The sequence below is a fragment of the Flavobacterium sp. GNP002 genome (assembly GCF_054343795.1).
Genome location: NZ_JBTGUW010000001.1, coordinates 2,710,558 through 2,768,228 on the forward strand (window position 1 = coordinate 2,710,558; position 57,671 = coordinate 2,768,228).

At 32.3% G+C, this 57,671-nt stretch carries 45 protein-coding genes and 3 tRNA genes (2 of these 48 only partly in view); 34 read left to right on the plus strand and 14 right to left on the minus strand.

Annotation, left to right across the window (positions count from 1 at the left end; translation table 11 throughout):
* Together ACXX80_RS11865 and ACXX80_RS11870 are read right to left on the minus strand one after the other, a co-directional pair.
* A protein-coding gene (locus ACXX80_RS11865; protein ID WP_458553382.1) for a C40 family peptidase crosses the window boundary here: on the minus strand, positions 1–751 show its 5' portion. Its footprint begins 11 nt before the window's first position; 751 of the gene's 762 nt are visible here — the first part of the coding sequence; the start codon lies at positions 749–751; its stop codon lies off the left edge, out of view.
* A gap of 70 nt (positions 752–821) precedes the next feature.
* The gene (locus ACXX80_RS11870; RefSeq protein WP_458553383.1) at positions 822–2,000 is read right to left on the minus strand and encodes an acetyl-CoA C-acyltransferase; all 1,179 of its coding nucleotides are present in this window, start codon (positions 1,998–2,000) and stop codon (positions 822–824) included.
* Positions 2,001–2,231: 231 nt separating this feature from the next.
* Here ACXX80_RS11870 and ACXX80_RS11875 point away from each other — a divergent pair.
* The 18 genes from ACXX80_RS11875 to ACXX80_RS11960 all read left to right on the plus strand — a co-directional run bounded on the left by ACXX80_RS11875 (position 2,232) and on the right by ACXX80_RS11960 (position 21,860).
* Positions 2,232–2,315: transfer RNA gene (locus tag ACXX80_RS11875), tRNA-Ser, on the plus strand.
* Between the two features lie 17 nt (positions 2,316–2,332).
* Positions 2,333–2,407 (plus strand) — tRNA-Pro (locus ACXX80_RS11880).
* Between the two features lie 22 nt (positions 2,408–2,429).
* Positions 2,430–2,503 (plus strand) — tRNA-Arg (locus tag ACXX80_RS11885).
* A gap of 138 nt (positions 2,504–2,641) precedes the next feature.
* Positions 2,642–3,388, plus strand: coding sequence for a hypothetical protein (locus ACXX80_RS11890; protein ID WP_458553384.1), 747 nt, complete (start codon positions 2,642–2,644; stop codon positions 3,386–3,388).
* 107 nt (positions 3,389–3,495) lie between these two features.
* Positions 3,496–3,780 carry a helix-turn-helix domain-containing protein gene (locus tag ACXX80_RS11895; RefSeq protein ID WP_458553385.1) on the plus strand — a complete coding sequence of 95 codons (285 nt, stop codon included), beginning with the start codon at positions 3,496–3,498 and terminating at the stop codon, positions 3,778–3,780.
* A 97-nt stretch (positions 3,781–3,877) separates the two neighbouring features.
* A complete protein-coding gene (locus ACXX80_RS11900) occupies positions 3,878–5,758 on the plus strand; it encodes a hypothetical protein (protein WP_458553386.1) in 1,881 nt (626 codons plus the stop codon).
* A gap of 598 nt (positions 5,759–6,356) precedes the next feature.
* Positions 6,357–6,689, plus strand: a complete 333-nt coding sequence (locus ACXX80_RS11905; RefSeq protein ID WP_458553387.1) for a hypothetical protein — start codon at positions 6,357–6,359, stop codon at positions 6,687–6,689.
* 11 nt (positions 6,690–6,700) lie between these two features.
* A complete protein-coding gene (locus tag ACXX80_RS11910) occupies positions 6,701–7,972 on the plus strand; it encodes a relaxase/mobilization nuclease domain-containing protein (RefSeq protein ID WP_458553388.1) in 1,272 nt (423 codons plus the stop codon).
* 722 nt (positions 7,973–8,694) lie between these two features.
* Positions 8,695–10,257 (plus strand): type I restriction-modification system subunit M, encoded by a 1,563-nt coding sequence (locus tag ACXX80_RS11915; RefSeq protein ID WP_458553389.1) that lies wholly within the window; start codon positions 8,695–8,697, stop codon positions 10,255–10,257.
* Positions 10,257–11,477: a restriction endonuclease subunit S gene (locus tag ACXX80_RS11920; RefSeq protein WP_458553390.1), complete on the plus strand. Its 1,221-nt coding sequence runs from the start codon at positions 10,257–10,259 to the stop codon at positions 11,475–11,477. Before ACXX80_RS11915 ends, ACXX80_RS11920 begins: the two co-directional genes overlap by 1 nt.
* Positions 11,478–11,486: 9 nt before the next feature.
* Positions 11,487–12,236 carry a DUF3800 domain-containing protein gene (locus tag ACXX80_RS11925; protein WP_458553391.1) on the plus strand — a complete coding sequence of 250 codons (750 nt, stop codon included), beginning with the start codon at positions 11,487–11,489 and terminating at the stop codon, positions 12,234–12,236.
* Positions 12,237–12,424: 188 nt separating this feature from the next.
* The gene (locus tag ACXX80_RS11930) at positions 12,425–15,304 is read left to right on the plus strand and encodes a type I restriction endonuclease subunit R (protein WP_458553392.1); all 2,880 of its coding nucleotides are present in this window, start codon (positions 12,425–12,427) and stop codon (positions 15,302–15,304) included.
* A 176-nt stretch (positions 15,305–15,480) separates the two neighbouring features.
* A complete protein-coding gene (locus tag ACXX80_RS11935) occupies positions 15,481–16,407 on the plus strand; it encodes a nucleotidyl cyclase domain-containing protein (RefSeq protein WP_458553393.1) in 927 nt (308 codons plus the stop codon).
* Between the two features lie 166 nt (positions 16,408–16,573).
* The gene (locus tag ACXX80_RS11940) at positions 16,574–17,329 is read left to right on the plus strand and encodes an SMODS domain-containing nucleotidyltransferase (RefSeq protein WP_458553394.1); all 756 of its coding nucleotides are present in this window, start codon (positions 16,574–16,576) and stop codon (positions 17,327–17,329) included.
* 47 nt (positions 17,330–17,376) lie between these two features.
* Complete coding sequence (locus tag ACXX80_RS11945; RefSeq protein WP_458553395.1) at positions 17,377–18,066, plus strand: DUF6602 domain-containing protein; 690 nt, start codon at positions 17,377–17,379, stop codon at positions 18,064–18,066.
* A 208-nt stretch (positions 18,067–18,274) separates the two neighbouring features.
* Entirely contained in the window at positions 18,275–18,526 is a 252-nt protein-coding gene (locus ACXX80_RS11950) for a hypothetical protein (RefSeq protein WP_458553396.1), read from the plus strand.
* Between the two features lie 16 nt (positions 18,527–18,542).
* A complete protein-coding gene (locus ACXX80_RS11955; protein WP_458553397.1) occupies positions 18,543–20,513 on the plus strand; it encodes a hypothetical protein in 1,971 nt (656 codons plus the stop codon).
* A gap of 255 nt (positions 20,514–20,768) precedes the next feature.
* On the plus strand, positions 20,769–21,860 hold the full coding sequence (locus ACXX80_RS11960; RefSeq protein ID WP_458553398.1) for a Fic family protein: 1,092 nt from the start codon (positions 20,769–20,771) through the stop codon (positions 21,858–21,860).
* Between the two features lie 147 nt (positions 21,861–22,007).
* Here ACXX80_RS11960 and ACXX80_RS11965 read toward each other — a convergent pair whose 3' ends face one another.
* Positions 22,008–23,252 carry a site-specific integrase gene (locus ACXX80_RS11965; RefSeq protein WP_458553399.1) on the minus strand — a complete coding sequence of 415 codons (1,245 nt, stop codon included), beginning with the start codon at positions 23,250–23,252 and terminating at the stop codon, positions 22,008–22,010.
* 292 nt (positions 23,253–23,544) lie between these two features.
* On the opposite strand from ACXX80_RS11965, the gene ACXX80_RS11970 reads away from it, so the two are divergent.
* Positions 23,545–24,204 (plus strand): M15 family metallopeptidase, encoded by a 660-nt coding sequence (locus ACXX80_RS11970; RefSeq protein WP_458553400.1) that lies wholly within the window; start codon positions 23,545–23,547, stop codon positions 24,202–24,204.
* A 3-nt stretch (positions 24,205–24,207) separates the two neighbouring features.
* Here ACXX80_RS11970 and ACXX80_RS11975 read toward each other — a convergent pair whose 3' ends face one another.
* The 8 genes from ACXX80_RS11975 to tsaD form a co-directional block, all read right to left on the minus strand.
* A complete protein-coding gene (locus ACXX80_RS11975) occupies positions 24,208–24,774 on the minus strand; it encodes a hypothetical protein (RefSeq protein WP_417952135.1) in 567 nt (188 codons plus the stop codon).
* Between the two features lie 2 nt (positions 24,775–24,776).
* On the minus strand, positions 24,777–25,958 hold the full coding sequence (locus tag ACXX80_RS11980) for a THUMP-like domain-containing protein (protein WP_458553401.1): 1,182 nt from the start codon (positions 25,956–25,958) through the stop codon (positions 24,777–24,779).
* A gap of 2 nt (positions 25,959–25,960) precedes the next feature.
* On the minus strand, positions 25,961–27,052 hold the full coding sequence (locus ACXX80_RS11985; protein ID WP_458553402.1) for an AI-2E family transporter: 1,092 nt from the start codon (positions 27,050–27,052) through the stop codon (positions 25,961–25,963).
* 76 nt (positions 27,053–27,128) lie between these two features.
* Entirely contained in the window at positions 27,129–28,076 is a 948-nt protein-coding gene (locus tag ACXX80_RS11990) for a zinc metalloprotease (RefSeq protein ID WP_458553403.1), read from the minus strand.
* Between the two features lie 243 nt (positions 28,077–28,319).
* Positions 28,320–29,267: a zinc metalloprotease gene (locus ACXX80_RS11995; protein WP_417991098.1), complete on the minus strand. Its 948-nt coding sequence runs from the start codon at positions 29,265–29,267 to the stop codon at positions 28,320–28,322.
* A 446-nt stretch (positions 29,268–29,713) separates the two neighbouring features.
* On the minus strand, positions 29,714–30,352 hold the full coding sequence (locus tag ACXX80_RS12000; protein ID WP_458553404.1) for a DUF4159 domain-containing protein: 639 nt from the start codon (positions 30,350–30,352) through the stop codon (positions 29,714–29,716).
* 18 nt (positions 30,353–30,370) lie between these two features.
* Positions 30,371–31,081, minus strand: a complete 711-nt coding sequence (locus tag ACXX80_RS12005) for a 16S rRNA (uracil(1498)-N(3))-methyltransferase (RefSeq protein WP_315208173.1) — start codon at positions 31,079–31,081, stop codon at positions 30,371–30,373.
* 3 nt (positions 31,082–31,084) lie between these two features.
* Positions 31,085–32,107, minus strand: a complete 1,023-nt coding sequence (tsaD, locus tag ACXX80_RS12010; protein WP_417991100.1) for a tRNA (adenosine(37)-N6)-threonylcarbamoyltransferase complex transferase subunit TsaD — start codon at positions 32,105–32,107, stop codon at positions 31,085–31,087.
* Between the two features lie 225 nt (positions 32,108–32,332).
* Here tsaD and ACXX80_RS12015 point away from each other — a divergent pair, with 225 nt between their 5' ends.
* From ACXX80_RS12015 to ACXX80_RS12030, 4 genes are all read left to right on the plus strand, one after another.
* Positions 32,333–36,739, plus strand: coding sequence for a translocation/assembly module TamB domain-containing protein (locus ACXX80_RS12015; protein WP_458554100.1), 4,407 nt, complete (start codon positions 32,333–32,335; stop codon positions 36,737–36,739).
* Between the two features lie 386 nt (positions 36,740–37,125).
* A complete protein-coding gene (pfkA, locus tag ACXX80_RS12020; protein ID WP_417952126.1) occupies positions 37,126–38,112 on the plus strand; it encodes a 6-phosphofructokinase in 987 nt (328 codons plus the stop codon).
* A gap of 74 nt (positions 38,113–38,186) precedes the next feature.
* Positions 38,187–39,191 (plus strand): type I glyceraldehyde-3-phosphate dehydrogenase, encoded by a 1,005-nt coding sequence (gene gap / locus ACXX80_RS12025; protein ID WP_417952125.1) that lies wholly within the window; start codon positions 38,187–38,189, stop codon positions 39,189–39,191.
* A 140-nt stretch (positions 39,192–39,331) separates the two neighbouring features.
* Complete coding sequence (locus tag ACXX80_RS12030) at positions 39,332–40,183, plus strand: N-acetylglucosamine kinase (RefSeq protein ID WP_282716405.1); 852 nt, start codon at positions 39,332–39,334, stop codon at positions 40,181–40,183.
* Positions 40,184–40,208: 25 nt separating this feature from the next.
* Here ACXX80_RS12030 and ACXX80_RS12035 read toward each other — a convergent pair whose 3' ends face one another.
* Together ACXX80_RS12035 and ACXX80_RS12040 are read right to left on the minus strand one after the other, a co-directional pair.
* Positions 40,209–40,589, minus strand: coding sequence for a RidA family protein (locus tag ACXX80_RS12035; RefSeq protein ID WP_458553405.1), 381 nt, complete (start codon positions 40,587–40,589; stop codon positions 40,209–40,211).
* 39 nt (positions 40,590–40,628) lie between these two features.
* Positions 40,629–43,379, minus strand: a complete 2,751-nt coding sequence (locus tag ACXX80_RS12040; RefSeq protein ID WP_458553406.1) for a putative LPS assembly protein LptD — start codon at positions 43,377–43,379, stop codon at positions 40,629–40,631.
* Between the two features lie 83 nt (positions 43,380–43,462).
* Between ACXX80_RS12040 and ACXX80_RS12045 the strand changes: the two genes are divergently transcribed.
* From ACXX80_RS12045 to ACXX80_RS12095, 11 genes are all read left to right on the plus strand, one after another.
* A complete protein-coding gene (locus tag ACXX80_RS12045) occupies positions 43,463–44,632 on the plus strand; it encodes an N-acetylmuramoyl-L-alanine amidase family protein (RefSeq protein ID WP_458553407.1) in 1,170 nt (389 codons plus the stop codon).
* Positions 44,633–44,680: 48 nt separating this feature from the next.
* Positions 44,681–45,850 carry an N-acetylmuramoyl-L-alanine amidase family protein gene (locus tag ACXX80_RS12050; RefSeq protein WP_458553408.1) on the plus strand — a complete coding sequence of 390 codons (1,170 nt, stop codon included), beginning with the start codon at positions 44,681–44,683 and terminating at the stop codon, positions 45,848–45,850.
* A 50-nt stretch (positions 45,851–45,900) separates the two neighbouring features.
* A complete protein-coding gene (locus tag ACXX80_RS12055; RefSeq protein ID WP_458553409.1) occupies positions 45,901–46,866 on the plus strand; it encodes an MlaD family protein in 966 nt (321 codons plus the stop codon).
* A 5-nt stretch (positions 46,867–46,871) separates the two neighbouring features.
* On the plus strand, positions 46,872–48,203 hold the full coding sequence (locus ACXX80_RS12060) for a 4Fe-4S dicluster domain-containing protein (RefSeq protein ID WP_458553410.1): 1,332 nt from the start codon (positions 46,872–46,874) through the stop codon (positions 48,201–48,203).
* Positions 48,204–48,306: 103 nt separating this feature from the next.
* The gene (locus tag ACXX80_RS12065; RefSeq protein WP_315208152.1) at positions 48,307–49,098 is read left to right on the plus strand and encodes a (Fe-S)-binding protein; all 792 of its coding nucleotides are present in this window, start codon (positions 48,307–48,309) and stop codon (positions 49,096–49,098) included.
* Between the two features lie 65 nt (positions 49,099–49,163).
* Positions 49,164–49,646, plus strand: a complete 483-nt coding sequence (locus ACXX80_RS12070) for an ABC transporter ATPase (protein ID WP_131915911.1) — start codon at positions 49,164–49,166, stop codon at positions 49,644–49,646.
* A gap of 13 nt (positions 49,647–49,659) precedes the next feature.
* Positions 49,660–52,656 carry a serine hydrolase domain-containing protein gene (locus ACXX80_RS12075; RefSeq protein WP_458553411.1) on the plus strand — a complete coding sequence of 999 codons (2,997 nt, stop codon included), beginning with the start codon at positions 49,660–49,662 and terminating at the stop codon, positions 52,654–52,656.
* Positions 52,657–52,810: 154 nt separating this feature from the next.
* Entirely contained in the window at positions 52,811–53,431 is a 621-nt protein-coding gene (locus ACXX80_RS12080) for a phosphatase PAP2 family protein (protein WP_458553412.1), read from the plus strand.
* A gap of 208 nt (positions 53,432–53,639) precedes the next feature.
* Positions 53,640–55,652: a heavy metal translocating P-type ATPase gene (locus ACXX80_RS12085; RefSeq protein WP_458553413.1), complete on the plus strand. Its 2,013-nt coding sequence runs from the start codon at positions 53,640–53,642 to the stop codon at positions 55,650–55,652.
* A gap of 76 nt (positions 55,653–55,728) precedes the next feature.
* Complete coding sequence (bshA, locus tag ACXX80_RS12090) at positions 55,729–56,862, plus strand: N-acetyl-alpha-D-glucosaminyl L-malate synthase BshA (protein ID WP_458553414.1); 1,134 nt, start codon at positions 55,729–55,731, stop codon at positions 56,860–56,862.
* A gap of 71 nt (positions 56,863–56,933) precedes the next feature.
* Positions 56,934–57,362: a protease complex subunit PrcB family protein gene (locus tag ACXX80_RS12095; RefSeq protein ID WP_458553415.1), complete on the plus strand. Its 429-nt coding sequence runs from the start codon at positions 56,934–56,936 to the stop codon at positions 57,360–57,362.
* A gap of 48 nt (positions 57,363–57,410) precedes the next feature.
* Here the strand turns inward: ACXX80_RS12095 and ACXX80_RS12100 are convergent, their stop codons facing one another.
* Positions 57,411–57,671, minus strand: partial view of a hypothetical protein gene (locus tag ACXX80_RS12100; RefSeq protein WP_458553416.1) — the 3' portion only. 246 nt of this gene lie beyond the right edge of the window; only the last 261 of its 507 coding nucleotides appear in the window; the start codon falls outside the window, past its right edge; the stop codon is at positions 57,411–57,413.

Here is a 57,671-nt window from a genome sequence, read left to right on the forward strand (position 1 = left end):
TTTTGATGACTCTTAATTTGTGAGTATGCTTGTTTGTCTCAGCATTAAATATTCCTAAATGATCAATGCGGTCAATTCGTACTTTTCCACTGGCGTGAATGATGTAATTATCGGCCATTATAATTCCTACGTGAATAATGTTGCCTTCGTCATTGTCAAAAAATGCTAAGTCTCCAGGTTCGCTTTCTTCAATAAAACTTAAAGCATCTCCTTGTGTTGATTGTTGGGAGGCATCTCGTAATAATTTGTAGCCATTGAGTTTGTATACCATTTGGGTAAAACCGGAACAATCAATTCCAAAAGGAGTTTTTCCTCCCCAAAGATAAGGGCTGTTTAAATACATAAATGCAGTATTTATTAAGCTTTCTTTGCTTTTCTCTCCACTGGTTTTTGTTCCTTCAAAATCAAAATTCGAAATATTTATATCATTATGATGTATAAAAGATACCGAAGAACCAAGTGGGATTGGTATTAATACATTATTTGGCGCAGTAATATATTCTATTAAGTCAGCATTTAGAATGATGGCTTCGGTAGATAATTGATTAAAATTGGCTTCGGAAATCAATTGTAACTGTTTAGAATCGATCCAGCCTTCGTAATCATCATATTGCATTCTGATTCTGGACCATTGTCTCAATTGTTCTAAAATTTCAAAATGTTCACCAAATAAAACTTGAGAAACGATTTCGCTTCTATCACTGGGTTCAAAGCGAAGTGGGATTATGGCTAGATTACAAATTCCGAACATTTAGGTTCTTTTATGAGTTAAGAATTAAGAGTTATAGGTTTTAAAGCCATAACTCTTAACAGATAATTATTTAAGCTCTTTCAATTACAATTGCTGAAGCACCGCCACCGCCATTACAAATTGCAGCAGCACCAATTTTAGCATTGTTTTGTTCTAAAACATTTAATAATGTAACAATGATTCTAACCCCTGAACAACCAAGAGGATGTCCTAAAGATACAGCACCACCATTTACATTTACTTTGTTGTCTTCTAATCCAAGAATTTTTGAGTTAGCCAAACCGACAACAGCAAATGCTTCATTGAATTCAAAATAATCTACATCATTGATTGTTATTCCAGCTTTTTCTAATGCTTTAGGAATCGCTTTAGCAGGACTTGTAGTAAACCATTTAGGCTCTTGAGCTGCATCAGCATACCCTTTGATATACGCCAAAGGTTTTAATCCTAAAGCGATTGCTTTTTCCTCACTCATTAATATTACTGCTGCTGCTCCATCGTTGATAGTTGATGCATTAGCTGCAGTTACGGTTCCGTCTTTTGTGAAAACGGCATTTAATGATGGTATTTTATCTAATTTTACATTAGTGAATTCTTCATCTTTGGAAACAATAATAGGATCTCCTTTTCTTTGTGGAACAGGAACAGGAACAACTTCATTATCAAATTTTCCTGAATCCCATGCTTTTGCACTACGCTCATACGATTGAATTGCGAAGTTATCTTGATCTTCACGAGTAAAGTTGTATTCTGTTGCGCATAAGTCAGCACACACTCCCATAGCGCTGTTATCGTAAGCATCAGTAAGTCCATCTTTCTGCATTCCGTCAACCATGGTTGCAGGGCCAAATTTAGTTCCATTTCTTAAATTCATGTAGTGTGGAATCAAACTCATGTTTTCCATTCCACCGGCAACTACAATTTCGGCATCACCGCATTGAATAGCTTGCGCGCCTAACATAACTGCTTTCATTCCTGAAGCGCATACTTTATTTATTGTGGTACAGGCAACTGAATTTGGTAAGCCGGCAAAAAGTGCAGCTTGTCTTGCAGGAGCTTGTCCTACACCGGCTTGAACTACATTGCCCATGAATACTTCATCAATTAAATTTGGATCTAACTTTATTTTATCTAAAGCACCTTTAATAGCGATTGCTCCTAATTTTGGAGCAGTAACTGTAGATAATCCCCCCATAAAACTTCCGATAGGTGTCCTAACGGCAGAAACGATAACAACTCTTTTGTTCATGACTTTTTTATAATGTTGGTTTATGTAGCAAATTTAATCTTTTTTAAACAATTTCAAATTTTGATTTTGCCATTATCTTTTTTTAAATTTATTTTCATTCTATATATTTGATTGTTAAGTGTTTTTGTAAAAATGATAAAAAATATTAAAAAAAAGGTTCTAAATAGTTGTGAGAAACGTAAAGATGTCTTAAATTTGCAACCGCAAAACAGAACACGTTTTCTTGAGCTTGGAGGGGTGCCAGAGTGGTAATGGAGCAGTTTGCTAAACTGTCATCGAGTAATCGGTGCCAGGGTTCGAGTCCCTGTCCCTCCGCTTTATAATTTGCTTTTCGGGGTGTAGCGTAGCTCGGTTATCGCGCCTGCTTTGGGAGCAGGAGGCCGCAGGTTCGAATCCTGCCACCCCGACTAATTTTTTTACATGAGCAATGGAGGCATAGCTCAGCTGGATAGAGCACCTGCCTTCTAAGCAGGCGGTCGAAGGTTCGAATCCTTCTGCCTTCACGTTGAAAATCAAGCCCTTACAAATTTGTAAGGGCTTTTTTTATGCCTTGTAACGAACATTTGACGAACATAATAGTCAATTAAAGTAATTCATTCTATGCTTATTTTTTCTTATGTTTGAGTTTTAAAATCTCAATTATGGCTGATAGAAGATATGTTTATGAAATTGTATTGACCTTATTCTTTCTATACGGAACTCTAAAGTATTTAAAAACCTCGAAAGTAATATCTATTCTTATTGATAAATCTTTTGGAGATATAACAGAGTTAACTTCAAAATCTAATTGCAGAAAAGCTGTAATGAAAACATGGTTTTTTGCACTTTTTGGTATTTCATACTGGGCGACCGTTTATACTTTTAGATCATATAATAGAGAAGATTATTCATATTTAAGTGAGGGGACTATTAATGGAATTATCTACATTATAGGTGTACTTTTTATGCTTTCGTTTTATTTTTACCCGTTAAAGCTCGCTAAAAGTGAGTACTATAAATTTCAAAGAAGCAAATCACCAGAAGATGTTATCTTACTTAAACTTCAACCGAGTTTTATGGTTGAAGAGAATGAGATTTTAAAAGAGTTTAAATTAGCCAGTGACTTGAACTATTTTATTTGTGAAATATCACGATTCAAAGATTTATTACAATTGAATGAACCCATCGAAAAAATTGTTTGGAAACCAATTATGCACACAAAACTTAAAGACAGACAATTGCTTTTAACTTTTTTAAATAAAATATTTCAAAATCAAATGGTTACAATTCCAAGAAAAGAAGTTTGTCAATTTGTAAATAAATATTTTGAATTCAATGAAATTAGTCACTTAAAAGAAGAAAATCCTTTAAAACCTGATAATATTGCTACTTGGATGAAAAAAAACTAAAGACGTTTTAAAGACGTAAGTCTTTAAGTCTTATTACATCCCATATTTCTTATGCTTTCCTTTGCATTGCATTCCTAACTAAAGGAATACATAAAAAGCAATGTATTATGAGCAATCTACAAATTGAAGAAAAATTATTCAGTATTGAATCTAGTATCCAAAAATTAAGCCTAGCAGTAAAGACCATTTTATCTGTTGAAGAAGCAGCTGTATTTTTAAATATGAAGCCGTCGTTTCTATATAAAATGACAAGTGCAAAAAGGATTAAATTCTTTAAACCAAACGGAAAGTTAATTTATTTCCAAAAGTCTGATTTAGAGGAATTTTTACTTCGTAATGAAAGTCCTGCTATCTACGAGCAACAATCAAATGAAAACCATTGGAAAAAATAAACACAATCATTCTAGCTTCCGACTATAATGATTGTGCTCTAATTTATTTGTAATCCATTTGTATCCTGCAAAGATACAATTTATCCTTTGTTGTATTATGAAAAACGTATCAGATAATGAACAGCTAAACGAAAATTTGGCTGTTTTTGAACCTCCAAAAAAAAATCAAAAAAAATCAAAATCAAATCCGACTATTGATTTTCCAGATGATTTAAATGTATCTTTTAAGGATGTGGAAGATGACATCAATAGATATAAAATATTTATGTCAAATAACAAAATCTATGTCCGGAGGAAAAAAGAGAAAGAGGATGATATATCTTATTACTTTCAAGACATTTCGAATTTTGAAATTAAAATTTTGCAGCATATTCAAGATGAAAGATTTCCCATCAAGCTATTGAAGATCAAAAATGTTTTCAATTTAGAGAAGATTTTTGATATACCTTCTGATCTCTTCAATACTTTGGGCAGTTTTGAGAACTGTATTGCTCGACATGGAAACTACCTTTATAGTGGTAGTGTCCTTGATTTCAAACTTCTCAAGGCCTATCTATTTGATAAAATGGGTAATGGTCATAAGATTGACAGTTTAGGATATCAAGCTGGTTTTAACTTTTGGCTATGGAATAACAAAGTTAATTTGCTAAACGGAAAATGTTTAGAAATTGATGAAAATGGGCTTTTTACGCACAATGACAAGTCATTCTACGTTGCTTCTGCTAATAAAATTTATTTAAATAATTTGTCAGCTTATTTGCCTCAAAAAAGAATGATTGCAATCGAATCTGAGGTAACTGTGCATGTTTATTTAGCAAAGATGATGGAAGTACATAAAGACTATTCCATTACCGCAATTTTGTTTACCATTAGTAGCATATTTCAGGACATTATCGTCAATGAGATTGGTAATTTTCCAATCCTTTTTCTATATGGCCCTGGATCAAGTGGGAAGGATCAGTTGGCAGACTGTTGCCAAAGCTTTTTCGGTATACCTCAATCGGCTATAAATTTAGAAGGAGGAGCTTCTACGTTGAAAGGACAAATTAGGAAGTTTGCTCAATTTACAAACATTATTTGCCACCTTTCAGAGTACAAACGCGGTGATATGAAGCTAGATGGCACAATTAAAGGGTTTTGGGATCGAAGAGGGTATGAGTTTGGAACCATTGATAGCAAAGTAAGTACCGACACTGTTCCGATATTATCATCGACTTTGCTCACGGGAAATGATTACCCTGAGTCTGAAGCTTTGATTTCAAGGCTACTATGGCTGGAGTTTCAATCTAAAACATTTACCCTTGAAGAGACTAAAAACTATGATATTTTAAAAGATTACACAAAGAAAGGTATATCTCATTTTACAGACCAACTGTTAGTTCATCGATCGTTAGTTGAAAGGACTTTTCAAGCTAAATTCAGGCAGTGTAAAGAAAACTTTATCCCTATGTTCGAGGTTAAGCATACTCGTGTTATCAGTAATTTGGCTGTTCTCGGGTCGATATATGAGATTTTCAAAGACATTATTTCTTTTCCCTTTAACTATAGCCAAATGATTAGTCATTTTGAAAAATGTACTGATAACCAAAATAGAAAATTGAACTCTTCAAGTATTGGGACTAAGTTTTGGGATTGTTTTTTAGCATCTATGCGTGGTAATAAGGATGATCGAATTGTAGTATTTAGAGACCTTCGTTTGGACGGAAATAAACTCTCATTTCAGTTTACCTCTTGCTACAATAAAATACAAAGGCAGTGGATGCAGCAATATAGGGAAACAGCTCCCAATAAAGCTGCTATACAAGACTTTATCAAAAAAGATTCTTGTTTTCTTACAGAAGTGAAGAGTATTAAGTATGCCAAAGGTAAAGATGCAAGGAATACATCAGGTTATCAAATAGATGTTTCAAAACTGCAGATCCAAGATGAAATCATAAATGCCATTGAGTGGCAAATTTGCGAGCAATATCCTCTTTAATGCTTTTTTGGTTTCCTACACTACCTACTATTTGTTAAGTTCTTTATTTTTAGCTGTTTAAGATTTAAAAGTAGTAGGAAGTATAGTAGGAAGTAGTAGGAAATAGTAGGAAGTTTAATTTAGGTTTCCGACTACTTCCTACTCAAACCTACATTTTTATTGCTTTTTTTAAAATTAACTAATTATAAATCAGTGTGGTAGGATGTGTAGGTAGAGTAGGAAGTGATATTGCTTTAAATACAAACTTCTTTCACTAAATGATTTTGTCCAAGTTAAAGGGAAAGAAAAGTTTATGTGGCCAATAACCAAATGTAAATCCCAAGGGTAAGCTCAATTTTTATTTTTTGAACTATAGCTTTTAAAGAGCTGAATATTTAAAAAGCTTACCATAATTACCTAGAAAATCTTTCTCTTATTCACTGAATAAAAAATGGTTTTAAAAGAGACAAATTTTACAGTTTACAAATAGCAAGGTGGGGAATCCGATGTACAATTTCGCACGCTCAATCGTAAATCGGTTCCCATTCTTGCCCTTTGGGAAGTCTTTGACGACTCTACGAGGTAGTATAATTTTAATTAATTTTTAAAAGATATTGACATGAATAAATCCGAATATATCAGAGAGAAACTAAAAGTTAGATTTTTAATCAGAATGACTGAAACTGAAAAAAAAGAGTTAGAAATAAAATCTGAAAAATTAAATATTTCACAAGCAGAATGTCTTCGTAAGTCTATTCGAGAAATTCCAATTGCTGATAAGAAAGAAAGTGATTTTAAAGGCGTGCTATCAAAAGATGAGTATTTTTTGCTTTTGAACATCGCTAATAATCTAAACCAGAATACAAAATTCGCGAATGTACATAAAATGATTTCTGATAAATTAGTCGAAACCATAGATCGAGTAATGCAGTTTGTTGAATTAAAATCTTAAAGGGAAAAAAGATGATTGGAAATATTACCATGGGAAATTATTTTCGAGGCGCGTTAAACTATATTTATAAAATTGAAGTCGATTTACCAGAGGATAAAAAACCGGTACAGATTGAAACAAATAATGTAGTGGGAAATATCAAGCAGATGGCTTGGCAGATGGCAGAACACGCCCAAAACTCCAGACGTTTACAACAACCTGTATTGCATATTTCGGTTTCTTTTGATCCTCAAGATAATTTAACCCAAGAAAAGGAAGTCGAGGCTGTAAAAGCATTTATTAAATATTTTGGTATTACAGACACTAAACACCAATGGGTGATGGTAAAACATTTCGATAGCGCTATGAGCCATTATCATGTCATAGCAAATAAACTTAATCTAGACAATAAAAGTCTAAATGTAGATTGGTATAAGAACGATGCCGTAGGTATAGCAGATCGGGTGGAGCAAGAGCTTAATTTGTTTCGTGTGCAAGGTAGGGGCAGAATTTTTGATAGTTTGAAAGGCGTGTATAGAAATGTACCTAAAGCTAAACTAGAGAAAATCATAGAGAGTCGTCAGACAAAGGAGTTTATAGATAAATCTTTTAAATTGAGCGAATACAAAACGACTGTTAGAAATACAGTCAATAGAATGACTAACTATGCAACCAGTCTTGATGACCTTAAAAAAGAATTGGCTGAAGTTAATATTCAAGCTACATTTAGGTTTGATCCTGTAGATGGAAGTTTGATTGGAACTGCTTTTCGCTTTGCTGATAAAATTAGATTTAAAGGCTCCGAGATTGGTTTTAGTGCCAAATGTATTAGTCAACGGCTGGCCGAGAACAAAAAAAATGCAGAAAGTAATACCCTTTCACCGGTTTTTAATTCTTTGAACAGAAGCGAACCAATAGAGCTGAGAAACGCAAAAGAGTATTATCTGGAATATATCAATTTAGGAAATGGTAAAGTGGAACTAACTAAACAATACTATTTTGAACCAGATCCAGAAAATGAGCGATTGGCAAAATATTATGCAGACGAAGTCGATGATAAGACTACCATTCAAAAAAATAAACCAAAAGTTAATACTAGAACTACGCAGTCCAAAAATAGGTTTGATTTTATTAGAATGACCATAGAGGCAGCGCAGCCTCAACCGACACAAAGTACTAATGATACAGAGGAATTTAAAGATATTTTCATTACTCAAGAAGAAACTCCAGATTTTGATAATTATTCAATTGCGGATGCCGATAAGAAGAAAAAGCCAATTATAAAAAGAAAAATGAGACGGTAGAACTGTGAAAAATCATTAAAATTAAAATAAATTATTGTAGTCTATTGCTTGTTAAATGTAAAAACTGTAGATTTGTACCATAGATGAAGCTTAAAGAACTTTGCAGAAAAACGGGTATTCGTTTTTTTCCCTTTAAGAAATAGTAATCAATCATCCTCTCGCCTACTAAGAGAAATAGATAGATACGACTTGAACACTGTGCTAATGGTAAAATCCTATCAAGTGATTCAAGCGGATTAAAAGCTATCGGCGACGATTCTGAAAAGAACAATGTAAAAAAGCACTAAAAAACGCATCGTTTTTTTAGTGCTTTTTGGGTTTTATAGACCTTGCGTGACACGCTAATTGCCTGAAACAGTAAACGGAGACAATGATTTAAAAATAATTAGTTATCTAAAGTTATGATTCAATAGCCAACTATGTCCATCAACATCAATTATAAGAAAACAAAATATACATAAACGCAAATATCTTTGTTGGTTCTTGCACTGCTTAAAATTATTTTTTTAATATCTTAGCAAAGTGAATTTCTTACATAATTAAATTTCCAAAAACACTTTTGGTTGTAGTAACACAATACCACAAATTGCAATCAAAAAAATACCACACACCAAAAGCTTAAAGCAAAGAAATTAATTAACTAATTAATTATAAAACTAATTAACTAATTAATTAATAAGAAATATTTACGTCAACATAAACAATACGATTATATATCATTAATGGCAGCAGAACAAAAACAAAAATTAGAACAACAACTTTGGAACATCGCAAATACCCTACGTGGGAAAATGGATGCTGATGATTTTAGAGATTACATATTGGGTTTCATTTTCTACAAGTACCTGAGTACTAAAATGGATTTGTATGCCAACACCATCCTACAACCCGACGGTTTGACTTTTCAAGAAGTAGTAGGACATCCTGATGAAGCACTCTTGATGCAAGAAATAAAACAATTGGCCATTGACAAATTAGGCTTTTTCTTAGAGCCTGCCGATTTATTCTCAGAACTAGCACGCAGAGGCAACGCAGGCGGAAAAAACAATTTCATCCTGGGCGATCTAGCCAAAGTACTCACACACATTGAGCAAAGTACCATGGGATCTGAAAGTGAAGAAGATTTTGGAAACTTATTTTCGGATTTGGATTTAACTTCTCACAAACTTGGTAAATCAGAAGCAGACAAAAACGAATTGATCGTAAAAGTTTTGATTCATTTAGACGAAATTGACTTTGATTTAGAAAATACAGATAGCGATGTACTGGGCGATGCTTACGAATATTTAATAGGACAGTTTGCCAGTGGCGCTGGCAAAAAAGCAGGTGAATTTTACACGCCGCAACAAGTCAGTAGCATTTTGGCGCAACTAGTAACCGTGGGCAAAGACAAACTAAAAAGTGTGTACGACCCAACGTGTGGATCGGGTTCCTTGCTGTTGCGTGTAGCCAAAGAAGTAAAAGATGTAAGTGCTTTTTACGGTCAGGAAATGAATCCTACCACCTACAACTTGTGCCGCATGAACATGATCATGCACGATGTACACTACAAGCGTTTTGATATTAAAAACGAAGATACCCTAGAACGTCCACAACATTACGATTTGCGTTTTGAAGCCATTGTGGCCAATCCGCCATTCTCGGCCAACTGGTCTGCGAGCCCACTGCACATGACCGACGATCGTTTCTCGGCCTACGGCAAACTCGCACCAAGCTCAAAAGCTGATTTTGCTTTTGTACAACACATGGTGCACCAGCTTGACGATAACGGAACCATGGCCATTGTTTTGCCACACGGCGTTTTGTTTCGTGGTGGTGCCGAAGGACACATTCGCCAATATTTGATCCAAGAGAAAAACTACCTCGATGCCGTAATAGGTTTACCCGCCAATATTTTTTACGGAACCAGCATCCCAACCTGTATTTTGGTCTTAAAGAAAAAACGCGACAATCCAGATACCATTTTGTTTACAGATGCCAGCCAACATTTTGAAAAAGTAAAAACCCAAAACGTATTGCGTACCGAGGATATTGATAAAATCATTAGTACCTACGAAAACCGTTTAGAAGAACACAAATACAGCCATTTGGCGAAGCTAAGCGAAGTTGAAACCAACGATTACAACCTAAACATTCCCCGTTATGTAGATACGTTTGAAGAGGAAGATACCATAGATTTAACAGCAATAACGACCGAATTACGGGAATTAGCTTCGCAATCTAAAACGACCGATGCTATTATTGCCGATTTTTGTACGGAATTAGGAATAGAAACTCCATTTTAATGAGTACAATAACTTTACATATTGAAAGGAAAATAACCTCTGTCCCTAAATTGCGATTTCCTGAGTTTGATGAGGAGTGGGAGAATTCTGTATTAAATAAATTTGCATCATTGAATCCTAAAAATTCATCACTACCAGAATCATTTGTATATATTGATTTGGAAAGTGTTACCGATGGACATTTAGTTAAAGAAAATATCATTTCAAAAAATGAAGCTCCTAGCAGAGCTCAGAGAGTCTTGAAAGAAATGGACATCCTTTATCAAACTGTACGTCCATATCAAAAAAACAATTTATATTTTAATAAAGTTGGACACTATGTAGCTTCAACTGGATATGCACAAATTAGAACAAAAAATGATTCGCAATTTTTATTTCAATTTTTGCATACAGAAAAATTCGTTGCCAATGTTATGTTGAGATGCACAGGAACAAGTTATCCTGCAATTAATTCAACGGACTTGTCAAGTATTGAAATATTTTTTCCCACACTCCCAGAGCAACAAAAAATAGCTTCTTTTTTAAATGCAGTCGATGAAAAAATACAGCAATTATCCCGCAAAAAGGAATTATTAGAACAATACAAAAAAGGGGTCATGCAACAATTATTCTCAGGCAAATTGCGCTTCAAAGATGAGAATGGAAAGGATTATCCGGATTGGGAGGAGAAAAAATTGGGGGATGTTTGTGATGTCAGAGATGGAACTCACGACTCTCCCAAATATGTAGATAAAGGATTTCCATTTATTACTTCAAAAAATTTAATGAAAAACGGAAGTATTGATTTTGAAAATGTTTCATTTATAAATGAACTTGATTACAATAAAGTCAATCAAAGGTCAAAAGTCAATATTAATGATATTCTATTTGGAATGATAGGAACCATCGGAAATCCAGTGTTAGTAAAATCTGAAGGATTTGCAATTAAAAATGTTGCATTAATCAAAGAAAAGAAGGATTTGCTGAATCTGTTTTTAATTCATTTTTTAAAAGGAGATTCAATAAATCAGCAGTTTTTCGAACAAAATACAGGAGGAACACAAAAATTTTTGTCATTAAGTGTGATTAGAAATTTAATAGCTATCGTTCCATCCTTACCCGAACAACAAAAAATCGCCAATTTTTTATCGGGCATCGATAGTAAAATAGAACAGGTGAATGGGGAATTGGTAAAAACGCAAGAATTTAAAAAAGGATTGTTGCAGCAAATGTTTTTGTAAACAAAAAATATGAGTGATTTAATAAAAAAATACTTCCTGTTTATTGATGAAAGCGGAGACCACGGTTTAGCAAGCTTGGATGCTTCTTTTCCTGTTTTTTTATTATGTGGTTTAATCACCAGCGAAGAAAACTATATTCAAACAAAGGATACAATTAATGCGATCAAAAAAGAATTTTTGCAAAATAAAGAAGTCATTCTGCACTCTAGAGACATTAGAAAATGTGAAAAAGAATTTCAAATTTTATTCGATTTAGAGGTTAAGGGTAATTTTTATCTAAGAATTAATGACGTAATTGAAAATTCAAAATATAGAATCTTAGCTTCTGCTATCAATAAGGAAAAATATATTAAAACGTATGGCAAATTATCTAATGATGTGTATGAGTTAGCCTTATCCTTTATTATCGAAAGAGCTATCTTTAGTCTGGATGAAATAAAAGATGTTAGAAAGCAATTAGAAATAATTATTGAAAAAAGAGGTAAAAAAGAGGACAAAAAATTAGGTGAACATTTTCAACGATTGGTTTCAAGGGGAACCACTTATGTAACTTCAGAACGCTTACAAGAAGTAGGCATAAAGATTACATTTAGAGATAAAAAAGAAAACATAAATGGATTGCAATTAGCTGATTTAATAGCGTATCCAATAGCGCGCTATGTTATTGAGCCTAAAAGAGCCAATCCAGCATTCGAAGTTTTAGAGAACAAAATATATAATAAAAACGGCAAAAGATATGGGCTTAAGATATTTCCATAAAAAACAAAAGCCAAACAAATTGTTTGGCTTCTGCTCGACCGGGGACACCCCAATCCTTTTATTTTTGAATCGTTTGTATTGTATTTATGTTGCAAATGTATTACTTTTTTAAATAAATGCAATAGCAATAAACATATTATTAACTATTTGAGGATAGTAAGACAAAAAATATAACACCTTTTAAGTAGATGAGCCACCAATCCGAAGCCACATTAGAAAACAACTTAATCAAGCAATTGATTGGTTTGAATTATACGTCTGTCAAAATTCAGGATGGAGACGCTTTAGTTTCCAACCTCAAATGCCAGTTGGAAGTTTTTAATGAAACCACTTTTACTCCTAAAGAGTTTGATGCTGTTTTGAATCATTTGGCCAAAGGCAATGTTTTTGAAAAAGCCAAAACACTTCGGGATCGCTTTCAATTAACAAAGGAAGACGGCACTTCGCTTTATGTTCGGTTTTTTAATGCAGAGGATAATAGCAAAAATTTATATCAAGTTACCAATCAAATAGCATTAGAAGGAAGCTATAAAAATCGTTTTGATGTCACACTTTTGGTCAACGGTTTGCCATTGGTACAAATAGAATTGAAACGTTCCGGCATTGAAATCAAAGAAGCCTTCAACCAAATCAATCGTTACCAAATGCACTCGTTTTGGAGCAACCACGGTTTGTTTCAATACGTGCAATTGTTTGTTATAAGCAATGGCGTTAACACCAAATATTTGGCCAACAATAAATTGCAATCCGTCAAACAAACCTTCTTTTGGGCTGATGCCAATAATAAAAACATCACTGAGTTACCCGAGTTTGCAGCTGCATTCCTTAACCCAAATCAATTGGGTAAAATGATAGCACATTACATCGTGATCAATGAAACTCATAAGGTAATGATGGTCTTGCGTCCGTATCAATTTTTTGCTACCGAAGCCATTATACACCAAGTCAAAAACTCGAATGACAACGCTTACATTTGGCACACCACAGGATCGGGTAAAACCTTAACTTCCTTTAAGGCTAGCCAAATTTTGATGGAATTGCCCGAAGTCTATAAAGTCGTTTTTGTTGTAGACAGGAAAGATTTGGATTACCAAACCATGAATGAGTTCAACGCGTTCAAAAAAGACAGCGTTGATGTTACCAATAATACCCAATCGTTAGTACGACAATTGACTGACAATACCAAGCTGGTCTTAACTACAATTCAAAAATTAAACAATGCCATTTCGGAACGGTTCTCGGGCAAAATAGAAGCTTTAAGACACAAGAAAATCGTTTTTTTATTTGATGAGTGTCACCGTTCGCAATTTGGTGAAACACACGATCGTATTACCAAATTCTTTGAGAAAAGCCAGTTAATCGGTTTTACAGGAACACCCATTTTTGCCGAAAACGCTTCTAAGAATGATTTAGGAAAGCGCACCACAAAAGATTTGTTTGGCAACTGTTTGCATAAATACGTCATAACCGATGCGATTCGGGATCAAAATGTTTTGCGTTTTGGGATTGAATATGTAGGGAAATACAAGAACAAGAGCAATGCTTTTATTGACATAGAAGTAGAGGACATTGACAAGCAAGAAGTTCTAGATTCCGAAAAGAGAATCAACAAAATTGTAGATTACATCATTGCGTATCACGATCAAAAAACGTTCAACAAAGATTACTCAGCACTTTTAGCAGTCAGTAGTATTGATAATGTGATTCAGTATTACGACCTTTTTCAACAAAAGAAAGAAGCTGGAGCACACGATTTGCGCATTGCTACTATTTTTACCTACGGTACCAATGAAGATTCAGAAGAAGCGCAAGATTATTTACCAAGTGATGAGGTTGACTTTGATGTTTTAGCGGAAAAGCCAACGACCTATCAATCCAAACACACCCGAGACAAGCTAGAAAAATACATTGGTGATTACAACAAAATGTACAATACCAGTTTTTCGACTAAGGACAGTCAACAGTTTGAGAATTACTTTAAAAACATTAGCCAACGACTAAAAGACCGAGAAAAAGAAAATTTCAATCACGAGAAAGACCGATTGGATATTGTGATTGTAGTCAACATGATGCTAACCGGTTTTGATGCTAAAAAAGTAAATACACTTTATGTAGATAAAAACTTGAAGCAACACGGCTTGATTCAAGCGTATTCCAGAACCAACAGGATATTAGGCGAACAGAAGTCACAAGGAAACATTTTATCCTTTAGAAATCTTAAAAAAGCTACTGATGATGCTATTACTTTGTTTTCGAACAAAGAGGCCATTGAAGTAGTGACCATGCCCGATTACGAGGCCATTGCGGAAAAGTTTGACGAAGCCTTGAAACTTTTAAGGGAAATTACACCCACGTATCAAAGTGTAAATGATTTAAAAAGCGAAGAAGAAGATGCACAATTTGTGCAAGCGTTCAGAAAGTTGATGCGAGCCATGAATGTACTGCAATCCTACACTGATTTTGATTGGGAGGATTTAGGAATTGATGAGCAAGAATACGAAGACTATAAAGCCAAGTATTTGGACATCTACCAAAAGGTGAAACAGGATAATGAAAAGAAAAAGACATCGATTCTTGATGACATTGATTTTGAATTAGAATTAATCCATACCGACCAAATCAACGTGGCGTACATCCTGAAATTGTTAACGCAACTAAAAGGGGAGAAAACACCAACCGCTGCTGCAGCCCAAAAGAAAGCCATTATTGATTTGCTGGGAGGAGACATTCTGTTGCGAAGCAAAAGAGAATTGATTCAAAAATTCATTGATGAGAACATGCCCAACATCAAAGATGGTGATTCTATTCAAGATGAATTTGAAAAATACTGGCAAGATCAAAAAGTCTTGGCATTAGGCAAACTCTGCGAGGAAGAACACTTGGACAAAGCACAATTCAAATCCTTAATCGATGCTTACATCTACAGTGGTCGAGAACCCATAAAGGATGAAGTCTTTCAATGCCTAGACAACAGACCCAGCATCTTGCAAGCTAGAACCATCGGTGACCGAATCATTGCTAAAATGAAGGAGTTTGTGGAGGTTTTTGTGAAGGGGATGATGGCTTAGTAAACGTAAGATTATTTATATAAAAATATTTTTATTTGTAATATTTTAATTATAGATTAGCAAAAGTGAAAGAATGACTTATATAAGACAAAGACGTCGAGTTTAAATAGCTTAGTCCTATATTGTCAGAGCAATCGGTAAGTTAGCTGCTATGGCACCGCAAAACACAACTAAAAATGGAATCAATAGAAAATTATAAAGGAGCAGTCTTCTTTGTCGACATTTTAGGAATATCGGCATTGACAAACGGCGTAGTCAAACTGGAAAAAGAGGATTTTGAACCTTGGTTAAGTGGAAATAAAAAACAGTACAAAAATCAATTTCTCGGGGCTTCTATTCTTGCTGAATTTCGAAAAATTTTGATGGAGCTCGATTTAGAAAATGAAAACATAACTATTACGCAATTGTCTGATTGTGCGTTTATTTGGTCCAGGAATATCACGGATATATTAATCGCTGCATCAAACTTTATGCACAGATCTATTCATAGAGGAATATTATGTCGTGGAGGAATATCTTACGGAGAAATAATAGAAACTGCACAAAGCCACAAATTAGGACGTTTTATTTTAGGGGATGCTGTGACTAATGCAGCGAAATTGGAATCTCGCTCAAAAGGATGCCGGGTTTTAATAAATCAAAATGTGCCCTCTCAACTGTGGACTGAAAACGAGAATCTTTCAAATAGTATTTCTGAAATGTTCCAGCCATTCACTAATCCCGTAGACTATTCTATTTTTGATGAATTTAAATGGTATTTAACGCCTGAGTTAGACCACAAAAATGAGATAAATGTAAATTTCGCATCTTTTGAACAGCGTATTGAGTTTACAAAGCAAAGACTTGTTTTAGGAAATATTGTTAGAGCATCACCCAAATTTCGATGGAATTCAAAAAACTCCGAAGGTTTGCAACAATTACGAGCTAGCATAAACTTTTTGACTGAAAACAAATTACTAGATGTGCTTCACAATTTCGACTCGAGTGATGTATTAGCAAAACGAGACGAAGGATTTGTAAAACGACAAAACAATAGAATAAATGATTACAAAGATTATCGCAAAATAAAACCTGAAATATTTCCAGACGATTGGGATGAATAAGCTACAGCAGCTAACCGCCGTTTGGCAATATAGCGGGATTAGGCTTAATTAAAAGATGGTTTTGTGTTTGGAAAATTAGTCATTGACCGAAAGTTTACCTTTCTTAATCCGCCACATCGCCAAACGGCCAAAAGTTACCGCCAATGCTAAAAACAACAACAAATATATGACAGCAGACGAATATTTAAAAAACATTATCGCTAACAAAAAGGCTAACAATATCACTATTGATGACTGGAGGTTATCTTCTGTTAAAACAACATTGACAACTTGGGCGGGTCTTCAATTATCGTCTATTAAACAATCCGGTTCAATTGCTAAAGGAACAGCATTAAAAGGCATTGCTGATTTTGATATTTTCATTTCATTAAAAGCCGATACAACAAATTCACTAAAGGACATTTATGATAAATTAGACACAACGATAAAAAGTGCTGGTTGGGTGACAAGACGACAAAATGTTTCAATTGGTATTACGCATAATAATTTAAAAATCGACTTAGTTCCTGGTAAAATACAATCAGGCTACCAAAATTATCATAGTATTTACAGTAGTAAAAAAGACACTTGGATGCAAACAAATGTTGATTTACATATTACAAAAGTGAAAAACTCAAATAGAGTAAATGAAATCATACTAACAAAAATTTGGAAACATATTCATGGCTTAGATTTTCCTTCTATTTATCTTGAATTGACTGTATTAAATGCTCTAAACAATAAACCGACAAATAACCTTGCTAGCAATTTTTTGACAATTCTTACTTATCTAAAAGATAAGCTTGTTGATAGCTCGGTAACTGACCCTTCAAACACTAACAATAAAATATCTGATATGCTTTACAAATATGAAAAAGAAACAATTGCATTAAAAGCAAAAACTTCATTAGAGAATAAAACTTGGGGGGAAATAATTTGGTAATGGGAGATATAAATTTACATCAAATATTCCTGAACTTACAAAAGCAGATGATTCAAAAATTATCATCTAACAGGGAAATAATTTTTCATCCAACTTCAAAAGGGGATGCTTCTGAAATTAATTGGATTGAGTGGTTAAAAACATATTTACCAAGACGTTATGAAGTAGATAAAGCTTTTGTAATTGACAGTAATAATAGATTTAGCCAACAACTTGACTTAGTAATTTATGATAGACAATATTCACCTTTCGTATTCAATCAGGACGGAGCTATTTATATACCTGCTGAAAGTGTTTACGCAGTTTTTGAAGTTAAGCAAGAACTTGACAAAGCGAATTTTTTATATGCTTGCGAAAAAATAAAAAGTGTAAGACTGCTTAATAGGACTTCAGCACCAATTGTTCACGCTGGCGGACACATTCAAGAACCTAAACCACCTTTTAGAATTATGGGCGGTATTTTGACTTTAGCTTCTGGTTGGGTTGATACATTTGGTGTAGGCTTTCAAAACTGCACCAATTCACTTGACGAACATTCTCAAATTGACATTGGTTGTATTTTAGAAAAAGCTTCTTATACTTTGACATATCAAGAATCCTCATTTTCGTTAGAAACGAGTCAAAATGAAGAAACATTAATTTACTTTTTTTTAAAATTGCTAATTAATTTACAGAAACTTGGGACAGTTCCCGCGATGGATATTGAAGCCTATGCAAGAGCAATTAAAAGTATATAATAAATAAGAAAAGAAGCACTGGCGGTAACAACTGATTTGATATATCTGGAGTTTATTGGAATAACCGTTTCGCATCAAGTTTTAGTTAAACCGAAGAACTAAACTTTTACTAATTTCCAGCCATCTCAAAGTGGCATAACGTTATGCGTTATTTTGTAAAAAACAGAAACCAACCAAAAAACTAAAAATTAATCATTAAAAATAAAATATGTCAAATTTTTATTGTGAATATTGCGGAACTAAAAGTTCAAGCATCTCGGGTTTAACGGCAAATTCTTGCCATCGCCATCCGCTAGGTGCGAGTAAAGGAAAACACAAACTCTATGAGGGAAGTGAAAAATCACAATACAGTTGTAAATATTGTGGCACATTGGCTTCAACTATTATCAGCTTGACAGGAAATTCATGTCACAGACATCCTAATGGAAGTGGGAAAGGGAAACATGCTCCAGCTTTGTAATTTTAAATAATAAAAAATGAAATATAATTTTTCTAAAATGGAAAATCTTATAGGTGTTACAAATGTATATACCGATAATTTCCCAAAACCTCTATTAAAAAATGCACTTCTAGATTCAAAATTAAACGAAAATATAGAAGTTAATTATTTATGGAAAAAGTATGGTTTTAACGAAGCATTAATTATTACATTAGATTTTATTTCTTTTGTAAATGAAAATAAATATCCAATTATATTTCATTTCAGTAAGATTTCAAGAGTATATTTTAGTACCGACTCTCTTTTGTATATCTATGATTTAAAAGGAGATAGATGTGGAACAATTCCCGCACGCTTTTTTGGGTTAGAATCAAGAAGTGTCCTTACTGATGTAAACCGTGATTTCATAAAAGATTTTATTAATTCCAGAATTAATAATGGAACATTTGATTTTGATGCTGACGCACTTTATGAAATTACTTTTGGTAAAATAATTGAGTTAGGGGAAATAAGCGAAATTGAAAAATTAGACATTCATAAACAAAATGACTATGCTGATAAAGTACTTGAAATTTATGATGATTTTATAAATAAAATCGGTAAAGAATTTGTTTACTATGATTTAGAATTATACTTCGCATACGCATTATTTTTAAAAGGTGATTATAATCAAGCATTGAACATTGTTAACGATATGCTTGAAAATCATTTTGATGATATTAATCAAGAAATCTGGTTTTACTTTAAATCAGATATTTTATTTAAATTGAATAATGAGTACGAAGCAATAATATGTTTAAAGCAAGCTTCTAGTTTTTCTAATAGTTCAATAGAAAAAATAAAACTTAAAACTGAAATTAATGAATATCAAAATCGCTTTAACGATAATTTTATCGATCTGCCATTTCAAAAAAGAAAACTAATTTTAATTGACAACGAATTAAAAAGCACACCTTTGGACACTTTTATTGTTTTGGATAAAAACAATTTACCTCAAAATTTAAAATTCCCAAATAATGATCCTAAAAATAGAGAACTATATATTGCACATCCCTACATAAAAGGATCTTATCTTCCCTTTTCTACTTATGAAAAAAATTTATCGTCGGATAAATTCGATGAGTTTTTCTATTTTGTTCAATGTTTGGGAGCCAAAAAAATCACTTACAGCATCATAAAAGGAAATAATACTAACCAAACTAAAAATTCTAATTTAAATACAGATTTATCAGTTGGTCTAGGGAAAGGTCCAGTAAAGAATACTGGTAGTGGAGCATTTGAAAGAGATAAAAAACAAAACCAACAAGAAGATAAATTTGACTCACGAGCAAAAACGCAAACATTTAATCCTGTTAAGGTTCCATATGTACCAAATGATTTACTTTGGTATCCACATGAACAATCATGGGACAGATTATACCAGCAACGCATGAATGGTAATATACTTGATCATCACGAAATTATCAGTTCAAAAAGCGCTGTTTCTATAAGTAATAGTGAGAAAATCAATTTAAAATTAGCTTTCAAAAACTATTTTGTAGATGCAGGTCTAAATGTAAATCATTCCATAGAAGAAACATTTGAACAAAATGAATCTGCAGAATGGGAAATATCAATCGAGTTTGAATCCATTGATAAATTAACTGAACAATCAAATGCTTTGCAATCTACAACTGCTATCATAGAAGCTTCATCAGATATTGAAAAAGAGTATGTCGAAGAAGTTAAGTTCATGCTCGAGGATGATGGCATAATTGATGAAAAAGAAAGAAGGATTTTGGAAAGGTTTAGAGTAAACAAAGGGATATCTCATGAAAGAGCTATCGAGTTGGAAAACAAATTAACTTCTTTAGCAGATTTAAATGAAAATGAAAAAGAATATTTAGATGAATACAAAGAATTGTTGAACGATGGGGAAATTACAGAAAAAGAAAGAAGAATTTTAAACAGAATGGCAACTCGATATAATATTTCGGAACAAAGAGTAATAGAATTGGAAAATCGATAAATACAAAAAAACACCGAACTGCCGGCAGCTGTTTTGAGCTAGCTGAAGTTTAGTGGAATTGCCATTTCGCATAAAGTTTTCGTTAAGCCGAAAATTGAGCAGTTACGAACATCTAGCCATCTAAAAGTTGCGATCCAAATGCGGTGATTAATTAACTTAATCACCGCATTTTTGCAGTTTATTAAAACAATTTACACCGCAAAATTACTTTCATACGGTAATTAAACACTATATTTACCGCAAAAATGCGGTACTATGTATATTTATCAAAAGAAAGAGTGGCCAAATTTCACTTGGGATGCAGCTATTATTACGCCATTGCTTGGTAAAGTAAGGCATCAGCAGGGTATTATACTAGGTGTTATGCAAGGGCTTGGCTTTCGTCTACAAGAAGAAACGGTGCTTCAAACATTGACTCTTGATGTTATTAAATCAAGCGAAATTGAAGGCGAAAAACTCAATCATGATCAGGTACGATCTTCAATAGCAAAACGACTAGGCATTGAGATAGCAGCTGCTGTGCCAGCTGATCGTAATGTAGATGGTGTTGTCGAAATGTTGCTAGATGCTACACAACGTTATGAAGAACCACTAGACGAGGAGCGTTTATTTGGATGGCATGCAGCGCTTTTTCCAACAGGTAGAAGCGGAATGTATAAAATTAAAACTGCGGACTGGCGAGATGGTGTGATGCAAGTAACATCGGGTGCAATGGGGAGAGAAATAGTTCATTTTGAAGCTCCAGTAGCGGATAAAGTACCCCATGAAATGGATCTCTTTTTTAATTGGTTTAACGATGAACAATCACTTGATCCTGTATTGAAAGCGGCTTTTGCACATTTATGGTTTGTTACCATACATCCTTTTGACGATGGAAACGGTCGTATTACTCGAGCTATTACTGATATGCAGTTAGCACGAGCCGATCAAAGTAAAAAGCGATTTTACTCTATGTCAGCACAAATTCAAATTGAGCGTAAAACATATTATAGCATTTTAGAAAAAACGCAAAAAGGAGATCTAGATATAACAGATTGGTTGGACTGGTTTTTGAACTGTTTGTTACGTTCTATGAAGCAAACAGACCAAACTATTGCCATGACTTTAAAACGTGCTCAATTTTGGGAAATTAATCACAATATTGATTTTAATAATCGCCAACAGAAAGTTACTCAAATGTTACTGGATACTTTTTTTGGAAAACTGACCGTTTCTAAATACGCAAAGATAACTGGCGTTTCTACTGATACTGCATTAAGGGATTTACAAGATTTAATATCTAAAGGTATTTTAGTACAGGAAGGTGCAGGAAGAAGTACTAGTTATAAATTAATTGATATAACGTAAGTCTTAGTTATTAAGTGAATTACCTTAAGCACTAATTGATGCTATTTGAGTACTAGTTTTGAAGGAAAAAATATTGTTTTTATGTAAATATCAAGTTATTTGCTCAAAAAACTTGACATTTTAAGTTCGATTATTACAAGCATTATTTTAGAAATATTTTGAATTTTCAAAAACATCATCAATAATTTTGTCAAGCTTTTTGTTGGGTAGCTTATTTAAATAAGCCTGAGTGGTTCTAATATCGGTATGACCTAACATTTCGCTAATAGCATCGATAGGAATGTTTTCAAACTTTAAAAACGTAGCAAATGTATGGCGAGCAGTATAAAAAGTGATGTGTTTGCTAATTTTTAAAATTCCCATCATTTCTTTTAGCGCTGGATTTATTTGCCCAAGTAATTTATGACTTCGGTTTTTAATTTTTTTTGTGGTCATGTTTTCATCTAGTAAAAGAGGAAATAGATAGGAGTTCATGGATTTTTGGTTGTAAACTTCTAATATCTTGAGCGAGTGATCTCGAAGCTTAAAATCCAAGTGTACTCCAGTTTTTGTTCTTAAATAGGATAGTCTTTCATCGTATAAATTTGAATTGTTTAATTTTAGTAAGTCAATAAAATTCATTCCTCTACAGTAAAAACTAAACAAATACATGTCTTTTGCAAATTGATGATTCTTATTAGAGCTGAAATCTTTAGCAATCAATTTTTGCAACTCTTCATCAGTCAAATACTCTCGTTTTGCTTCTTTCTTCAGCGCTGATATTTTATAGTGCTTAAAAGGGTAGGTGTTGGAAGAGATTATTTCTCTTTTTATAGCATTATTAAATACCGCTCTAATCGTTCTCATCTTGATGCTTATTCCACTATCAGACCCCCCGTTACTTCTTAAGAAAGAATCATATTTTTCTAAGAATTCAAAATTTAAATCTTGAAATTTTAGTTCAGTCTTTGCATGGAATTTCTTGAGGGAACTCAGAGTTTCTTTATAGATTTTTGCAGTTCCAATTTTATTAGAATTTAGAAACTCATCTGTGATTTCTTGATGAAATTTGTAATAATCTAATGCTGGTGCTTTGGTTATATCATCTGCTTTAATTTCATTTGCAATATCCTTGATTGTAAAATCTACATTCAAGCGACGTTTCTCTCTTATAAAATCTTCAATCTTAAGATTTGTTTTACTAATGAAATTATTTATTTCAGTTATCCTTTTTAGTTCTTGACCTTTTTTATTCGTCTTTAATGTATTGCTCTCAAAGCTCCACGCATCAAAATCACATGCGTAGTTGGTGGCCATTGAGGTATTGCGTCTGTTCTTTATTAAGACCAAAACGATAGAATGTTTCCCATCCTTATTTGCATTCCTTTTTATTGTAAATTTGATTGAAGCCATATTTTAATTTTTTTGACGAACATTTGACGAACATTTGACGAACATCTGTGTGACAAAAGTATAAAATAATCAATAATAAGAATAATTTATTAAATATAATATGTTAAAAATCAACAAAGTAAACAAAAAGAATAAAAAATAAAAAATAAAACACCTGCCTTCTAAGCAGGCGGTCGAAGGTTCGAATCCTTCTGCCTTCACTTAAAACGATACTAGAAATAGTATCGTTTTTTTTGTTTTTATATTTCCTGAAATCCCTTTATTTATTCTATTTTTATAAAAAATAGCGTTTATGACTTCCTGCTTCAAACCATTTGCACTTGTTTGTACCTTTTTGTGTATTGTTTCCTGTAAATCACAAACTATCGTTTCTGATGCTAAAGAAAATAATGGTTCAATTATCAATGACACTACATTTGTAAATTTAAAAGAGTATAGCCAAGATTTTGTCTATGAGATGAAGTATGCAACGTCTGATAATTTTCTAAAAGCAAAGGTGTATGATTGTGCTGAATGTTTTTTACGCTTAAAAACCGTTAATGCACTTGTTGAAGTGAATAAAAAATTCATGAAGAAAGGCTATAAAATAAAAATTTTTGATTGCTATCGACCTTTGGACATTCAAAAAAAAATGTGGAAAATTGTATCTAATCCAGAGTATGTTGCAAATCCTGCCAAAGGTTCTATTCATAATAGAGGAGGAGCCGTAGATATTACTTTGGTAGACAGTAATGGAAAAGAATTGGATATGGGAACTTCTTTCGATTTTTTTGGAATTGAAGCGAGTCACAATTATCCGAATGTTTCACAAGAAGTGAAACAAAACAGGATGGTCTTGAAAACAATTATGGTAAATAGTGGTTTCAATTCTTTTGATTCAGAATGGTGGCACTACAATTTGAAGTCAGGTTTGAGTGATAAAGTTTCTAATGCTAAATGGGATTGTAAATAACTGTTATTCAATACATTTTAAATTGTCAATGAAATACGTTTCCGGTTTGTAAATTTCATTCGTTAATTCAGATTTAAACTCTTTTTTGAGGATGTAATCTTCTGTATCCGTAAAATATTTAATACGCATCATTGACACTGGAGAATTTTTTAATTCTTCAAAGCTATCTTTCATAAACATGAAAATCCCTGAATTTACTCTATTGTCGAATCCTTTATCGTCGCGTAGCATGGTACCGCAATTTTCTTGATCGATATGGATCAAAGTGATTATTTTTCCATTATTTAACTGTAAAAATAATTTTGAATTTTTATCAAAACAATTCGCTTTCAAAAAGTCTTTACTTTTTTGGATTATTTGTAGATTCAATGTAGGTAGTCCATCTGTTAATGCCAAAGAATAAAAAATGTAACTGGAATTTCCTGCAAAATTTTTCTCGCTAATCATGTATTCTTTTGTCGATTTGTAAGTACCTAAAGAATCGGTAACATTTGTGTTGTATTCACATGGTTTTTGAGCAAATATATTTAAACTGAAGAATAATAAAGTTAGTGTAATAACGTATTTCATTTTTATGATATTTTGGTGCAAATTAAAACTATTTTATGATTATTTTCATCAGTTGTGAAAAAACAATAGACATTTCCTCCGTCTTTTATTTTCCATTTTTTTCGAATACTTTCTACGCTGTCAGGAAAATTACGGGTGGTGATATTTGCTTGATTCTTTTCTAAATGATTTTTCATTTCCGTTTTATTATAAGGAAATGTATTTTGAATTTCAAAAACGCGACCTGGAAATGATATTAAGGTTGTTGATGTGTATAAATGGGAGTGTTTGTGCAGTTTATTTAGATTAAATGATGAGCTTACTTCATCAAATCCGCCTGATTTCATGATAGCACTATTGGGTTCATATAAATATTTTTGCGGCGAACTAAAGTTTGGAAATTTAGAATCATCATTCAAAATAAAATCGAATGTTTCCGTTTTATCCTTTACAATATTGACAGTTTTGATGCTTATATCTCCAGAATAGCCTTTGTGCAATTCCCATAATAATTCTTTTACTTCATTCTCTAAGGCTACGATATGAATCGTTTTTACGTGTTTTAATTCTGACAAACCCGCCGAAATATCAAGAATGGGCGCTGTTTTTATTAGGACAGCATTTGAATTGGTGAAATAAAAATCGAGATTTTCAGGAACATTGGGTAAGCAATCCTTCAGCATAAATACTTTGCCTTTGGCTTCATTTCGTCTGGAAGGATCAATGTAAATCCAGTCCCATTTTGCATTTAAAGTGTTTAATGTAGTTAAACTATCTCCAGCATAGCAGGTGATATTAGAAACATTTAATTGCTCAAAATTGTGTTTTACCAGACTTGACAGTTCAGGATTAATTTCACAATGTACCACCGTCTTTGTTTTTTTTGCAAAATAAAAATCATCAACTCCAAAACCTCCCGTTAAATCGATTAGCGTTTCACCGGATACAATTGAAGCTTTATACGCTGCCGTTTTTTCCGACGAAGTTTGTTCTATTGAAATTTTACTTGGATAAATAATATTTTTTGTAACAAACCAATTCGGTAATTTATCTTTAGATTTTGTTTTGGCTTCTATTTGGTTCAAAACGGAAATCCACTCCACATCTTGAAAGGGATTTTTTTGTAGTGCTAATTTCGAAATACTTTTGCCAATATTATTATTGATAAACGCCTGTATTTCGGCATTTAGAATCCTTAAATCCAAAATTAAATATCTTTAGTTAATAGTTGAATGATTTTGTTGTCAGGAAAGAATTCTTTTCCAAATACTTTTAATATAGTGTACAAAGGAACAGCCACAATCATGCCTAATATTCCAAAAAGGAAACCTGCAATTAAGATGACAAGAAATATTTCTAAGGGATGTGAGCTAACGCTTTTGGAAAAAATTATAGGTTGCGACAGGTTATTGTCAATTATTTGTACAATCCAAAAACCTATTAACACATAAATAGTTGTAGGTAAAATTTCAGATTGAAAATCACTTCCTAAATTACTCATCATAGTTAAAATTGCAGCTAAAAAAGAGGCTATTAATGGACCTATATAGGGAATGATATTTAGCACAGCACATAAAAAACCAATAACAATTGCATTTGGAACACCAAAAATAACTAGGACTATAAGGTATAAAATGAATACAATAAACAATTGAAGCAGTAAACCAATAAAATAACGAGACAGTAAATAATTTATTTTTTCCAATGAATTCAAAATTTGATCTTCATGACTGTCTGGAATTAATTTTTTAGCACCAACGATAAACATTAATCTATCTTTGAGAAAGAAAAAAGTAATAAATAATACTGAGCCTAATCCTACACCCAAACTACTAATTGTACCTAGAATTGTATTTAAAAAGTTAGGGATGAAATTAAAATTTATTTTAGAAGTAATGTTTGCTTCTTTTAAAACCTTTGCGGAATCAATTTGGTGATTGTCTAAAAATACCGTGATTTGATTGATTAACTGGACTATGTTTTTCTCAATTTCACCAGTGTTAAGAAGTGATAGATTTTGTCCTTGAGATAAAATCAAAGGAACGAACATCATTATAAACCCAAATATGATTAGTATGAAAATAAACAAAGTTGCTATTGTTGCAAAAACATGGTTGAACTTCAATCGCTTTTTAAAAAAGTCTAAAATAGGATTTCCTATTAATGTAAGTATAAACGATACAACTAGATAAATTAGTACAGATTGAATTTGATAGAAGAAGAACAAAATTAAACCAACGAAAACTGTTGTTAATAATGCTCTGATAATGCCATTTGAAATGGTTTTAGATGTAATCATATTGCTATTTTAGGTTATAAAGATAAAAAAAACTCGCTAACTAGTAGCGAGTTTTAAAATCTAAAAAAACTAAAAATTATATTCCAAAACTAGCTCTTGATCCGCCAGAAACAAATAAAGCCGCCATTCTTGATTTTTGACCGTTAGAGAACATGTACATTCCTCTATCATCTGTATAATCCATGTAGTTCATTGTCATTTCTACTGGAGTTCCAGTACAAGTGCTGTAATGTGGATACGCTGGAACACCGTAGTTAGCAGTATTGTGTGTAGGTGTATCAGAAACTAAATCGCTTCCACAAGTTGCATCACCCCAAATATGGCGTAAGTTCATCCAGTGACCAACCTCGTGAGTAGCAGTTCTTCCTAAGTTATAAGGATAAGTTGCAGTTCCGGTAGTTCCTACATATTTAGAATCAATAGCTACGCCATCAGTTGAAGATGATCCTCCAGGAAACTGAGCATATCCTAAAATTCCGCCACCAATTGTACAAACCCAAAGATTTAATTTTGTAGTTGGAGATGTTGGAGCTAAACCGCCTGAAGTAGTTTTTTTCATTGCATCTGTTGTTCCCCAAGATGTTTTAGTGGTTGATTTTCTAATTACTTGATCTAAAACAAAAGAGATACCTACATTGGCTTTAACTCCAGAAAATAATGTAGGAACACTATTAAAATCGGAGTTAGCTGCGTTAAAGTCTTTGTTTAATACATCAATTTGTGATTGAATTTGTGCTAATGAGATATTTTCGGCAGTAGTTCTGTAAAGAACATTTACAACCACAGGAATTTCAACTTTTCCGTTTACTAAACGGGCTGTTGACATTGCTTTTTGTGTGAATGCTTCAATTTCATTCATTCTTAAGGCTAAAGTTGGGTCAGCTTTCATTTGTGCAGCTAACACCTCTTGAGATGCGCAACCACGTTTTGTAATTGCATCAGCTGAGGGAGTAATTTCTGTTGTTTCATTTTGACAAGAAAAAAGCATCAATAATGCTACAGCAGATAAAAGAATTTTTTTCATAATAAATTTGTTATAAATTAATGGTTTTGGTTAATTATATAGCAATTTTATAACAATTTTTCCGAAAAACAAATTTTTTAAACATTTATTTAAAAAATAATTTAAAAAATGAGTTAAAATTATGCTTTTAGTATAAGAACATGAAATGGGTAAGTTTTACTATTTTAGAATAGAGTCAAAATATCTTTTAAAAAAAAGAAGCGACTTATTAGGTCGCTTCTATATATTGAGTTTGAAGGGGAATTATATTCCGAAACCTGCTCTTGCTCCACCAGAAACAAAAATTGCAGCCATTCTTGATTTTTGACCGTTAGAGAACATGTACATTCCTCTATCGTCTGTGTAATCCATGTAGTTCATTGTCATTTCTACTGGAGTTCCAGTACAAGTGCTGTAATGTGGGTAAGCTGGTGCACCATAGTTAGCAGTATCATGTGTAGGTGTGTCAGAAACTAAATCACTTCCACAAGTTGCATCACCCCAAATGTGACGTAAGTTCATCCAGTGACCAACTTCGTGAGTAGCAGTTCTTCCTAAGTTATAAGGATAAGCACCTGATCCAGATAATCCAAAATATTTAGAATCGATTACAACACCATCAGTAGTTGTTGATCCTCCAGGAAATTGAGCATAACCTAAGATTCCACCACCAATAGTACAAGCCCACATGTTAAGTTTTGTTGTAGGTGAAGTAGGATCTAAACCTCCTTGTTTTGTTTTTTTCATTGCATCTCTAGTTCCCCAAGATGATTTAGTAGTAGATTTTCTATTTACTGTTTCTAAAACGAAAGTAATACCCACATTTGCAGCAACTCCAGAGAATAAAGCAGGAGTACTACTGAAATCTGAATTAGTTGCATTAAAATCTGCATTTAATACATCAATTTGAGATTGAATTTGAGCATCAGAAATGTTTTCTGCAGCAGTTCTGTACAATACGTTTACTACAACAGGAATTTCAACTTTTCCGTTTACTAAACGACCAGATAGCATAGCTTTTTCAGTAAATGCTTCAATTTCGTTCATTCTTAAAGCTAAAGTTGGGTCAGCTTTCATTTGTGCTTCAAGAACTTCTTGAGATGCACAACCGCGACGTGCCAATACACTGGCTTCTGGTGCAACTTCTGTTGTGTCGTTTTGACAAGAGAAAAGCATCAATAATGCTACGGCAGATAAAAGAATTTTTTTCATAAAAAATTTGTTATAAATTAATAGATTTGGTTAATTATTTCACAATTCTATAACAATTTTTTCACAAAAAAAATTTTATTGAAAAAAAAATCTAAAAAAAAAACCATTCCATTGATTTTACTGCTTTTAGTTAATTTTAGGGGCTTATAATTTACAAGTACTTTCATACAATTTTTTTTTACCAAATTCCAGCAATCAAAATTGTAGAGATAATGTAGTTATTTAAGAGATAATATGAGATTTAATAAAGTAATGTTGTAAATGTATATGAAATTGATGTTTTGTATTTTTGGAGTAAAAAGCATTTTTTGTGGTTGTTGTTTTTGTTTTTTCAATAACTTTGAGGAGAAATATATGATTTTTGAAACGGTTTTATATAAAAATAGCCTATTCAAATCTAAATATTGAATAAGCCGTTTTAAAATAGAAATTGGCAGGCAGAATTCTTAATTATTAAAAATATAATTAAGGATATTAGCACCCATTTTTAAAGCTTTCTCCCTAACGTTAATTGGGTCGTTATTGACTCCTGGATCTTCCCAACCGTCACCTAAATCGCATTCGTAGGTGTAAAGCAATACTAATTTGTTTTCAATAAATATTCCAAAAGCTTGTGGTCGTTTTCCATCATGTTCGTGTATTTTTGGTAATCCGTTTGGGAAAGAATATGGTTTTTGAAAAATGGCATGATTGGCAGGGATTTCGATCAAGTCATTATTTGGAAATATTTTTTTTATTTCTTTTCGAATATATTGGTCCATACCATAGTTATCATCAATATGGAGAAATCCTCCAGCGAGTAAATAATTTTTAAGATTATTCCTGTCAGCATCATTAAAGACTACATTTCCATGTCCTGTCATGTGAACATAGGGATAGGAAAATAAATCAGGACTGCTGGGTTCAACGGTGGATGGTTTTGTTTTTATTCGGGTATTGATATTGGTATTACAATATTTTATCAAATTTGGTAAAGAAGTAGGATTTGCATACCAATCACCGCCGCCGCTATATTTTACCAAAGCAATTTCTTGTGAAAATATTGGAATTGAAAACAATAACAGTAGATAAAATAGTTTTCTCATAATGATTTAAATCAGTTTTTATTCCTCCTCATTGACAAAAACTATGCTATGACAGGCTACAATAGCGGCAGTTTCAGTTCTTAATCTAGTATTTCCTAATGAAACAGGATTAAAGTTGTTTTCAAGAGCTAAAGCGATTTCTTTTTCAGAAAAATCACCTTCCGGGCCTATGAGTAATGTCACATCTTCATTGGGCTTCAAAACTGATTTTAGTGTTTTTTTATCCGTTTCTTCGCAATGTGCAATCAGTTTTAAACCTTTTCTTTCAAGTTTAATAAATTCTTTGAAGGTTATGGCATCATTTAATTTTGGTAAATACAATTCATTAGATTGCTTCATGGCAGCTAATAAAATTTTATCAAATCGCTCGTTATTGATGACTTTTCGTTCAGAATGATCACAAATAATAGGTGTGATTTCGTGTATGCCTATTTCAGTTGCTTTTTCCAGAAACCATTCGTAACGATCATTCATTTTTGTAGGTGCTACCGCCAAATGCAAATGAAATTTTGAAGCTGCTGCTTTTTCGAATGAAAGGATTTTAACGGTGCATTTGCTATCCGAAGCTAATGTTATTTCAGTTTTAAATAAAAATCCTAAGCCATTGGTTACAAATAATATATCAGTATCCTTCTTGCGCAATACTTTAATTATATGTTTACTTTCTTCTTTATCAAAAGAAAAGGTTTCAGTAGATTCAGTAATATTTGGATTGTAAAATAATTGCATAATTTAGAATTGTATTCTTGCTTTAGAAACCACAGATGAAGTTTCAAATTTTTGAGATAAAAACTTTTGATAACCTACAATTCCAATCATTGCAGCATTATCGGTAGTGTATTCAAATTTAGGAATAAAGGTTTTCCAACCATATTTATTCTCTGTTTCTTTTAATGTATTTCGGATTCCAGAATTTGCAGAAACTCCTCCGCCAATCGCAATTTGTTTTATTCCGGTTTCTTTTACAGCTAATTTTATTTTGTCCATTAAAATTTCAATAATGGTGTGTTGAATAGAAGCGCAAATGTCATTGAGGTTTTCGTCAACAAAATTTGGGTTTTCTAATTTTTTCTTTTGAATGAAATATAAAATTGCCGTTTTTAGACCTGAAAAGCTGAAATCCAATCCTGGAACTTTTGGTTTTGTAAATAAAAAGGCTTTCGGATTTCCAAGTTGCGCATATTTGTCAATTAATGGACCGCCAGGGTAGGGAAGACCCAGTATTTTTGCGCTTTTATCAAAAGCTTCGCCAACCGCATCATCAGTGGTTTCTCCAATTACAGTCATTTCAAAATAATTGTCCACTTTTATAATTTGAGTATGTCCACCGCTTATGGTCAACGCCAAAAAAGGGAAAGTAGGTTTTTCATATCCTTCTTCATCTATAAAATGTGCTAAAACATGTGCTTGCATATGGTTTACAGCAATCAAAGGAATTTGTAAGGCCAAAGCAATTGATTTTGCAAACGAACTTCCTACTAAAAGGGATCCCATGAGTCCAGGACCTTGTGTAAAGGCAATTGCCGATAGCTGTTCTTTTTGTATATTTGCATTACGAAGCGCTGCATCGATTACCGGAACTATATTTTGTTGATGCGCGCGCGAGGCCAGTTCAGGAACGACGCCACCATATTGATTATGTATAAGCTGATTTGCAACAACATTTGACAACACTTTATCGTTTTGTAAAATAGCAGCTGCGGTATCATCACAGGAACTTTCGATGGCAAGAATAAAAACCTCGGGATTTTGCATAAAAAGGCACTAATTTTGAATTACATTTGACAAGTCGATTATAAAAATCACTTTGTAGCAGCCAAAATTAAAGAATTTTTATTTAAGGTGCTTCCGTTTCCAAAGGCAAAATGAAATATTAGAAAATTTAAATAGTATATAGGTATCAAAAAAATAAAAAAAATAGTATTTCGTTCTCTACTTGGACTAATCCTACTTTTGTTGGTACTCGGTATTGCTCTTACCATGCCATTTGTTCAAACAAAAATTGCTCAATACTTTACTAATAGTATCAACAAAGATTTTGGGACTAATATCAATATTGATGAAGTTGCCATTTCAGTTTTTGGAGGTGTAAAATTTAAAAAAGTATTGATTCGGGATCATCATAAAGATACTTTAATTTTTGCCAATAGAATTTCAACCACTATTTTGGAAGGTAAAAAAATGCTCGATGGAGATTTAATCTTTGATGATTTAGATTTGCATGGGTTGCTTTTTAATTTGAGAACGTACAAAAACGAAAAACAATCCAATCTCGATAAGTTTATTGCAGCTTTTGAAACAGGAAAACCATCAAGCAAGAAATTTTTACTAAAAGCGAATACATTAAAAATTTATGATGGTCATTTTATTTTGACGGATGATAATCGTGAAAATCCTAAAGATTTAGATTTTACTAAACTGAACGCTTCGGTAACTGATTTTAAAATATACGGCCCGGATGTTACCACAATGATTAATAAAATGTCATTTTTGGATTTTCGTGGTTTGTATGTTAAAAATTTAAGTTCCAAATTCAGTTATTCAAAAAAGAATATAAAACTGGAAAATCTTGATTTGTTGACAAAAGAATCAACCTTGAAAGGGACTGTTTTATTAAAATATAAAATTGAAGATTTTTCTAATTTTACGGATAAAGTTCAGTTTGATATAAAATTAGATGCAGCATCAATTGCTTCAAATGACATTCGTTATTTTTATAAGGAATTAGGCAGGAATCAACATTTTTATACCAAAGCAAGTATAAAAGGGACTCTGAATGATTTGAAATTTAAAAATTTAGAATTAGTTGATGATCGCAAGACACAAATTAACGGCGATATAAATTTCAAGAATTTGTTTGCCAAAAAAGGGCAAAAATTTTCGATGTATGCTAAGTTTGATAAGTTAACTTCCAGTTACGATGATTTAATTGTAATACTTCCCAATATTTTAGGGAATAAATTACCTACTTCTTTAAAAAAATTAGGGAGATTTACCGCTGCGGGAACGTCTAATGTTTCAACAACTGCTGTTGAAGCTGATTTTTCTATGATTACTGCATTAGGAAAAGTAACTTCAAATTTAGAAATACAAAATATTGATGTGATTGACAAGGCTTCCTATTTTGGGAATGTGATTTTAGAAAATTTTGATATTGGGACATTATTAGATCAGAAGGAATTAGGCAGTGTGAGTTTGAATATTGATGTAGATGGAAAGGGATTCAAGCAAAAATATTTGGATACTGCTATAAAGGGCGATATTAGTCAAATGGATTATAAGAACTACAATTATACTAATATTGTTGTCAATGGAACGCTGAAAAGTCCTAATTACAAAGGCCAAATTACGGTTAATGACCCTAATTTGAGTATGACTTTTGACGGTTTATTGGATTTAAGTAAAAAAGACAGCCGATACGATTTTCATATCAATGTTGAAAATGCAGATTTAACTAAACTGAAATTAGTAAAAGATTCTGTTTCTATTTTTAAAGGGGATGTTGTAGTTGAGGCTTCTGGAAATAATATAGAGAATTTTCAGGGAAATGTATACATCAATAAAACCTCTTATCAAAATACAAAAGGCACCTACAACTTTGATGATTTTACAATAATTTCCAGTTTTGACCAAAATAGAATTAGAACTATAACTGTAAACTCTCCTGATATTGTTGAAGGTGAAATTGTAGGTAAATATGAATTCAATCAATTGGAGAATTTAGTAAAAAATTCTTTGGGAAGCCTTTATACCAATTTCAAACCAAGTAAGGTTAAAAAAGGGCAGTTTCTTAAATTTAATTTTTCGATTTATAATAAAATCATCGAAATATTTTACCCTGATATTTCAATCGGTTCTAATACAATAATTAAAGGAAATATAAATTCTGATAATCAGGAGTTTAAGCTTAATTTTAATTCGCCTCAAATAATAGCTTCTGATAATACATTTGATAATATTAGAGTTTCGGTAGATAATAAAAACCCACTTTATAATGCTTACATAGAATTAGATAGTATAAAAACGAAATATTATAAAATTCGTGATTTTAGTGTAATAAATGTTACAATGAAAGATACTTTGTTTTTTCGTTCTGAATTTAAAGGCGGATCACAAGGCGAGGATTATTATAATCTGAATTTATATCATACGATTAATAAGGACAACAATAACGTAGTTGGTATCAGTAAATCAGAAGTTAAATTCAAGGATTATCTTTGGTATTTAAATGAAGATGAAACGCCAAATAATCAGATTGTTTTTGATAAATCATTTAAAAACTTCGACATTGACAATATAATTTTGTCGCATGAAAATCAGTCTATTTCGTTAATGGGTGCTTTTAAAGGCTCAAATGTCAAGGATTTGAAATTAAGCTTTAAGGATGTAGATTTAAACCAAATTACGCCCGCCAATAATAAGTTTGTGGCGCATGGAAATATAAATGGCGAGGTAAATTTCAAGCAGAATAATAATATTTATCAGCCTACATCTTCTATAGTAATCGATAATTTAAATGTAAACAAAACAGATTTGGGTACTTTGAATTTTGAAATTGAAGGGGATGAAAGCCTGAGAAAGTTTACTATCAATTCTAATTTAGAAAATAAAAATTTAGAATCCTTTAATGCTAATGGAAGCTTTGAAATTGTAAACAAGGAAACCATCCTTGATTTAAAACTAAAATTCGAAAAGTTTAATATTGCAACTCTTAACTCTCTTGGTGGGGAAGTTTTATCAAATATTAGAGGTTCTATATCAGGTAATTCCACGATTGAGGGAAATCTTAAAAAGCCCAATATTAATGGACGATTATTTTTGGATGATGCCGGTATAACCATCCCGTATTTGAATGTTGATTATGCATTGAGCAACAATACAATTATTGATCTTACCGATGAGAAATTCCTATTTAGAAACAATACACTTACGGATACAAAATATGGAACTGTAGGTAAATTGAACGGAAGTATTGAGCATAATAATTTTGCAGATTGGAAATTAGATTTAGCCATTAATTCCAAAAGGCTTTTAGCATTAGACACTCAAGATAGTGAAGATGCGGCCTATTACGGTACTGCTTTTATTGATGGTATTGCCACTATAAAAGGACCAACGAATTCTTTGTTTATAAAAGTTGACGCAAAATCTGAAAAAGGAACAGCTGTTAAAATTCCTATTAATAATGCCGAAAGCGTTAGTGATAATGTTTTTCTACATTTTGTGACTGCTCAAGAAAAATACAATTTAAAAAATGGGATTACGGATAATACCAGAAATTATAACGGACTGGAATTAGAGTTTGATTTTGATATTACTCCGGATGCCGAAGTAGAAGTGATTTTAGACCGAAATACGGGTCATGGAATGAAAGGAAAGGGTTTTGGATCTTTATTGTTTAAAATAAATACTTTAGGGAAATTTAATATGTGGGGAGATTTCCAGGCGTATGAAGGAACCTATAATTTTAAATACGGCGGACTGATTGATAAGAAATTTGCAGTTAAAAAAGGAGGTTCTATTTCTTGGGAAGGAAATCCGATGAGAGCGCAATTAAATCTAGAAGCGGTATATAAAACGACAGCAAATCCTGCCGTATTATTAGATAATTCATCTTTTAATACTAAAGTTCCTGTTGAAGTAGTTATTGGTATTCGAGGCGATTTGACCAGTCCGGAGCCTGATTTTAATATTGAATTTCCAACAGTAAGTAATGTTTTGAAATCAGAAATTCAATACAAGTTAAATGATAAGGATGTAAGACAGACTCAAGCCTTGTATTTATTATCCTCTGGTGGTTTTTTAAGTCCGGAAGGAGTGAGCCAATCTGATTTTTCAGGAAGCTTATTTGAGACCGCTTCAAGTATATTAGGTGGAATCATACAGTCGGATGATGAGAAATTTAAAGTGGGTCTTAATTTTATAGGTGCCGACAGAAGAATAGGTAAGGAAACAGACGGGCGATTTGTAGCTACAATTTCATCAAAAATTAATGAAAGAATTACTATAAATGGAAAACTCGGTGTTCCTTTTGGAGGGATTAATGAATCAGCAATCGTAGGTGATGTTGAAGTTTTATATAGAGTTAATGAAGACGGAACACTTAATTTACGTCTTTTTAATAAAGAAAATGACATCAATTATATAGGTCAAGGAATTGGATATACGCAAGGTTTAGGGGTTTCTTATGAGGTCGATTTTGATACTTTCAAAGAGTTAGTCAATAAAATTTTTAAAAACCTAAAAATAGACCGAGCTACCGTGCCTGTTGCTGAAGATCAAGATTCTGATATGTCCCCTGATTATATTAATTTTTCTAAATCAAATAAATCTATACCCAAAATGATTAAGAAAAACCATGAAGGTTTGCTTCCTGAGGAAAACTAATAGTCATTCTTTTATTATACAAAAGCTGCGATTCTTTGTTAATAATACGGTTTAATGTTGGCTTACTATAAGTAATTCCAATAGTCAGGTATTATATCAAATCACAATTATTTTTTAAAGTTTACAGATGAAAACTCTCTTTTTGTATCTTAGTAACAAATAGTTAATGTATTCTGTTGGTTTGCAATCAAAAAAACAAGCTAATTGTTAATTATCAAATAAAAATCGATTATTTTTTAATTTTGTTAAATAAAATCCTTTTTATTTTGTTTTTCCAAAAACTTATCAACGAAAACGTTTGAATTTGGAACGCTTTACTAATTTATTAAAAACACAGCTTTAAAAGTGCTGAATGTTTGCTAATTTTACACTTTAATACTTAAATAATGCCAAAAACAATAAAAAAAGTTGGCGTTCTAACTTCGGGAGGAGACTCACCAGGAATGAATGCAGCTATTCGATCAGTTGTTCGAACATGTGCTTATCATAATATAGAATGCATAGGGATTTATAGAGGATATCAGGGAATGATTGAAGGCGACTTCAAAGAAATGGGACCTCGAAGTGTAAACAACATTGTAAATAAAGGAGGGACGATTCTTAAATCGGCTCGATCTTTAGAATTTAAAACTCCAGAAGGAAGAAAAAAAGCACACGAAAATCTTACTAAAGCAGGAATTGATGCTTTAGTGGTAATAGGAGGTGATGGTACTTTTACAGGAGGTTTATTATTCAATACTGAATTTAATTTTCCAGTAATGGGAATCCCGGGAACTATTGATAATGATATTTTTGGGACGAGTCATACTTTAGGTTACGATACGGCATTAAATACTGTAGTTGACGTAATTGATAAAATTAGAGATACTGCAAGTTCTCACAACCGATTATTCTTTGTAGAAGTAATGGGTAGAGATGCTGGTCATATTGCTTTGAATGCTGGTATTGGTGCAGGAGCAGAAGAAATTTTAATTCCTGAAGAGGATTTAGGTTTAGACAGATTATTAGAGTCTCTGCAAAAAAGTAAAGCTTCAGGTAAATCATCAAGTATAGTTGTTATTGCTGAAGGAGATAAAATTGGGAAAAATGTATTCGAATTAAAAGATTACGTTGAAGCTAATTTGCCTGAATACGATGTTAGAGTTTCAGTTTTAGGTCACATGCAGCGAGGTGGTTCCCCTTCTTGTTTTGACAGAGTCTTAGCCAGTAGATTAGGTGTAAAAGCCGTTGAATCGTTATTGGAAGGAAAGTCAAGTTATATGGTTGGATTGCAAAATGATAAAGTAGCTTTAACGCCTTTAGAACAAGCAATCAAAGGTAAAACAATGATTGATAGAGAATTATTAAGAGTTTCGGACATTATGTCCACATAAGTGGTTAAAGTTTATTGTGAGGAAATTAGACTTTAGATTGAGTTAATAAAAATAAACAAAAAAATTAAAGTAAAATGTCAAAAGTAAAATTAGGAATAAACGGATTTGGAAGAATTGGAAGAATTGTATTCAGAGAATCTTACAATAGAGATAATGTAGAAGTTGTAGCTATCAACGATTTATTAGATGTAGATCACTTAGCTTACTTATTAAAATATGATTCAGTTCACGGTCGTTTCAATGGAACTGTTGAAGTTATAGATGGAAAACTTTTTGTAAACGGAAAAAACATTCGTATTACTGCTGAAAGAAATCCTGCAGATTTAAAATGGAATGAAGTTGATGTTGATGTAGTTGCGGAATGTACAGGTTTCTTCACAACTATTGAAACTGCAACTGAGCACATTAAAGGTGGTGCTAAAAAAGTAATTATTTCAGCTCCTTCTGCTGATGCTCCAATGTTTGTAATGGGAGTAAACCATGAGGAAGCTTTAGCAACTGATATGGTTGTTTCTAATGCATCTTGTACTACTAACTGTTTAGCTCCATTAGCTAAAGTTATTAATGATAACTTTGGAATTGTTGAAGCGTTGATGACTACTGTTCACGCAACAACTTCTACTCAAATGACTACTGATGGTCCTTCAAGAAAAGACTGGAGAGGTGGACGTGCTGCTTCATGTAACATCATCCCATCTTCTACAGGTGCTGCTAAAGCGGTAGGTAAAGTTATTCCTTCATTGAACGGAAAATTAACAGGTATGTCAATGCGTGTTCCTACAACTGATGTTTCTGTAGTTGATTTAACTGTAAAAGTTGAAAAAGAAACTACTTACGAAGAAATCATGGCTGTATTGAAAAATGCTTCTGAAACTACAATGAAAGGTATCTTAGGATATACGGAAGATTTAGTTGTTTCTCAAGATTTCGTTTCTGATTCAAGAACATCTATCATTGATGCTAATGCTGGAATTGGATTGAACTCTACTTTCTTCAAAATCATCTCTTGGTATGATAATGAATATGGTTATTCTAGCAAATTAATTGATTTATCTGTACATATTGCAGGTTTAAAATAATTCTTTATATTTACAAATCCCGTTATATTATATTTAACGGGATTTTATTTTTTGTTCCATTTTTTAAATGCAGATTTTATACGGCACGTATTTTAAATTAGAAAAACAAAATACAAAAAAACCAAAAAAACCAAAAAAAAATGAGATTATTAGTTGATAGTGGTTCTACCAAAGCTGATTGGATAGCGATTGATGATGCCGGAAAAGTATTGTTTACCACGCAAACATTAGGGTTGAATCCAGAAATTCTAGATGGAGATGAAATTATTGAACGTCTAAATGATCGTTTCGATATTTTACAAAATAAAAAAGAGGCTACTCATTTATTTTTCTATGGCGCAGGTTGTGGAACTGATAGAATGAAAATTTCGCTTTCACAAATTTTTCAAAACTATTTCCCTAACGCAATTATTGTAGTTGAAGAGGATACATATGCTGCAGTTTACGCTACAACTCCTAAAGGTGAAAAAGCTATTGTTAGTATATTAGGAACCGGATCTAACTGTAGTTATTTTGATGGAAAAGAATTGCATCAAAAAGTACAATCATTAGGTTATATCGTTATGGATGATTGCAGCGGTAATGTTTTTGGAAAAGAATTAATCAGAAAGTATTATTTCAATAAAATGCCAAAAGAATTGGCAGTAGAATTTGAGAAAGAATACGATTTAGATCCTGATGCTATCAAAAGTAAACTATACAAAGAAGCAAATCCTAATGCTTATTTAGCAACATTTGCTAAGTTCTTAATTCAACATAAAGATACTGAATTTTGTAAAAAAATAATTTTCAAAGGAATGAAGTCTTTTGTGAAAAATTATATTAAACAATATGATAATTGTAAAGAAGTACCTGTTCACTTCGTAGGATCTATTGCATTTTATTTGAAAGATGAATTGCAAGAGACTTTCGATAAGTATGAATTAAAATTAGGTAACGTACTTAGAAGACCTATTGATGGTCTTATAGCATATCATATTGCCAACAAATAAAAATCTAAATAATTGCAATACTTAACTAAAGTATTGCAATCATTGAAATTTCTACATTTACATTTTTTGGCAAACATGCCACTTGAACCGTTTCACGAGCTGGAGCGGTTTTTTCGTTAAAATAAGAACCATATACGGTGTTTATTTTTCCAAAATCATTCATGTCCATGATGAATATAGTTGTCTTTACAACGTTTTCAAATGTCATTCCTGCTGCTTCAAGTACGGCTTTCATGTTTTGCATTACTTGTTCTGTTTCTACTTCAATGTTGTCAGTAACCAATTCTCCAGTTGCAGGATTAATTGCAATTTGGCCAGAAGTATATAACGTATTTCCTTTAAGAACTGCTTGGTTGTAAGGTCCGATTGGAGCCGGAGCATTCTCTGTAAAAATTATCTTTTTCATAAAACAGTTTTTTTGTATAGTAAAAAAATTAAGAATCAATTATCGGTTTATGGTACTTCGCTTGTCCCATTTGATATCACTAAGAACACCAGATTTTATCCCGATAAAGAAACCCCAATTTGCATTTGTTCCAAATGGAGACCAGTTAAAATCCATTCTCCAGCTCAATAAATCCCTCTCAAAACGAAGCTGTGTGAAAGTAACTCCTTTTTGTACAAAATCATAACCTGTAGATACTCCAGCTTTCCATTTTGGTGTTATATCAGCATTTGCTGAAATCATTATCGAATTTCCAATGATTTTATTTTCTCTATTGTTATTTCCGTAAGTTAAAGAGTAGGCAAATGTCATGTCCCAAGGTAACTTTGAATTGAAAAATTCCGCGATTTTATCTTCGCCTTCGTCTTCTTCCTCTTCTTCAAATTGACTTCTTCGGCTGTCGCCTAAATCTGTATTTGTTCCAAATAGATCATCTTCTCGACCACCATTTCTCTGACTCTGGGTGTTTTTCTCCTTATCTGTTTTGTCTTTTCCTTGGCTCGAAATAGAATAATTTAAGGTCATATTAGAACTAGTCATTCTAAAAAGACTTCCGCCATTATCAATATTAAACACATTAATTCGGTTTCCAGAATTGTCAATGGCATAAGGATCTAATGTTGCTCCAAAATTGACATTCATTTTGTTATCTAATAATGTAGTACCACCGCTAACTCTTATTGGTGAAAAAGCTAGAGAAGTTACACCATCGGCATCAAGATTATAACTAGTGGAAAGGTTTAAGTTGTTAAGAAGCATTATTTTTTTAGGCTCGACCTTAGTACTGTCTTTGTCTGTAACTTTTGCTTCAAAAGTATTGCTCAAATCAAAACCTAACGTATTGGAATTATTTAATCCCGGAGCACCAAAAATTCCATTTTCAAATCTTGAATATTGCTTTATCATGGTTCCGGTTGCATCAGAAGCATAAGTATCATAATATTTTTCAAAACTAGGAGTGTAGCCATACGAAACAGATGGTCTCATGACGTGTCTTATCGATTTGATTTTTTTGTCTTTACCAAAATTAAATGTTCCATATATTGTAGTTCCTACACTAGATGAAAAGGAGTAAGTTCTGAAAGCATCAAATCCATTTATGGTTTTATCAACAACTTTGCTTTGGTCAACATCATAACTTCTTTCAATTGATTTGGTATACCAAATTTCCTCATAGTTCATGGAAGTAGAAGCACTGAAATATTTGAATAATTTAAAATTGGTACTTAATGGAATACTATGTTGAAAACCAACTTTTGCATCTCTGAACATTTGCGGTTTAAAGAATAAAGAATCATTTGTTACAATACTGTTTCTACCGTTTAAATTATATTGTAAATTGATGTTTTTGAAAAAACCTTTTTTGACTCCATCTTTGCCTACAAAAGGATAAATCCTGTCCACACTTAATTGAAGTGTTGGCAAAGTCATATTAATTTCTTCTGTTTGAGTATTTTGTGAATGTGTTGCGGTCAACGACATTCTGACTTGTGGAACTGAAGTAAATGTTTTTGAATACGATATCGAAGAGCTTAAAGTGTTATTAAGATTCGACCCAATATTTACTTGATTGATGGATTGCTTAAAATATTTACTGCTACCAAGATTCACAGATGCTGAAAAACTGGAGTTAGGATTTGATTTAGAGTCTTTGGAATGAGACCATTGAATGTTGTAAATGTTTTGTTTCAAATAATCTGGATAGCCTCTTTCGCTGGTAATCAAGTTTTCGAATCTAATGTTTAAGTTTCCTCTGTAATTGTATCTTTTGGCATAACTGGATTCAAAACGCAACCCATAACTTCCATTAGTATAATAATCTCCCAACACGGTTAAATCATAATTGTCGCTAAGGGCAAAGTAGTATCCAAAATTTTGAAGCGAAAATCCCCTGTTATTAGAATCGTTATAGCTGGGCAAAATCAATCCTGAAATACTGGTTTCTTTGCTCATTGGAAAAAATGCAAAAGGTAAAGCTATAGGAGTAGGAACATTTGCAATAACCATATTAGTCAATCCGGTAACTACCTTTTTACCCGGAATAAATTTTACTTTATTCGTTTGGAAATAATATTCAGGATTATCAACATCTTTTGAAGTGGTAAAACGAGCTCCTTTTAAAAAATAGACAGAGTCATTTTCTTTTTTTGTTATAGCAGCTTTAATTTTGAATTCTCCTTGATCTGATCTGGAATTCCAGATTAAGGCTTTTTTTGTTTTAAAATTAAAACGGATAGAATCTGGTTCTACTACATTTGCGCCTTGTTTGAAGTTTGGGTATTGAGTATAAGCACCTGTTGAATCTTTGATGCGTCCGGCATACACTTCATTTTTTTCATAATCCATAACGATTATTCCAGATTTCAATTCTACATCTTGATAGTATAATTCCGCTTTATCATATAAGGTAATCAGCTTTTTCTTTTGGTCAATTTTAGCATATTGATCCGCCTTGTATCTCACTTTTCCGTCAAGAAATGCTTTTTTAGGCTTTACACTGTCTTTTTTTATGGAATCGGTTTCTTTTGTAACCGTTATAATAGGTGTGTTCTTTTTATTAGTATCTAAATTGGTCGTGTCAGCTTGTTTGTTTGCGGATATAGCTGTCTTTTTTTTTGATATATCTTGAGAATATAATTTACCAGACCCTAATGACAGGAAAATTGATAATAAAACGATATTAAATAAGTTTGTATGCAAAGGTTTAAATGCTATTTTTGTAAAATTATGGCCTGTTTTTTGACATGTCAAACTTACATATTATTTTTTGTCAAAAATAGCCAAATAAAAAATTTTATGACGGTAGTGTTTTAATTAAATTAACTTTTGGATTTATGCGTATTATATATAAAATAAAAATAATATTAACTTTTATTTTGACGATAACTTCTTTATCGAGCTTCAGTCAGTCTAATGTTTTCAAGGTGACTTTAGATGCAGGTCATGGAGCACATGATTTTGGAGCTGTTTATGAAGGACGTGTAGAAAAAAACATTGCTTTGGCAGTAGTTTTGAAAGTTGGAAAAATATTAGAAACTACACCACAGATTAATGTCAATTATACCCGAAAAACAGATGTGTTTATTGATTTAATTGAAAGAGCCAATATTGCCAATAGATTTAACGCTAATATTTTTGTTTCGATTCATTGTAATGCAAATAGAAATACGGCCGCAGATGGAACTGAGACATATGTAATGGGTTTGAGTAAAGTAGCGTCAAATCTTGAGGCTGCTAAAAAAGAGAACTCTGTAATAACATTAGAGAAAGATTACAAACAAAAATACGAAGGATTTGATCCTAACTCACCGGAGACTATGATAGGAATGACCTTGATGCAGGAAGAATATTTAGACAATAGTATTTCATTAGCAAGTAAGGTAGAAGATTCTTTCGCAGATTTAGGAAAAAAAATAAGAGGAGGAGGAGTAAAGCAGGCGCCTTTTATGGTGCTTCACAAAGCTTACATGCCAAGAGTATTGATAGAAATGGGTTTTATTTCAAATACTATTGAAGGAAATACATTAAATTCTGACGACGGTCAAAATGAAATTGCCAGAGCTATCGCTGATGCAATTATCAGTTATAAGAAAGAATATTTTGGAAATGGTGAAACTGAAATTTTTGAAGAATTGCCTTCGCAAAAAATTAATGAAAAACCTATAAGAGATACGGTTGTTCCTGGGAAACCGAAAATGATTCCGCAAGCCGCAGCAGAATCATCACAAGTAAAAAAAACGGTTGATAATACTAAGCCTCTTTTTAAGGTGCAGCTTTCAGCCAGTAGTAAAAGATTAGATTTAGTTCCAAGAAATTTTAAAGGACTTAAAAATATTTCTGTAACCTATGAAAACAGGGTTTACAAATATATGTATGGAGAAACTTCTGATTATGATGAAGCAAAAAAGCAATTAAGCGAGGCAAAAGAAAAAGGATATGATTCCGCATTTTTGATTGCATTTAAAAACGGAGAGAAAGTTAATATTCAAGACATAATTAAATAATAGCTTATCTTTTTTATATTAAATTCGTAAAAAAAAAACATACCCATTTTGAAAATAACCGTAGGATTCAAAGCCACAATTTTAGCTCTATTTCTATTTTTTTACTCAAATACGTTTTCTCAATCCAATCAAAAGTTTACTGTTATTTTAGATGCGGGTCACGGAGGGAAAGATCCAGGGAATTCCTATCATGGCTTTGTTGAAAAAGAAATTGCTCTCAAAACGACTTTGAAATTAGAGAAATACCTCAAAAGAGATAATAATATTAAAGTTGTTTATACACGAAAGTCAGATGTTTTTATAGAATTAAAGGATAGACCAAAAAAAGCAAATAGTATTGATGCTAATTTATTTGTTTCTATACATTGTAATTCTGTTGACAATCCAATTCCCTTTGGCACAGAGACTTTTGTAATGGGTTTGGCAAGAAGCAAAGGTAATTTAGAAATTGCTAAACAAGAAAATTCAGTGATCTTATTGGAGAAAGATTACAAGCAAACCTACAAAGGTTTTGATCCTAAGAATCCCGAAACATTGATTGGATTAAAAATTCTGCAAGAAGATTATTTAGATCGAAGCATAAATCTAGCTTCCAAAATTGAAAGTAATTTTAAAAATAAATTACATCGAAAATCAAGAGGGATTAAACAGACTCCTTTATGGGTTTTGGATGCGGCTTATATGCCAAGTGTATTAATTGAATTGGGTTTTTTATCAAATAGCGAAGAAGGACGTTATTTAAATTCAGAAGAAGGACAAAATAATATGGCAGAAGCTATTGCATCAGCTATTATTGCTTATAAGAAAGAATATTTTGGAATGCAATCTAATGATAATTATGAAGAACTTCCATCTAAAAAAGTAGTCGAGAATGAAGTAAAAGATTCTTCAAAGAGTACTAAATCAAAACGAATTATAGAAAAACAAGTTTCACAAAAGCAAGAGTCGAAAACACAAAATTCTGATGTGGTTTTTAAAGTTCAATTTGCAGCAGGAAATAAAAATATTAAATTAAATCCGTCAAATTTTAAAGGATTAAAAAATGTTTCTATGACTACAAGCAATGGGGCTTTATATAAGTATGCATATGGCTCAACATCAGATTATAAAACTGCAAAAGAGGATTTGAAAGTTGTAAAATCCAAAGGCTATACTTCAGCGTATATAATAGCAATTAAAGATGGAAAGAATATTAGTATTCAAGAAGCGCTTAAATAATTACAACAAGTCAAATATTTTATATTAAATTTGTAAAAAATACTTAAATTTTGAAAATAACACGAGAAATTAAAACTGCTATTCTAGTAATTGCATCTATATTATTATTTATCTGGGGCTACAGTTTTTTGAAAGGAAGAGACCTTTTTACTAATTACAAAACATTTTATGTAGAATACAAAAGTGTAGAAGGTTTAGCGACATCTGCGCCTGTTACGTTAAACGGATTAGTTATTGGTAAAGTCAGCAGTATAACAATTGATGAAAATACAGGTGTATTATTAGTTGAATTACAATTAAAAACTGATTTCCCAATTTCTAAATCGAGTACAGCTTCTATTTATGAGCCTGGATTTATTGGAGGAAAGCAAATTGCAATTATTCCTAATTTTGATGATAAAACATTAGCTGTTGATGGTCAAAAATTGCAAGGCGGAGTAAAACTTGGTCTGACTGATAAAGTTGGAGATCAATTAGCACCACTTCAAGAAAAATTAGAAAAGTTATTGGGAAGTACTGAAAAATTAATTTCAGGGTTGAATAATGTTTTGGACCCAAAAGGGCAACAGGATTTAAAACTTACCTTAGCGGAATTGAGTAAGACTATTGAACAATTTCATAAAGCTTCTTTAAGTGTTAATACCTTGTTAGATGCGAACAAAACTCAAATAAACGGAGTTGTTACTAACTTTAATAAAATGTCTGGAAATTTTTCTAAAATATCTGATTCCTTGAATAAAGCTGATCTAGGTAAAACAGTTAAAAATCTTAATGCTACTCTGGCTAGAGTCGATGGTATTATGACTGGTTTAGAATCTGGAAAAGGATCTATCGGAAAATTATTGAATGATGAAGCTTTTTACCAGAATATTAAAAGTTCCACAAAAGAATTAGAGCTATTATTGCAAGATGTTAGACTTTACCCAACTAGATATGTAAATATTTCTTTGTTTGGAAAGAAAAACAAACCTTATGTTAGTCCTACGAACGATTCTATACCTAATGTGAAAAATTAGTAATTATGAGCTATTTAGATAATATTTTATTTGCAATCCTATTGGTAATTGGTTTTGGATATTTTTTCAACAGTGTTAAAAAAATTAGACGGAATATAAATCTTGGAACCGATGTAAATCGTTCAGATAATCCTAAAGCACGATGGACAAATATGGCCATGATTGCTCTTGGTCAATCTAAAATGGTGAAAAGGCCTATTGCTGGAGTATTGCATATTATAGTTTATGTAGGTTTTGTAATTATAAACATAGAATTATTAGAAATCATTATAGACGGGCTTTTTGGTACGCATCGTGTTTTTGCTTTTTTAGGAACAATTTATGATGTGTTGATCGCTTCTTTCGAAATTTTGGCCCTTTTAGTTTTGGTTGCTGTTTTTGCTTTTTGGAGTAGAAGAAACGCAATCAAACTAAAGAGATTTGTGAGCTCAGATCTAAAAGGCTGGCCTAAAAGTGACGCAAACTATATCTTATATTTTGAGGTAGTTCTAATGACATTGTTTTTATTAATGAATGCATCTGATTTGCATTTACAGAATGTCCCTGGAGGTTTTTCTCACTTTATTAAAGCTGGTTCATTTCCAATAAGCCAATTTATTGAGCCATTATTTAATGGAATGTCAAATGAATTAGTAATGCTTCTTTCTGAAATATTTTGGTGGTTGCATATTGTGGGTATCTTGATATTCATGAATTACCTTTATTTTTCAAAACATTTACACATTCTGTTAGCTTTCCCAAATACATATTTTGCGAATCTAAATCCACAAGGTCAATTTGATAATTTAGAATCCGTTACTAAGGAAGTAAAACTAATGATGGATCCCAATGCCGATCCTTTTGCAGTAGCTCCAGTGGATGAAAATGCGGTTCCAAGTAAATTTGGTGCAAGTGACGTTCAGGATTTAAATTGGGTTCAATTATTGAATGCCTATACCTGTACAGAATGTGGTCGTTGTACTTCATCTTGTCCTGCGAATATAACTGGAAAAAAATTGTCTCCACGTAAAATCATGATGGATACAAGAGATCGATTAGAAGAAGTAGGAAGAAATATTGATGCCAATAAAGGTGTTTTTATTCCGGATAACAAAACATTATTGAACGATTATATCACACCGGAAGAACTTTGGGCATGTACATCATGTAATGCGTGTGTTGAGGAATGTCCAGTAAATATTAGTCCGCTTTCAATTATCATGGATATGAGACGTTATTTAGTAATGGAGCAAAGCGCTGCACCAATGCCCATTAATGCAATGATGACTAATATAGAGAATAACGGTGCCCCATGGCAATACAATCAACAAGATCGATTGAATTGGAAAAATGAATAGTCGTTAAATCGTTTAATTTGTTATTTGTTTAACGAATAACCGATTTATAAATTAAGAATTTGTGATTAAGTAAATAAGCAAATAACCGAATCAACAAAATAGTATGTCAGAGAATTTAATAGTGCCAACTATGGCCGAAATGTTAGCTCAAGGGAAACAACCAGAAGTTTTATTCTGGGTAGGTTGTGCTGGAAGTTTTGATGATAGAGCAAAGAAAATAACTAAAGCGTTTGTTCGAATTTTAAATCGTGCAAATGTTCCTTTTGCCGTTTTAGGTACTGAAGAAAGTTGTACTGGAGATCCTGCAAAAAGAGCCGGAAATGAGTTTTTGTTTCAGATGCAAGCCATGATGAATATCGAGGTTTTGAATGCATACGAAGCAAAAAAAATTGTTACTGCTTGTCCGCATTGTTTCAATACACTAAAAAATGAATATCCTGAATTAGGAGGGAAATATGAAGTAGTTCACCATACGGAGTTTCTGAAATCATTGTTAGATGAAGGAAGATTAACTATTGAAGGAGGACAATTCAAGGGAAAGCGAATTACTTTTCACGATCCTTGCTATTTAGGAAGAGCCAATAATGTTTATGAAGCACCAAGAGATTTGATTCTTAAATTGGACGCTGAATTAGTTGAAATGAAGCGTTCGAAAGCAAATGGTTTATGTTGTGGTGCCGGCGGTGCCCAAATGTTTAAAGATGCTGAGCCAGGAAATAAAGAAGTCAACGTTGAAAGAACTGAAGATGCATTAGAAACTAAACCAGAAATAATTGCTGCGGGTTGTCCTTTTTGTAATACTATGATGACTGATGGTATTAAAAACAAAGAAAAGGAAGGCGAAGTAAAAGTTATGGATATTGCTGAATTGATTGCTAATGCACAAGATTTATAAATCAATTAAAATTAAAAATTTTGATTATCTAAATCAAAATTTATAACTCATAATTCATAATTACCATGTACGTTCCATTTGAAAATTTACCCGAAGAATCTAAAATCTGGATTTATCAATCAAACAGAAAATTTTCGGATGCCGAATTTTCTGAAATAGAAACAGCCTTGCAATCCTTTCTTGAAGGTTGGGCTGCACACGGCACGAGTTTAGAGTCATCGTATCAATTAAAATACAACAGATTTATCATTATCGCCGTAAATCAGGATGTACAAGCAGCAACAGGTTGTTCTATCGATTCATCTGTTGAATTTATTCAAAGTTTAGAACAAAAATACACCGTTGATTTATTGGACAAAATGAATGTTACTTTCAAACTTGGAGAGCACATTGCCCACAAGCCTTTGATTGATTTCAAGAAAATGGTGAAAGATAAAGCTGTTACTGAAAATACTATAGTTTTCAATAATTTAGTTAATAATATAGAAGAATACAATGAATCCTGGGAAGTTCCTGCCATTGATAGCTGGCATAGTCGCTTTTTTTAAACAAAACAGTTCAATGAGAAAAATAGGCGTCAAAATTGTTTTATTTTATGTCTTAATTTTCTTTGTAGCTTCAAGTTGTGTTGGGACAAAAATTAATAAGAATAAAGTAATTATAACCAACGTTCCGTCCAAAACAGAAAATTTGGACAGTATAAAATCGAGTAATATCCCCACACTTTTTGAATTATCTCCCCAAGGAAATAAATGGGTTGATAGTGTTTACAATGGTATGACTTTAGAGGAAAAATTTGGGCAATTATTTATGGTTGCCGCTTATTCTAATAAAGATACTGTACACTTCAACGCTATTGATAAACTGATTCAGGAAAATAAAATAGGCGGATTAATTTTCTTTCAAGGAGGTCCCGTTCGTCAAGCTAAATTAACCAACCGTTTTCAATCGAAGTCAAAAATTCCCTTGTTTATTGGTAGTGATGCCGAATGGGGTTTGGGTATGCGATTAGATTCAACCTATCGATATCCTTGGAATATGACACTTGGAGCCATCCAAGACATGAAATTATTAGAGAAAGTTGGTGCTCAAATGGGGAAACAAAGCAAGCGATTGGGGTTGCAATTTAACTTTGCACCAGTTCTTGATATCAATACAAATCCCAGAAATCCCATTATAGGTTTTCGCTCTTTTGGCGAAGATAAATTCAAAGTTACAGAACGTGCCATTGCTTTAATGAAAGGTGTTCAAAGTCAAGGAATTCTTTCTACCGGAAAGCATTTTCCCGGTCATGGTGATACCGAAACGGATTCTCATAAAGGATTACCAACCATTAATTTTTCTAAAGAAAGATTGATGGACGTTGAGTTTTATCCTTATAAAAAAATGTTTCATGAAGGACTTTCGTCTGTAATGGTGGCGCATTTAAACGTTCCCAGTTTAGAATCAAGGCCCAATTTTCCTTCTTCGATTTCCTATAATGTGGTAACGGATATTCTTCAAAAAGAATTGGGATTTAAAGGTCTTATTTTTACCGATGCTTTAAATATGAAGAGCGTAAGTAACTTTAAATTACCAAGTGAAATTAATTTTGAAGCTTTTATGGCTGGAAACGATGTGCTTTTATTTCCCCAAGATGTTCCATCAGCAATTGAAAAATTTAAGCTTGCCTATTCGGCTAATTTATTTTCTGAAGAAAGATTGGCTTTTTCTGTAAAGAAAATTCTAAAGTTCAAGTACAAAGCCGGTTTGAATAGTTACAAACCAATTATAACAGAAAATTTATTCAACGATTTAAATACATCTGAAAATGATGCTTTACAATATGAGCTGTATGAAAATGCAATTACTGTTTTAAAAAATACAGCTGCAGTTTTGCCAATTAAAAATTTGGAAAAACAAAAAATTGCCTATGTAAAAATAGGCGATGACAACAATGGTGCTTTTGTTTCAACTCTAAAAAAATACGCTGAAGTCACTGTAGTTGCAGATGCTAATCTGGATAGTTTGCAAATGAAATTGCAACCGTTTACAACTGTTATTATTGGATATCACAAATCAGATGTAGCTTTTAGAAATGATGATTTAAAATCAAATGAATTATTTAAAATCAATTTTTTAGCCAAAAATAATAATGTAATTCTGAATGTTTTTGCTAAACCATATTCGTTATTACCTATTACAAATTTTGATGATATTGAAGGATTAGTTGTTTCTTATCAAAATAGTACTATTGCACAAATAGTTTCTGCAGAATTAATTTTTGGAGCTATTGAAGCCAAAGGAAAATTACCAGTTTCTATTAATAATAATTTTAAGGTAAATGATGGTTTATCAACCGAAAAGTTAAATCGTTTGGGATTTACTACTCCTGAAAATGTGGGAATGAATGCTGAAATTTTATCAAAAATTGACGGCATTGCTAATAAAGCGATTAATGGTAAAATGACGCCGGGAATTCAGGTTTTAGTTGCTAGAAAAGGAAAAGTTATTTATCAAAAATCATTCGGACATCATACGTATGATAAAACGATAAAAGTGCAGGATTCTGATATCTATGATGTGGCATCGTTAACAAAAATTCTGGCTACATTGCCGAATGTTATGTTGCAATACGATCAGCTAAAGATAAATCTGGAAACTACATTAGCAACAATGTCTCCCATTTTTAAAGATTCCAATAAAGCGAATATTATTTTTAAGGATTTATTGTCTCATTACGCAGGACTTGCCGCAGGAATTCCATTTTATAAAGCGACAATAGATAAATCAAAATTTCCTTCGGAAGTTTATTTTAGAAAAATTTCGGAAGAGCAGTTTTCTAAACGATTGGCAGACAGTCTTTTTATAAGAAATGATTTTAGTGACACCATTATGAAAATGATTGTTAAGAGCAAGCTTTCATTGAAAAAAGAATACAAGTACAGCGATCTTACCTTTATGATTCTGAAGGATTATTTAGAAAAAACAACAGGTAAAACATTAGATGTTTTGATTCAAGAGAATTTCTACGGATCACTGGGAATGAATAATTCAAGTTTCAATCCGTTAGGGAAATTTGATAAAAACAGAATTCCACCAACAGAAACTGATACTTATTTCCGTCATCAACTTTTACAAGGATATGTCAATGATTTATCAGCAGCTTTAGAAGGCGGAGTTTCCGGGCATGCCGGAGTTTTTTCGAATGCTATGGATGTGGCTAAAATAATGGAGCTTTATCTGCAAAAAGGAAATTATGGCAATCAGCAGTATTTTTCTGAAAAGACATTTGAAGATTTTAATACGTGTTATTTTTGTGCGGCAGGAAATAGGAGAGGTGTTGGTTTTGATAAACCACAATTGGGTGCAGAAGGACCTACGTGTGGTTGTGCTTCGATGACCAGTTTTGGTCATACCGGTTATACCGGAACAATGGCTTGGGCTGATCCCGAAACACAAATTGTCTATGTGTTTTTATCTAACAGAACTTTTCCAATTGCTGGTGAAAATAGATTATCCAAAGAAAATATTCGGGAAGATATCCAAAAGGTGATTTATGAAGCGATTATAAATTAACATAAGTTTGAAGGAATGATATAAATAGTCCAAATGAAATAATTGAGAATTTCATTTGGACTATTTATATTAAAAACGTTTCAATACTTTTATTAGAAATATTTAGTTACAAATTATAGCTGTATTATAGTATATTTGAGATAAAAATAGTTTGATGAAAAATTGGAATACCGTTTTTACAAAAGTCAATTTAATTGTATTGCTTTTTTGCATGACTTTTGTAAATGCTCAAAATATTGATATTGATATTCTACGAGATATCAATGTTGATAGGAATAAGAATTTAGATCCTACTTTTAAATTAGTAACGAATAGTGCGGTTCCAATAAGTGTTGCAACTCCCATTATTTTATATTCGGTTGCTTTAATAAAGAAAGATAGTACCATCAAGAAACAAGCAATTTTTATAGGAGAAACATTTTTAGTAAATGCATTTATTACCACTGCATTGAAACATACTATAAAAAGGAACAGACCATTTGAGACCTATCCTGATATTGATCAAGCTGCATCATCTTTGGGAAAATCATTTCCTTCGGGACATACTTCTTTAGCTTTTGCAACAGCAACATCACTGAGTTTAGCTTATCCCAAATGGTATGTTATTGCACCGTCTTTTGTGTGGGCTGGGGCAGTGGGATATTCTCGAATGCATTTAGGGGTTCATTATCCAAGTGATGTATTTGCAGGGGCAATTATTGGCAGTGGTTCGGCTTATCTTAGCTATAAAGTGAATAAATGGATTAATAAAAAAAGTTCTAAAAAGGACAAATAGCGCTTGAAGTACTGTAATTAACGTTTGAAAATGATAAAGAATTCAAGTCTAAATCATTTAATTGTAAATAAATAATTGTCTGGCTATTATTAACGGTAATTTTATGTGCTATATCAAAAGATAAAACACTAAAATCAACTAACTTTACAGTAATAGTAACACTTTTGATTGTTATTAGTTCTTTTTTTATTAAAATAAATTATCTAAAATGACACACAAACATGTTATAGATGATGAACAATCTTGCTGTGCTTTAGAAGAAAAAAAAGCCAATAAATCAGACCAAGACTCAGGATGTTGTTCTTCTCACAGTGAGTCAGAAAACCATAATGAGCAAGATCACGATCATTCTAATGGTGATGAAAGTACCTTCAGAATGTTTTTACCTTCCATAATTAGTTTTATAGTATTACTAATTGCTATACTATTTGATAATTACGTTCCTCAATCTTGGTTTAATGGTTGGGTTCGAATTGTTTGGTATGTTATAGCTTATATTCCGGTAGGTATTCCGGTTTTGAAAGAAGCGTATGAAAGTATTCGCAAAGGAGCTGTTTTTTCTGAATTTTTCTTGATGGGAATTGCTACGTTAGGCGCATTTGGAATTGGTCAATATGCCGAAGGTGTTGCAGTAATGCTATTTTACGCCATTGGTGAATTATTCCAGATGTTAGCCGTAAAAAGAGCAAAATCGAATATAAAATCATTAGTAGATCAAAGACCGGATGTAGCGAATGTTCTTAATGGGGTTAGTATTGTTTCCAAAAAAGCTTCGGAAGTAACTATTGGAGAAATCATAGAATTGAAACCAGGTGAAAAATTAGCATTAGATGGAAAACTACTTTCTGATTACGCCACTTTCAATACTGCAGCATTAACAGGCGAAAGTAAACCTGATACCAAATCAAAAGGAGAAACAATTCTTGCAGGAATGATTAATCTTAATACGATTTCTCAAGTTGAAGTTACTACAGCATTTACGGATAGTAAATTGTCTAAAATTCTGGAAATGGTTCAGGAAGCTACTGCAAAAAAAGCACCAACCGAATTGTTTATTCGGAAATTTGCTAAAATATACACGCCAATTGTGGTTTATCTGGCAATAGCAATTTGTGTGCTTCCAATTATATTTATAGACAATTATATTTTTAAGGATTGGTTATATCGAGCATTAGTTTTCTTGGTAATCTCTTGCCCTTGTGCGTTGGTAATTTCTATTCCTTTAGGATATTTTGGGGGAATTGGCGCAGCAAGTAAAAACGGAATTTTATTCAAAGGATCTACATTTTTAGATATAATTGCATCAGTTAAAGTAGTCGTTTTTGATAAAACAGGAACATTGACTAAAGGGGTTTTTAAAGTTCAAAAAGTAGTAGCTGTTGGGATTTCAGAAGCTGATTTGATAAAATACACAGCCGCAATAGAAACTAAATCGACACATCCAGTAGGTTCAGCAATTATAGAATTTGCCAAAGAGCAGGCAAAAGATAGCATTGTAACTGAAGTAACGGAAATTGCTGGTTTAGGATTAAAAGGGTTTGTGGATGGAAACGAAATTTTGGTAGGAAATGCTAAGTTGATGAAAAACTACAATATCGCTTATGATACTGAAATTGATACAATTCCATTTACAATTATACTTGTTGCTGTCAATCAAAAATATGCAGGTTATTTTATTATTGCTGATGAAGTTAAAGAAGATGTAAAAGAAGCAATTCAGAGCTTACACAAATTAAATGTAGCAACCATTATGCTTTCTGGGGATAATCAATCAATAGTTTCTGTTGTTGCCAAAGAGTTGAATATTGATCAGGCTTTCGGAAATTTATTGCCTGAAAATAAAGTTGAAAAATTAGAAGCTCTATTGAAGCAAAATTTAAGTGTTGCATTTGTTGGTGATGGAGTAAATGATGCTCCCGTAATTGCTTTGGCAAATGTTGGAATCGCAATGGGAGGTTTAGGAAGTGATGCCACCATTGAAACTGCCGATGTTGTCATTCAAAATGATCAACCCACAAAGATTTATACAGCAATTAATATTGGAAAAAAGACAAAAGAAATCGTTTGGCAAAACATTTTTTTAGCCTTTACAGTTAAATTGATTGTATTGGTAATGGGAGCAGGAGGATTAGCTACGATGTGGGAAGCCGTTTTTGCTGATGTTGGTGTGGCTTTGTTGGCTATTTTAAATGCTGTAAGGATACAACGTATTAAGTTTTAGACTTGAAAGGATTTAACTTAAATTTCCATAAAACACATTCCTATTTTTAGTAATTTCGTTTCATTAAAATACATAGATGAAAATTGCAATAGTTTGTTATCCTACCTTTGGAGGAAGTGGTGTTGTCGCTACAGAATTAGGTCTTGAATTGGCAAGACGTGGTCACGAAATCCATTTTATAACGTATAGTCAGCCTGTACGTTTGGCTCTTTTAAACCCAAATGTGCATTACCACGAAGTGAATGTTCCTGAATATCCGTTATTTCATTATCAACCTTATGAATTGGCTTTGTCAAGCAAATTAGTGGATATGGTAAAACTTTATAAAATCGAATTATTGCACGTGCATTATGCTATTCCTCATGCTTATGCAGGTTATATGGCCAAACAAATGCTGAAAGATGAGGGAATTAATATTCCGATGGTAACTACACTTCACGGTACAGATATTACATTAGTTGGGAATCATCCATTTTACAAACCAGCGGTAACTTTTAGCATTAACAAATCGGATTTTGTTACTTCGGTTTCCCAAAGTTTGAAAGATGATACCCATAAATTATTTAATATAAAGAATGAAATTGAGGTAATTCCTAATTTTATAGAATTAGATAAAAATCTGAATGATCCTAGTACAGCCTGTCATCGTTCCGTAATGGCTAATAAAAATGAGAGAATCATTACACATATCAGTAATTTCAGAAAAGTTAAACGAATTCCAGATATAATTAAGATTTTCTATAATATTCAAAAAGAAATCCCTGCTAAATTGATGATGGTAGGAGATGGACCTGAAAAAGAAAAAGCAGAAAGTTTATGTAAGGATTTAGGAATTCAGGATAAAGTCATCTTTTTTGGAAACAGCAATGAGATCGATAAAATTTTGAGTTATACTGATTTGTTCTTGTTGCCATCTGAAACAGAAAGTTTTGGACTTGCAGCTTTAGAGGCAATGGCTTGGAGTGTTCCTGTAATTTCAAGTAAATCGGGAGGTTTGCCGGAAGTGAATTTTGACGGTATTTCTGGATATTTGAGTGACGTGGGGAATACGGATGAAATGGCACAAAACGCTTTGAAAATTTTAAAAGATGATGCTACTCTTAATAAATTTAAAGAAAATGCGCTGTCAGTTGCAAAACAATTTGACATCAAAAACATCTTGCCACTTTATGAAGCATTATATAAAAAAGCCATAAAAAAATATGTATAGATTTTACATTTTTCTATTATAGAATGTAGTAAAACTTTTGAATTTCATCTATTAATCAATATAATCCTGCAATGAAAAAAATAATAGTATCACTAGTGGTTTTGGCTTTATTTTCCTGTGGTGCAACAACTACAAAAAGTTCCGATAAAAATTCTTTATACGAAGTCTTGACACAACAGTCAAATGGTGGTGCGAGTATTCGTTTTTTTGAGATTCTTTCGGAGCCAAATGAAATTGCAATGTTGCAGAATGATGAAAATTTAAAAAATAAAATTAGTCCAAATGATATTCAGACTTCTAATTTTTTAGTTTTGAATATGGGAGAAAAAACATCAGGAGGTTATAGTATAGGAATTGATAGTGTAGTTGAAACCGATAAAAATATTGTTATCACCATAAAAGAAACTAGTCCGGAACCGGGTAGTATGGTTACACAAGCTTTTACAAATCCTTTTTGTGTAGTCAAAATAAATTCTAAGAAAGATATTATTTTTAAATAAAAAAACGCCACTATTGCTAGTGGCGTTTTTAATATATTTTCTAAAATATTAGAATCTATATCTAATACTTAAGGCTAAGTCTGGACCAAAATTATCTTCCCTAAAATTATCAGAATTGAAATAAATTTCGGGTCTAATATCCAGAGCTAATTGTATTGGAGCTTCATTAAAATTATACTCAATACCAAGATCTCCTGCAACAAAAACAAATGCACCACTATCATCTATGTTATTGTTATTATCGAAATCATTATCATAACTCCAGCTACCTATACCACCACCAACTCCAGCGTACCAGTTGAATCCACC

What these genes read in the sequence shown, in the direction of transcription:
- ACXX80_RS12060 (WP_458553410.1), top strand. Translation starts at nt 46,872, where the DNA reads ATGAGCTATTTAGATAATATTTTATTTGCAATCCTATTGGTAATTGGT.
- ACXX80_RS12015 (WP_458554100.1), top strand. Translation starts at nt 32,333, where the DNA reads ATGCCATTTGTTCAAACAAAAATTGCTCAATACTTTACTAATAGTATC.
- ACXX80_RS12080 (WP_458553412.1), top strand. Translation starts at nt 52,811, where the DNA reads ATGAAAAATTGGAATACCGTTTTTACAAAAGTCAATTTAATTGTATTG.
- ACXX80_RS11990 (WP_458553403.1), bottom strand. Translation starts at nt 28,076, where the DNA reads ATGAAAAAAATTCTTTTATCTGCTGTAGCATTATTGATGCTTTTTTCT.
- ACXX80_RS11985 (WP_458553402.1), bottom strand. Translation starts at nt 27,052, where the DNA reads ATGATTACATCTAAAACCATTTCAAATGGCATTATCAGAGCATTATTA.
- tsaD (WP_417991100.1), bottom strand. Translation starts at nt 32,107, where the DNA reads ATGCAAAATCCCGAGGTTTTTATTCTTGCCATCGAAAGTTCCTGTGAT.
- ACXX80_RS11970 (WP_458553400.1), top strand. Translation starts at nt 23,545, where the DNA reads ATGACTTCCTGCTTCAAACCATTTGCACTTGTTTGTACCTTTTTGTGT.
- ACXX80_RS11950 (WP_458553396.1), top strand. Translation starts at nt 18,275, where the DNA reads ATGTCAAATTTTTATTGTGAATATTGCGGAACTAAAAGTTCAAGCATC.
- ACXX80_RS12000 (WP_458553404.1), bottom strand. Translation starts at nt 30,352, where the DNA reads ATGAGAAAACTATTTTATCTACTGTTATTGTTTTCAATTCCAATATTT.
- ACXX80_RS11940 (WP_458553394.1), top strand. Translation starts at nt 16,574, where the DNA reads ATGACAGCAGACGAATATTTAAAAAACATTATCGCTAACAAAAAGGCT.
- ACXX80_RS12035 (WP_458553405.1), bottom strand. Translation starts at nt 40,589, where the DNA reads ATGAAAAAGATAATTTTTACAGAGAATGCTCCGGCTCCAATCGGACCT.
- ACXX80_RS12065 (WP_315208152.1), top strand. Translation starts at nt 48,307, where the DNA reads ATGTCAGAGAATTTAATAGTGCCAACTATGGCCGAAATGTTAGCTCAA.
- ACXX80_RS11935 (WP_458553393.1), top strand. Translation starts at nt 15,481, where the DNA reads ATGGAATCAATAGAAAATTATAAAGGAGCAGTCTTCTTTGTCGACATT.
- ACXX80_RS11910 (WP_458553388.1), top strand. Translation starts at nt 6,701, where the DNA reads ATGATTGGAAATATTACCATGGGAAATTATTTTCGAGGCGCGTTAAAC.
- ACXX80_RS12075 (WP_458553411.1), top strand. Translation starts at nt 49,660, where the DNA reads ATGAGAAAAATAGGCGTCAAAATTGTTTTATTTTATGTCTTAATTTTC.
- ACXX80_RS11905 (WP_458553387.1), top strand. Translation starts at nt 6,357, where the DNA reads ATGAATAAATCCGAATATATCAGAGAGAAACTAAAAGTTAGATTTTTA.
- ACXX80_RS12005 (WP_315208173.1), bottom strand. Translation starts at nt 31,081, where the DNA reads ATGCAATTATTTTACAATCCAAATATTACTGAATCTACTGAAACCTTT.
- ACXX80_RS11975 (WP_417952135.1), bottom strand. Translation starts at nt 24,774, where the DNA reads ATGAAATACGTTATTACACTAACTTTATTATTCTTCAGTTTAAATATA.
- ACXX80_RS12030 (WP_282716405.1), top strand. Translation starts at nt 39,332, where the DNA reads ATGAGATTATTAGTTGATAGTGGTTCTACCAAAGCTGATTGGATAGCG.
- ACXX80_RS12095 (WP_458553415.1), top strand. Translation starts at nt 56,934, where the DNA reads ATGAAAAAAATAATAGTATCACTAGTGGTTTTGGCTTTATTTTCCTGT.
- gap (WP_417952125.1), top strand. Translation starts at nt 38,187, where the DNA reads ATGTCAAAAGTAAAATTAGGAATAAACGGATTTGGAAGAATTGGAAGA.
- ACXX80_RS11960 (WP_458553398.1), top strand. Translation starts at nt 20,769, where the DNA reads ATGTATATTTATCAAAAGAAAGAGTGGCCAAATTTCACTTGGGATGCA.
- ACXX80_RS11955 (WP_458553397.1), top strand. Translation starts at nt 18,543, where the DNA reads ATGAAATATAATTTTTCTAAAATGGAAAATCTTATAGGTGTTACAAAT.
- ACXX80_RS12085 (WP_458553413.1), top strand. Translation starts at nt 53,640, where the DNA reads ATGACACACAAACATGTTATAGATGATGAACAATCTTGCTGTGCTTTA.
- ACXX80_RS11915 (WP_458553389.1), top strand. Translation starts at nt 8,695, where the DNA reads ATGGCAGCAGAACAAAAACAAAAATTAGAACAACAACTTTGGAACATC.
- ACXX80_RS11895 (WP_458553385.1), top strand. Translation starts at nt 3,496, where the DNA reads ATGAGCAATCTACAAATTGAAGAAAAATTATTCAGTATTGAATCTAGT.
- ACXX80_RS11945 (WP_458553395.1), top strand. Translation starts at nt 17,377, where the DNA reads ATGATTCAAAAATTATCATCTAACAGGGAAATAATTTTTCATCCAACT.
- ACXX80_RS11965 (WP_458553399.1), bottom strand. Translation starts at nt 23,252, where the DNA reads ATGGCTTCAATCAAATTTACAATAAAAAGGAATGCAAATAAGGATGGG.
- ACXX80_RS12045 (WP_458553407.1), top strand. Translation starts at nt 43,463, where the DNA reads ATGCGTATTATATATAAAATAAAAATAATATTAACTTTTATTTTGACG.
- ACXX80_RS11900 (WP_458553386.1), top strand. Translation starts at nt 3,878, where the DNA reads ATGAAAAACGTATCAGATAATGAACAGCTAAACGAAAATTTGGCTGTT.
- ACXX80_RS11925 (WP_458553391.1), top strand. Translation starts at nt 11,487, where the DNA reads ATGAGTGATTTAATAAAAAAATACTTCCTGTTTATTGATGAAAGCGGA.
- ACXX80_RS11995 (WP_417991098.1), bottom strand. Translation starts at nt 29,267, where the DNA reads ATGAAAAAAATTCTTTTATCTGCCGTAGCATTATTGATGCTTTTCTCT.
- bshA (WP_458553414.1), top strand. Translation starts at nt 55,729, where the DNA reads ATGAAAATTGCAATAGTTTGTTATCCTACCTTTGGAGGAAGTGGTGTT.
- ACXX80_RS11930 (WP_458553392.1), top strand. Translation starts at nt 12,425, where the DNA reads ATGAGCCACCAATCCGAAGCCACATTAGAAAACAACTTAATCAAGCAA.
- ACXX80_RS11890 (WP_458553384.1), top strand. Translation starts at nt 2,642, where the DNA reads ATGGCTGATAGAAGATATGTTTATGAAATTGTATTGACCTTATTCTTT.
- ACXX80_RS11870 (WP_458553383.1), bottom strand. Translation starts at nt 2,000, where the DNA reads ATGAACAAAAGAGTTGTTATCGTTTCTGCCGTTAGGACACCTATCGGA.
- pfkA (WP_417952126.1), top strand. Translation starts at nt 37,126, where the DNA reads ATGCCAAAAACAATAAAAAAAGTTGGCGTTCTAACTTCGGGAGGAGAC.
- ACXX80_RS12070 (WP_131915911.1), top strand. Translation starts at nt 49,164, where the DNA reads ATGTACGTTCCATTTGAAAATTTACCCGAAGAATCTAAAATCTGGATT.
- ACXX80_RS11920 (WP_458553390.1), top strand. Translation starts at nt 10,257, where the DNA reads ATGAGTACAATAACTTTACATATTGAAAGGAAAATAACCTCTGTCCCT.